Source organism: Paenibacillus glycanilyticus (genome assembly GCF_030161375.1).
Taxonomy (GTDB): domain Bacteria; phylum Bacillota; class Bacilli; order Paenibacillales; family Paenibacillaceae; genus Pristimantibacillus; species Pristimantibacillus glycanilyticus_B.
This window is the reverse complement of the sequence record NZ_BSSQ01000004.1, coordinates 1-57,671: the sequence shown is the minus strand read 5'-3', so window position 1 is coordinate 57,671 and position 57,671 is coordinate 1. Positions and strand designations below refer to the sequence as shown.

42 protein-coding genes and 1 pseudogene (1 of these 43 running past the window's edge) are annotated in these 57,671 nt (G+C 45.3%); 19 read left to right on the top strand and 24 right to left on the bottom strand.

Going from position 1 to position 57,671, the window contains the following annotated elements:
• The 4 genes from QQK89_RS04935 to QQK89_RS04920 all read left to right on the top strand — a co-directional run.
• Positions 1-291, top strand: partial view of a mandelate racemase/muconate lactonizing enzyme family protein gene (locus tag QQK89_RS04935; protein WP_284237357.1) — the final stretch only. It extends 1,095 nt beyond the left edge of the window; the window shows 291 of its 1,386 coding nt (coding positions 1,096-1,386); its start codon lies off the left edge, out of view; the stop codon is at positions 289-291.
• A gap of 24 nt (positions 292-315) precedes the next feature.
• Positions 316-1,221: an RraA family protein gene (locus tag QQK89_RS04930; RefSeq protein ID WP_284237354.1), complete on the top strand. Its 906-nt coding sequence runs from the start codon at positions 316-318 to the stop codon at positions 1,219-1,221.
• Entirely contained in the window at positions 1,218-2,129 is a 912-nt protein-coding gene (locus tag QQK89_RS04925) for an aldo/keto reductase (RefSeq protein WP_284237352.1), read from the top strand. Before QQK89_RS04930 ends, QQK89_RS04925 begins: the two co-directional genes overlap by 4 nt.
• 128 nt (positions 2,130-2,257) lie before the next feature.
• A complete protein-coding gene (locus QQK89_RS04920) occupies positions 2,258-2,776 on the top strand; it encodes a DUF2179 domain-containing protein (RefSeq protein ID WP_284237351.1) in 519 nt (172 codons plus the stop codon).
• Positions 2,777-2,797: 21 nt separating this feature from the next.
• Here QQK89_RS04920 and QQK89_RS04915 read toward each other — a convergent pair.
• The 6 genes and pseudogenes from QQK89_RS04915 to QQK89_RS04890 all read right to left on the bottom strand — a co-directional run bounded on the left by QQK89_RS04915 (position 2,798) and on the right by QQK89_RS04890 (position 12,273).
• Positions 2,798-4,834: pseudogene (locus QQK89_RS04915) on the bottom strand (family 78 glycoside hydrolase catalytic domain).
• Between the two features lie 172 nt (positions 4,835-5,006).
• On the bottom strand, positions 5,007-7,214 hold the full coding sequence (locus tag QQK89_RS04910; RefSeq protein WP_284237350.1) for a helix-turn-helix domain-containing protein: 2,208 nt from the start codon (positions 7,212-7,214) through the stop codon (positions 5,007-5,009).
• A 103-nt stretch (positions 7,215-7,317) separates the two neighbouring features.
• Positions 7,318-9,018, bottom strand: coding sequence for an extracellular solute-binding protein (locus tag QQK89_RS04905; RefSeq protein ID WP_284237349.1), 1,701 nt, complete (start codon positions 9,016-9,018; stop codon positions 7,318-7,320).
• 113 nt (positions 9,019-9,131) lie between these two features.
• Entirely contained in the window at positions 9,132-10,007 is an 876-nt protein-coding gene (locus QQK89_RS04900) for a carbohydrate ABC transporter permease (RefSeq protein ID WP_284237348.1), read from the bottom strand.
• A gap of 22 nt (positions 10,008-10,029) precedes the next feature.
• The gene (locus QQK89_RS04895) at positions 10,030-11,019 is read right to left on the bottom strand and encodes an ABC transporter permease (RefSeq protein ID WP_284237347.1); all 990 of its coding nucleotides are present in this window, start codon (positions 11,017-11,019) and stop codon (positions 10,030-10,032) included.
• A gap of 141 nt (positions 11,020-11,160) precedes the next feature.
• On the bottom strand, positions 11,161-12,273 hold the full coding sequence (locus QQK89_RS04890) for a glycoside hydrolase family 88 protein (RefSeq protein ID WP_284237346.1): 1,113 nt from the start codon (positions 12,271-12,273) through the stop codon (positions 11,161-11,163).
• A gap of 161 nt (positions 12,274-12,434) precedes the next feature.
• On the opposite strand from QQK89_RS04890, the gene QQK89_RS04885 reads away from it, so the two are divergent.
• The 3 genes from QQK89_RS04885 to QQK89_RS04875 all read left to right on the top strand — a co-directional run bounded on the left by QQK89_RS04885 (position 12,435) and on the right by QQK89_RS04875 (position 14,265).
• Positions 12,435-12,758, top strand: a complete 324-nt coding sequence (locus QQK89_RS04885; protein WP_284237344.1) for a DUF3024 domain-containing protein — start codon at positions 12,435-12,437, stop codon at positions 12,756-12,758.
• Positions 12,759-12,945: 187 nt separating this feature from the next.
• Positions 12,946-13,863: a bifunctional helix-turn-helix transcriptional regulator/GNAT family N-acetyltransferase gene (locus tag QQK89_RS04880; protein WP_284237342.1), complete on the top strand. Its 918-nt coding sequence runs from the start codon at positions 12,946-12,948 to the stop codon at positions 13,861-13,863.
• A gap of 33 nt (positions 13,864-13,896) precedes the next feature.
• Entirely contained in the window at positions 13,897-14,265 is a 369-nt protein-coding gene (locus tag QQK89_RS04875; protein ID WP_284237341.1) for a hypothetical protein, read from the top strand.
• A gap of 56 nt (positions 14,266-14,321) precedes the next feature.
• Here the strand turns inward: QQK89_RS04875 and QQK89_RS04870 are convergent, their stop codons facing one another.
• From QQK89_RS04870 to QQK89_RS04855, 4 genes are all read right to left on the bottom strand, one after another.
• Positions 14,322-19,949, bottom strand: a complete 5,628-nt coding sequence (locus tag QQK89_RS04870) for a GDSL-type esterase/lipase family protein (protein WP_284237340.1) — start codon at positions 19,947-19,949, stop codon at positions 14,322-14,324.
• A gap of 321 nt (positions 19,950-20,270) precedes the next feature.
• Positions 20,271-21,920 (bottom strand): GTP-binding protein, encoded by a 1,650-nt coding sequence (locus tag QQK89_RS04865; RefSeq protein ID WP_284237339.1) that lies wholly within the window; start codon positions 21,918-21,920, stop codon positions 20,271-20,273.
• A 1-nt stretch (position 21,921) separates the two neighbouring features.
• Positions 21,922-22,845 (bottom strand): sulfate adenylyltransferase subunit CysD, encoded by a 924-nt coding sequence (cysD, locus tag QQK89_RS04860; RefSeq protein WP_284237338.1) that lies wholly within the window; start codon positions 22,843-22,845, stop codon positions 21,922-21,924.
• A gap of 129 nt (positions 22,846-22,974) precedes the next feature.
• Positions 22,975-23,745 (bottom strand): DeoR/GlpR family DNA-binding transcription regulator, encoded by a 771-nt coding sequence (locus tag QQK89_RS04855; RefSeq protein ID WP_284237337.1) that lies wholly within the window; start codon positions 23,743-23,745, stop codon positions 22,975-22,977.
• Positions 23,746-23,998: 253 nt separating this feature from the next.
• Between QQK89_RS04855 and QQK89_RS04850 the strand changes: the two genes are divergently transcribed.
• The 4 genes from QQK89_RS04850 (at position 23,999) to QQK89_RS04835 (ending at position 27,386) form a co-directional block, all read left to right on the top strand.
• Positions 23,999-24,952, top strand: coding sequence for a metallophosphoesterase family protein (locus tag QQK89_RS04850; RefSeq protein ID WP_284237336.1), 954 nt, complete (start codon positions 23,999-24,001; stop codon positions 24,950-24,952).
• Positions 24,953-24,967: 15 nt separating this feature from the next.
• Positions 24,968-25,831: a DMT family transporter gene (locus QQK89_RS04845; RefSeq protein ID WP_284237335.1), complete on the top strand. Its 864-nt coding sequence runs from the start codon at positions 24,968-24,970 to the stop codon at positions 25,829-25,831.
• Between the two features lie 434 nt (positions 25,832-26,265).
• Positions 26,266-26,763 carry a hypothetical protein gene (locus tag QQK89_RS04840; RefSeq protein ID WP_284237333.1) on the top strand — a complete coding sequence of 166 codons (498 nt, stop codon included), beginning with the start codon at positions 26,266-26,268 and terminating at the stop codon, positions 26,761-26,763.
• Positions 26,764-26,792: 29 nt separating this feature from the next.
• Positions 26,793-27,386 (top strand): hypothetical protein, encoded by a 594-nt coding sequence (locus QQK89_RS04835; RefSeq protein WP_284237332.1) that lies wholly within the window; start codon positions 26,793-26,795, stop codon positions 27,384-27,386.
• A gap of 445 nt (positions 27,387-27,831) precedes the next feature.
• On the opposite strand, the gene QQK89_RS04830 is transcribed toward QQK89_RS04835, so the two are convergent.
• Positions 27,832-29,928 carry a beta-galactosidase gene (locus tag QQK89_RS04830; protein WP_284237331.1) on the bottom strand — a complete coding sequence of 699 codons (2,097 nt, stop codon included), beginning with the start codon at positions 29,926-29,928 and terminating at the stop codon, positions 27,832-27,834.
• A 116-nt stretch (positions 29,929-30,044) separates the two neighbouring features.
• On the opposite strand from QQK89_RS04830, the gene QQK89_RS04825 reads away from it, so the two are divergent.
• Positions 30,045-30,980, top strand: a complete 936-nt coding sequence (locus tag QQK89_RS04825) for an AraC family transcriptional regulator (protein ID WP_349816709.1) — start codon at positions 30,045-30,047, stop codon at positions 30,978-30,980.
• Between the two features lie 189 nt (positions 30,981-31,169).
• Here QQK89_RS04825 and QQK89_RS04820 read toward each other — a convergent pair whose 3' ends face one another.
• Complete coding sequence (locus QQK89_RS04820; protein WP_284237329.1) at positions 31,170-31,454, bottom strand: hypothetical protein; 285 nt, start codon at positions 31,452-31,454, stop codon at positions 31,170-31,172.
• A gap of 267 nt (positions 31,455-31,721) precedes the next feature.
• Here QQK89_RS04820 and QQK89_RS04815 point away from each other — a divergent pair, with 267 nt between their 5' ends.
• Genes QQK89_RS04815 through QQK89_RS04805 form a run of 3 tightly spaced genes read left to right on the top strand, consistent with a single transcriptional unit; the run spans position 31,722 to position 35,201 of the window.
• On the top strand, positions 31,722-33,050 hold the full coding sequence (locus QQK89_RS04815; protein WP_284237328.1) for a spore germination protein: 1,329 nt from the start codon (positions 31,722-31,724) through the stop codon (positions 33,048-33,050).
• Positions 33,051-33,055: 5 nt separating this feature from the next.
• On the top strand, positions 33,056-34,126 hold the full coding sequence (locus QQK89_RS04810; protein ID WP_284237327.1) for a GerAB/ArcD/ProY family transporter: 1,071 nt from the start codon (positions 33,056-33,058) through the stop codon (positions 34,124-34,126).
• Entirely contained in the window at positions 34,119-35,201 is a 1,083-nt protein-coding gene (locus tag QQK89_RS04805; RefSeq protein WP_284237326.1) for a Ger(x)C family spore germination protein, read from the top strand. Before QQK89_RS04810 ends, QQK89_RS04805 begins: the two co-directional genes overlap by 8 nt.
• A gap of 42 nt (positions 35,202-35,243) precedes the next feature.
• Here QQK89_RS04805 and QQK89_RS04800 read toward each other — a convergent pair whose 3' ends face one another.
• The 3 genes from QQK89_RS04800 to QQK89_RS04790 all read right to left on the bottom strand — a co-directional run bounded on the left by QQK89_RS04800 (position 35,244) and on the right by QQK89_RS04790 (position 38,965).
• Positions 35,244-35,447 carry an aspartyl-phosphate phosphatase Spo0E family protein gene (locus QQK89_RS04800; RefSeq protein ID WP_284237325.1) on the bottom strand — a complete coding sequence of 68 codons (204 nt, stop codon included), beginning with the start codon at positions 35,445-35,447 and terminating at the stop codon, positions 35,244-35,246.
• Positions 35,448-35,610: 163 nt separating this feature from the next.
• Positions 35,611-37,350 carry a response regulator gene (locus tag QQK89_RS04795; RefSeq protein ID WP_284237324.1) on the bottom strand — a complete coding sequence of 580 codons (1,740 nt, stop codon included), beginning with the start codon at positions 37,348-37,350 and terminating at the stop codon, positions 35,611-35,613.
• Positions 37,351-37,432: 82 nt separating this feature from the next.
• Positions 37,433-38,965: a methyl-accepting chemotaxis protein gene (locus QQK89_RS04790; protein ID WP_284237323.1), complete on the bottom strand. Its 1,533-nt coding sequence runs from the start codon at positions 38,963-38,965 to the stop codon at positions 37,433-37,435.
• A 355-nt stretch (positions 38,966-39,320) separates the two neighbouring features.
• Here QQK89_RS04790 and QQK89_RS04785 point away from each other — a divergent pair, with 355 nt between their 5' ends.
• Together QQK89_RS04785 and QQK89_RS04780 are read left to right on the top strand one after the other, a co-directional pair.
• Positions 39,321-40,202: a LysR family transcriptional regulator gene (locus QQK89_RS04785; protein ID WP_284237322.1), complete on the top strand. Its 882-nt coding sequence runs from the start codon at positions 39,321-39,323 to the stop codon at positions 40,200-40,202.
• A 155-nt stretch (positions 40,203-40,357) separates the two neighbouring features.
• The gene (locus tag QQK89_RS04780) at positions 40,358-41,242 is read left to right on the top strand and encodes a LysR family transcriptional regulator (protein ID WP_284237321.1); all 885 of its coding nucleotides are present in this window, start codon (positions 40,358-40,360) and stop codon (positions 41,240-41,242) included.
• 120 nt (positions 41,243-41,362) lie between these two features.
• On the opposite strand, the gene QQK89_RS04775 is transcribed toward QQK89_RS04780, so the two are convergent.
• The 8 genes from QQK89_RS04775 to sigK all read right to left on the bottom strand — a co-directional run bounded on the left by QQK89_RS04775 (position 41,363) and on the right by sigK (position 54,669).
• Positions 41,363-42,049 (bottom strand): S-layer homology domain-containing protein, encoded by a 687-nt coding sequence (locus tag QQK89_RS04775; RefSeq protein WP_284237320.1) that lies wholly within the window; start codon positions 42,047-42,049, stop codon positions 41,363-41,365.
• A 435-nt stretch (positions 42,050-42,484) separates the two neighbouring features.
• On the bottom strand, positions 42,485-44,863 hold the full coding sequence (locus QQK89_RS04770) for a glycoside hydrolase family 31 protein (protein WP_284237319.1): 2,379 nt from the start codon (positions 44,861-44,863) through the stop codon (positions 42,485-42,487).
• On the bottom strand, positions 44,860-47,976 hold the full coding sequence (locus QQK89_RS04765; protein WP_284237318.1) for an alpha-mannosidase: 3,117 nt from the start codon (positions 47,974-47,976) through the stop codon (positions 44,860-44,862). The genes QQK89_RS04770 and QQK89_RS04765 overlap by 4 nt, the downstream gene beginning before the upstream one ends.
• The gene (locus QQK89_RS04760; RefSeq protein WP_284237317.1) at positions 47,973-48,803 is read right to left on the bottom strand and encodes a carbohydrate ABC transporter permease; all 831 of its coding nucleotides are present in this window, start codon (positions 48,801-48,803) and stop codon (positions 47,973-47,975) included. Before QQK89_RS04760 ends, QQK89_RS04765 begins: the two co-directional genes overlap by 4 nt.
• A gap of 9 nt (positions 48,804-48,812) precedes the next feature.
• Positions 48,813-49,712, bottom strand: a complete 900-nt coding sequence (locus tag QQK89_RS04755) for a carbohydrate ABC transporter permease (protein WP_284237315.1) — start codon at positions 49,710-49,712, stop codon at positions 48,813-48,815.
• Between the two features lie 66 nt (positions 49,713-49,778).
• Positions 49,779-51,152: an extracellular solute-binding protein gene (locus QQK89_RS04750; protein WP_284237313.1), complete on the bottom strand. Its 1,374-nt coding sequence runs from the start codon at positions 51,150-51,152 to the stop codon at positions 49,779-49,781.
• Between the two features lie 249 nt (positions 51,153-51,401).
• Positions 51,402-53,597 carry a helix-turn-helix domain-containing protein gene (locus QQK89_RS04745; protein WP_284237312.1) on the bottom strand — a complete coding sequence of 732 codons (2,196 nt, stop codon included), beginning with the start codon at positions 53,595-53,597 and terminating at the stop codon, positions 51,402-51,404.
• Positions 53,598-53,970: 373 nt separating this feature from the next.
• Positions 53,971-54,669 carry an RNA polymerase sporulation sigma factor SigK gene (gene sigK, locus QQK89_RS04740; RefSeq protein ID WP_284237310.1) on the bottom strand — a complete coding sequence of 233 codons (699 nt, stop codon included), beginning with the start codon at positions 54,667-54,669 and terminating at the stop codon, positions 53,971-53,973.
• A gap of 196 nt (positions 54,670-54,865) precedes the next feature.
• Between sigK and QQK89_RS04735 the strand changes: the two genes are divergently transcribed.
• Positions 54,866-55,063, top strand: a complete 198-nt coding sequence (locus QQK89_RS04735) for a hypothetical protein (protein ID WP_284237309.1) — start codon at positions 54,866-54,868, stop codon at positions 55,061-55,063.
• Positions 55,064-55,334: 271 nt separating this feature from the next.
• Complete coding sequence (locus QQK89_RS04730) at positions 55,335-56,681, top strand: Nramp family divalent metal transporter (RefSeq protein ID WP_284237307.1); 1,347 nt, start codon at positions 55,335-55,337, stop codon at positions 56,679-56,681.
• A gap of 40 nt (positions 56,682-56,721) precedes the next feature.
• Here QQK89_RS04730 and QQK89_RS04725 read toward each other — a convergent pair whose 3' ends face one another.
• Positions 56,722-57,360: a cell wall hydrolase gene (locus QQK89_RS04725; RefSeq protein WP_284237305.1), complete on the bottom strand. Its 639-nt coding sequence runs from the start codon at positions 57,358-57,360 to the stop codon at positions 56,722-56,724.
• Between the last annotated feature and the right edge of the window lie 311 nt (positions 57,361-57,671).

Sequence of the window (57,671 nt, the reverse complement as noted above, 5' to 3'; positions counted from 1 at the left end):
AGCCCAATCGCCTGCCTGGCAGCCGTCCATGCCGCAGCCGCCACGGAAAATTTCCTGGCGCTCGAGTTCCATTCCGTCGACGTGGAGTGGTGGGATGATCTGATTGTGAGCAAACTTCCGAAACCTCTCGTCCAAAACGGATTCATCCAAGTCCCTGACGCGCCGGGTCTTGGCATCGAAGCGCTTAATGACGAAGTGATCGCAGAGCATCTGCATCCGGAAATTCCCGGACTATGGCTCCCTACAGACGAATGGAACGGTTATTGGTCCAACGACCGGCTTTGGAGTTAATACCAATATAGCGAGGTGTCCACTATGAAATTTAATAATGCCGAAGATACGATCCAACTCTCTTCCCTGTGGGAAGGCGAACGTTTCCCGGACGGACGGCCGAAAGTGCCGTCCAGCGTGCTTGGCCGATTAAGCAGAATCACGCTCGAGGAAGCATGGGGTCCTCTCTGGTCGAGAGGTTACCATTATCAATTCGAAGGCGATTTCAAAATCATTCATCCGAGCAAAACCATGGTTGGCCGCGCGGTTACGGCCGTCATGGTACCTAAGCGCCCGGATTTGCATGACACGCTGCTGAATTACGGGCATGAGCAAGAGGATCGCAGAGGTTTCTTTAACCAATGGGTGATCGATTCGCTGGAAGAAGAAGACGTTGTTGTCATTGATATGTTCGATAAAATCTATCAAGGCACTTATGTAGGCGGCAACCTGTCAACGGCGATATCTACCCGCACAAAAACCGGAGGCGCCGTTATTTGGGGCGGCATACGCGATAATCAGCAAATTGTGGAGATCGAAAATATTAATGTCTACTATCGGGGCAGCGATCCGACCGCAATTGCCGACGTCACGATGGTAGGCATGAACGTCCCTGCCCGGATCGGCCGGGCTGTCTGCCTTCCGGGCGATGTCGTGCTTGGCACGCCGGCAGGCGTCATCTTCATCCCTGCCCACTTAGCGGAACTAACGGCAACCCATGCGGAGAAATCGCAAGTCCGCGACGTGTTTGGGTTTGCCCGCTTGAACAGCAAAACGTATTCGACGGCGCAAATCGATGCCGCCTGGACGACGGACATGTGGCAAGACTTCATGCAATGGTTTGATTCCGACAAGGCCGCTGCCCCTTATCGGCATCTGACATGGGAGCAGGAGCTGGAAGAAGCGCGCCGCCATGACAACAGCGGGCCTTCCAGCGATGTCCGGTTATGAATAAAGCGATATTAGGCCGTACCGGACTTGCGGTCACCAAACTAAGCTACGGCGCCATGGAAATTCGCGGTCCTCGCGTATGGAGCGGACGGCCGGTCGAGGACGCGGATGCGGCTCTCATTCTGAATAGCGTGCTCGACGCCGGCATCAATATGATCGATACCTCTTACGATTACGGCCGCAGCGAAGAATTCATCGGTCGCTTCATCAGTCACCGCCGGAGCGAATTCATACTGGCGACGAAATGCGGCTGCTGCGTGACCGACCGCGGCGTTCATGACGAGACTTCCCATATTTGGACGCAAGATCAGCTGCTTCATAATATTGATACGAGCTTACGGCGCTTGAAAACCGATTACGTCGACATCTTGCAGCTTCACGGCCCAACGGTGCAGCAAGCCGAAGAAGGCGAGCTGGTCGACGTGCTGAAGGAAATTCAAGCAAGCGGCAAAGCCCGTTATATCGGGGTATCCTCTTACCTGCCGAATCTTCCGGCGTTCGTAGACTGGAGATCGTTTGATACGTTCCAATTGCCCTACTCTGCGCTCGAACGGGATCACGAGAATTGGATAACGAAAGCAGCGGATACCGGAGCCGGCATCATTGTACGCGGGGGAGTTGGTCAAGGCGAACCAGGCGCGGGGCGGGGCTCAACAGACCGCTGGAGCGCTTGGGAGCAAGCAAAGCTTGACGACTTGTTGGAACATGGCGAGCAGCGAACCGGGTTTCTGCTGCGATTCACCTTATCCCATCCTTCCATGGCCACAACGATCGTAGGCACGAAGAATCCCGCCCATTTGGCGGAAAATCTCCGATACGCCAAGCGAGGCCCGCTTCCAAGCGACATCTACGAGGAAGCGAAAAAGCGCCTGAACGCCGTCGGGCGATCGGCGGTCGCGACCACTTAGCAGGAAATTAGAAACGAGCCAATGGAATCACGCTTCCATTGGCTCGTTTTATTTTCACATAGATTCGAATGAAGCAGGCCATAATTCCCCATACTACCTTAAGAAAATCCATCGGAGGAAATATATTCATGATCAAAATGTTGAGTCTTATACTTGTCATTCAGATTATATACGTGTCCGCCTTCACGGTTAGGATGATTCTGACTCTTAAGGGACAGAAGTACATCGCGGCTGTCATTAGCGTTGCAGAGATCATGATTTACGTCCTGGGATTAAATCTGGTTCTAAGCTATTTAAATCAAACCATTTATTTAATCGTTTATGCTTTGGGCTATGCGTTCGGAATACTTATCGGCTCCTGGATCGAAGAGAAAATCGCTCTGGGATACGTCACCTTGAAGGTCATAAGCATAGCTCCCGAAGCTCGTCTTCCCGAGCAGCTGCGCGAAAATGGATTTGGAGTGACCTCCTGGATCGGAAGCGGAAGAGACGGCAATCGGCTTGTGATGGAAATATTGGCCAAACGAAAACATCAGGATAAAGTTTATGATCTTGTGCTCAAGCTGGATCCGAAGGCATTCGTTATTACGGTTGAGCCAAAGAGATTTCACGGCGGGTTCTGGGCGAAAGCCATTAAGCGCGGATAACGCATCGTTTCAGGGATATGGCTATCTCCATATTGCAATGCCAGGCGGAAAACTCTCCGCCCATGTCCCCTTGTCGTACGTAAGCCGAATCGTGCCAACAGCCACCGTAAGTTCCAACTTGAATGAGGTCCATGCCGCTGGAATCCTTGGATGGAACCGAATCTCCGTCCATCCCGGCTTTGCGGGCTGAAGGCCGATAATCTCTTCGATCAGCAACGGGATCGGGGCACTAGCCCAAGCATGGCAGAGGCTTGTGTTCCATTTCTGCTCCTTCCCCCATGCTTCGAAACAAGCCGTTGCTCCTTCCTTCAACATGTTCCCCCACGAATGTTCGTCTTCCGAGGATAACAGTTCATAAATCAATTCATGCTGCCCCGCTCTGGCCAAAGCTTTCAATACAAAATAAGAAAAATAAACGCCGCAGGCAAACCGTTTCGCGCGGATGAGCTCCACAATAGTCGGAATCGCTTCCTCCGGAGCTAGCCCAAACAATAATGGGAGAACGTTAGAATGCAAAGCGTGGTGCAAGCTGTTCTCGCCATCGATGTACAGTTTGTTCTGCTCGTCGTAGAAGACGCGGTTGAATTAGCGGATCCGCTCGGCAAGCCTTGTATCCCGGTCAGGGAGGCCAAGGATCCGGCGGATTTCAGCCACGGTCTGCCGACAACCCATATAGTATGCATTCAAGACATTATGGCAGCCCGGTCCAATCGGAAGGGTCAGTTCAAAGTCATACTCATCCCTTAAATTTGCCGGCCAGTCCACCAGATTCCATTTGTCCTCCACGCGTTCCAGCAGCCCGTCTTCACGCTCGAATGTTTCAAAGTGGTTGAGCAGCCCTTCGGCATACGGATGCATCTCCCGCAGAAAATCAAGATCCCCGCTTTGGCGGTAGTATTCAAGGAGTTGCATCGGCCATTGCAGCGAAAAGTCGGCGATCTCCTGCATATAGTGACCGGGAACAACGGCCATCAGTCCCGGGCATATGGCCGAGCTTCTCGCAAACTCTTCGATCGCCTTCCGGACAAGCAGGCCATCGCCGCTGATCAGCATATGCGAATGGCCGATTACGGTATTGTCGCCAAGATACTGCCCCTTTTCCCGGCTTGGGCAATCTACGAAGTTTTCTTGGGCGCCGAGCTTAACGCCGGTTTTGCAAATATCGAATACCTTCGCTACCAATTCGTCGGAGCATTGAAATATACAGCTATTATCGTCCAAAGGATAATGACGAACGACAGCCGCGAACGATTCCGGCTCCATGACGCCTTCCGGCCCCAGTACTTCCACGTACCGAAAAGCTTTATAATCATAAGTCTCGAAGCGGTCTTCCCTACCCGATAAAATCCAGCGATCGCTATAATGGCAATTGCAGCGCATGTCATAACGAACGGCTTGATCGCCTGGCTGCAGCTCTTCTCCTGAGCGGATCTCAATCTCATCCCCCGCCGCGCCTTGGGCTATCATTGTGAACTGTCCGGTCAACTCGGTTCCGAAATCGATCAGATAATGCCCGGGACCAAGCTTGTCCACGGAAGCCGGTTTATTCGTATAAACCGAAAGCACGGGTGTCGGCTGCGGAACAAGATCATAGTCATGGATAGAAGCCACGTCCGCTTCCAACCAAGCCGAATCGTCATAACCGGCGGTCGTCCAGCCAACTTCCGCTTTTCTCGCATCCAAGCGCTCCGTAAATTGCGTCTCATAACCAAAGACGATGCCGGCTGTGTTCTCCTCCGCCCGTTTTACTTTCCAAGTACGGTCGCTTCTGACGATGAGTTTCTCGCCCGCCCATAATTCGGCAATCAGCCCCTGGCGATAATCAGCGCTATTATAAGCACGGTTACGCAACCCTTGATAATACACGTGGACAGCAATAACGTTTAGTCCGACTTGAAGGCGCTCCCGAATAGGTAGTCTATTGAAATAATAATGCGAAGAATCGCTTTGGGCCGGTCCTTGCGCGAGAAACGTCCCGTTCACATACACTTTGTAATAATCATCGGCTGTTAGGTCCAGCCAAGTAAAATCCGCTTCCAAGTCGGCTTCGCTAACCATAAACGTTGTGCGCGCATACCAGTGATGATGCAAGAGGTCCGTCCGATGCGGCTCAACCTCTTGCTTATCAAGCTCTTTATGATGGAAATTCAGTTTGGCGTGAGGAACGAAATCACTGTCCGTCAACCATTCGGCTTGCCACTCTTTGTTAATCTTAATCTTCTCCTTTCTATTATTGATGAACCTTCCGGTAATCGCCCGGCGTTGTTCCGATCATTTTTTTAAACGCGCGAATGAAAGACATTTGATGCAAATAGCCGACTTTCTCCGAAATTTCTTGGATCGGTAGCGTTGTATCTCTTAGCAGCCCTTTTGCGTGCTCCATGCGAACCTGGCATAGATAGACGACGAACTTCTCTCCGAACTCTTCCTTGAATAACGTGCTTAAGCTGGAAGAATTCATATGGAATTGGTCGCTTAAGCCGGAAAGCGATAGATCGGGATTGCTGAAATGTTCTTCGATATATGCCTTAACCTTCTGCACGACCCCATGATTCCCTTTGCTCTCGCGGATGGCTTCCATTCGCTTCGCGCAAGAGGAGAGCGTTTGCGAATAGAAATATTCGAGCTCCTCCAACGTTTCAAGCGAATCCATATGGGCATCCCAGGGCGTTCGAAACTCGCGAATCCACAATTCCTGATATTCAGGCGGCAGCTCCATCATCTCGCGATAGAAATAATAGTTCATGTAGCTCAAGATACCGCTAATTTCCTCTTTCGGCAGCATCAGCCGTTTTAACCCGTCAAACAATAACTTCAACTGCTCCTGCCAACCGTCATTGCCTACCCGGAACGCTTGAGCAATCGTCCGTACGTATTGCAAATAGACGTAGAGATCATCATGAGAAAGCAGCTCGATCTCCCAATGGCCAATTACCCGATTGCTGCCGAGGGCCGATTTGTAATCTAGCGCTCTTGCGGAAGAGTCGTAGGATCTTGAGATGGCAGTTGCTTCGGATACCGTATTTCCTAAGCCAATCGTCACCGTCAGCTTCAAATTATCCTGCATCCACTGACGAACCTGGTCGAACAGAACAAGCATCTGCGATTCGGCCGATGACTGGTGCTCGAATAATACGATGATGCATAGCCTATGATTCGTCACCCATTCCTGCCAAATTTTCAGTCCGCTTGCTTCCGCCGTCTCTTCGACGGCTTTTTTAAGAATATATTTGAACAGACCTTGGTCTTTGCGTGAATGCTGGCTAATAAACTCCATATATTTATCGATCTCTACAAGGCTGACCGATGCGCTGCTGAACGAACGGATTCCCATATTGCGAAGCTCCGCTTCCCACTCCGCCTGATCGACGGGACGACTGTCCTCGACCAGCTCTTGGAATAACAGCAGCCTTTTATACTTCTGATTTTCTTTGTTCTGGTTCTGATATTCCTCGCTGACCTCCATCATATTGCTTAGCGTGTTGTCAATATAACTTAACTCATCGACTGACGGGCCTTGAATCGGATTATCCTTATGCGTCTGATTATATTTCTGAATTCGGGTCATGATCGTTTCAATCGGCTTATAATTCCGGCGCGTAATATAGACCATCCAAGCAATGGCGATAAGCATGCCCAGAAAACCTACGATAAACCAACCGTTTGTCATATACACATAAAAATTCCCAAAGGCTTCCGTCTTTAAGCTGCTCGTATACGTCCAACCCGTGTATTTGGACACAAGGGTAATATCGCTAGCTTTCGCTGTACTCCCTGGTGCGGCGAACAGTTGGTTGCCATCCGTATCCGCGACCGTAATTTGATTCACTTCGGAATTGCCGTATTTCTCTAGAAACTCATGAATAGCGGACACTTTGATATTGATGACAAGGAGCGCAATGCCTTTGCTCTGAATAGGCACTCCGCTTGCGATGGAGATAACCTTATTCTCGGGAATCCCGTCCTTTATGGTGCGGTATACGCGGGGGACGCTCCATCCCTTCCGCGGGTTATTCAGATTGCTCTCGATAAACGGTTGATCGCCGAATTGATCGATATTCAGCTTCGTCTGATCGCTGACGATCGCTCCATCCCCTGCCCTGTAAATATAGACGGAATCAATCCACGCATTCGAAGTCGTCATGTTCTGAAGCAATTGGGAGAGTTCGATAATAAAGCTAGAATCGCTTTCCATCCCGGCATAACTCATAAACTTCATATTCCTCGTGATCGTTTCGTACATCATAATTTCAATCGAACGCAACGACATATCGATGCTGTTCTGGATGTTCTGCACGTATACGTTGCTCGACTTCAACGCTTCTTTCCTGGATAGATCGTTTAATTGGACAATTCCTATAAAAACAAACAAAAAGACGATCAATATGAGAACGGGCAAATAGGATAAAAGCATGCGATGAAACCATTTTTTTCTCATATTGAAGCCTCCTTATGCTGATCGTCGCATCGATTAGAATCTCTCATTGGAAATACGCTTCCCTCCGGAGCTGACTGGCAGCGGGAAGGAAGCGCGTAATAGATTATTTCGTTAGAAAGTTGTAGTAATCCTTCGTATAAATGACCTTATCTTTGTTGTCGACATAGGCTTGCTTGAAGAAGTCATCAATGGCTTTGCCGCCGCCCTTCTCCCAAGCATTCTGCGCTTCCTTCATCGCTTGGTCAACCGTGTAGCTTGATCCGCTTACGATCGCTTTTGTGTAAATATTCGTCAAGGTTGTTTTTAACGTGTTTTTGTTTACGGTCAAATCTTCAGGCAACGTAGTTGGCAGCACGACTTCGCTCGTAAGCGGGCGGTCTGCCGACAAATAAGCTGCACGGCCTTGCTCCACTAAACTTAAGTATTCCTTATCCAGTGGTTTCTCGGGATCAAGCTGGTTCGAATAATCCACGCATTTGCCCATCGTGCCAAGTTGAGACATCATCTGATAATCGCCGTTCCAGCTAAGCTCCTTCTTGTTCTTCTCCGGATCGATCGGTTTCGGGCAGCCGTCAGCGCCAATGGTATAGTTCTCGCCTTCAATGCCAAACATCAGCGTTTGTTGAACTTCCGGAGTCATGAGCCAATCGACGTATTGCACGACCGCCTCGACGTTTTTGGCCGTCGCGTTAATGCCTGCCGTAAATTGAGCAATCGGGTTAAGAGCAGGCGCGAATTGTCCGAATTCCGTTTGCGGAAGCGGCAGAATCGCAACTTCGGCATCCGGATTGTTTTTCTTGAAGGACTCGTAAGTGGTATATTGCGTTGCGCTTTCCAGACCTCCTGCGCCCCAGATGCCAAGCTTGCCGTTGATCCAATCTTGCTGCGCCTTCTGGCCGTTCTTATCCGCAAAAATATCTTTGTCTACCACGCCTGCGTCGTATAAAGCTTTCTTGAATGCCAGATCGGCCGTAGGACGGTCCCATGTTCTTTCGTATTGATCGTTACTGAGATGATAGGAGCTGATCATGGACATTGGCAGCAGCTCATCGCTTGCTTGACCAAGCTGGAAGAAAAAGTCGACATCATGGAAGGTTGTTCCGAGCGTATCTTTCTTGCCGTTGCCGTCCGGATCCTGTTCCGTGAAAGCTTTAGCGACTGCCAAATAGTCTTCGGCTGTTTTTGGCATTTGCAGGTTCAGCTTATCCAGCCAATCCTTGCGGATCATGATGAATTGGTTCGTCGTAAACGGCATCGATCTGCCAAAGAAGTACGTTTCTCCGTTAAAGTTGGTCAACTTCTGAAGAATCTCATTGCCCTCGATCATGGTTTTGTAGTTCGTGGAGTATTTGCTTATCGCTTCATCAAGAGGAATAAGCTGGCCTTTGGACGCCAATTCCTTCATATAAGGATTCGAAAACTCCATTACGAGATCAGGCGCTTCGCCGGAAGCAAACAACACGTTCCACTTTTCAATAGAGTTGTTGCGAGGAACCGGAACGAATTCCACTTGGACCGGCGCATGTTCATTAATCCATTTCGTCCAGCGATTGTCCGTATACGTTCCTTCGCCTTCGGGGATCGCATTCCGGTCATAGATAGACACCGTAATTTTGGGTTTGGCGCCAGTCGGCTTTTCGCTTGGCGCGGCCGAATCGCTTGGCGATGCCGCGTTGTTGCTTGGCGCAGCCGTTGACGCTGCTGTATTGTTATCTTTTGAAGAGCAAGCTGCAAGCATTGCACTACTCGTTAATAGCATCGCTAACGTAATGGTTGTGGCTTTCATTTTTTTGTTGTTTTTCATTTGAACATGTCACCCCTTGTTTTAATGTAACCGCTATCAAATTATTGCGCTAGCATAATTTCAGGGACGTGATAGACCACCTCCTCCAAAGAATGTTTACACACTATTTCGAATTAACCTTTTACCGCTCCTATCATGGCACCTTTGACAAAATACTTCTGCAGGAACGGATAGAGCACAAGCATCGGCAACGTCATGACGATTACTCCGGCTGCCTTCACGCCTTCCGGCGTCAGCTTTGCCGCCATTTCAGGCTGCGTATTGGCCATTTCCTGCATAAAGCTCTGGTTCTGGATCAGCTGCTGGACCAATACCGTCAGATTCTGCCGGTTCGTATCGTTGATGTAAATCAACACATTCATGAAGGCATTCCAATGGGTTACCCCGTAGAAGAGAGAGATCGCTGCGATGACCGGGCCGGAGAGCGGCAGTATAATTTGCGATAGCAACCGCCACTCTGAACTCCCGTCGATACGAGCCGCTTCCTCTAGCTCCTCCGGCAATCCTTCGAAGAAGCTCCTCAGTATCATCAGATTCCAGACGCTAACGAGGCCAGGAAGCCATAAAGCGCCATACGAATTAAGGAGACCAAGGCTCTTAAGCAGCAAGTAGTTGGGAATCAGTCCCGCAGTAAAAAGCATCGTGAACACGACCGCCAGCGAATAGAATCTTCGTCCAATGAAATACCGCTTGGATAGCGGGTACGCTGCAAGCACCGTAAATAGGACATTCAGCGCCGTCCCCACTACCGTTATAATTAGGCTGTTCCTAAAGGCTTTGAATATAGGCGTCTCGTCAAACAACGCCGAGTAACCCGAACTATCGAAATTGACAGGCCAGAGGCTTACCGCGCCTGATGCTATGGCATGTTTATCGCTGAAGGACATCGCCAGTACATGCACCAATGGAAGCACGCAAGTTAAACCAATCAGGAGCAAAACGAAATAATTGATCCCGTAAAAAATTTTCTCCCCCTTAGTACTGTTCATGTGATCCTCCCTTTCTCCGAAATTACCACAGTCCTTGACCAAATCGGCGAGCGATCGAATTAGCTGTCAACACAAGCACAAGCCCTACGATCGATTCAAACAAACCCATCGCGGTAGCGAGACTGAAATTAGCTTGCTGAATGCCGATTTTGTACATGAAGGTGCTGATCACTTCCGCTACATTGGATACCGCGTCATTCTGAAGCACAAATACTTGGTCGAAGCCGAGTTCCATCAAATGGCCGATTTTCAGGATCAACATAATAATGACCGTAGGCATGATGGCTGGTATCGTAATTCTAATCGTCTGCTGCCATTTGTTCGCTCCGTCAATGCTGGCTGCTTCATATAAGCTTTGATCGATGGTTGTAAGGGCCGCCAAATAAATAATCGCGCTCCAGCCCGCTTCCTTCCATACGCCGGACGCGATAAAGATCGAAGTCCAAGACGTTTCATTATATAAGAAGGGAAATGTGCTCCCTGTTAACCATTTCACGACATGATTGATAACGCCGGTTTCATTCTGGGAAAATACGGTAACGACAATCCCCCCGACGATCACCCAGTTAAGAAAATGGGGAAGGTAAACAAACGTTTGAATAAACCGTTTGAATATCATTTTCCTTACTTCGTTCAGAAGCAAAGCAAGGATAATCGGAAGCGGAAAACCAATCAGAATGCTTAGCCCGCTTAGTTTGAACGTGTTCCAAATAATCTTTATCATTTGATCGTTGTTGAAGATCATTTGGAAGCTGTGAAGTCCTGCCGAGGGACTGCCCCAGATTCCTTTCAAGAAGCTGTACTTCTTGAAGGCAATGACGAGCCCTGTCATCGGGTAATACTTGAACACTAGGAAAAAAATCATGATGGGCAAAAACATGAGATATAAGGGAACATTCTGCTTCAGAACCCGCTTTCCATATTTCCTAACTAACCAATTTGATCTCGTTCTCGCTTGCTCTTGAGACGGATTGGTTATCGCGGATGCCGGAGGTGGGAGCGCCTTGCTCATCGTTGTCACTTCCTCGCTCTGTGATTTGAGGTCATCGTACTTGACTGAAGAGCGACTGCACAATATACATGATTTCGATCAGTTAACAGGCTTGTGCAGCGCGGTTATTCGGATAGCAATATACATTTTTTGGCCCGATTATCATGTACTTTCCCAGAAGGAACAATAACCCCTCAGCTTGGCCAGCGCCTCCATATAATAATAATCGCCGTAGATCAATGGCTTGTTGATGTTCTGGGTACCCGGGAGATTGCCCGTGCCGGCTAATAAGATGGCTTCATCCATATCGTCCGCCCGGTAGTTGTCCGTTAGCGACCTCAATATGGAGAGAGCATGTTCTTTATATAAGATTGCTTTCTCTCCTTCGGATGCTGCGGCAATATTAAGCAATCCGCTTGCCGCGATCGCTGCCGCGCTTGAATCCTTGGGTGCTGACTCCAAGGAAGGCAACCGGAAGTCCCAATACGGCACCCGATCCTCGGGCAAATGAGTCATGAAGAAGCCGGCTGCTCGTTCGGCGGCCTCTAGGAATAGCTGCCGCCCGGTATGCTGATAGCTCAGTACCGATCCATAGATTGCCCATGCAGTCCCCCGCGCCCAAGCGGATTGCTCGGAGTAGCCTTGCCCGCCAAGTGCTCCCACTCGTTCACCGGTTACCGGATCAAAACATACGACGTGATAGGCTGAACCATCCTCTCGGATGAAATGCTTCACCGCCGTCTCTGCATGAGCTTCCGCGATCTGCTTGAACCGGGGGTCGCCGGTTTGCTTCGAAGCCCAGTACAGCAGGGGTAAATTCATCATGCAGTCGATAATCGCCCATCCGATCCGTTCCGGATTATTCCAAGCTCGAATAAAGCTGCCCTTCAGATTAAATCTTCCCGCCAAGTGGCTTGCTATCGTTAACGCTCTACGCCTGGAAGACTCGTTTCTCGTAATATGCCAATTCGCAATGGAAGTCAGCGTCCACATAAAGCCCATATCGTGATCCAACGGCTCAAAGGCATGAAGCACTTCATCCAATTGTTCTTCGCAGCTTTTGGCTAATTTGCGTAAACGTTCGTCCCCCTCATCCTGATTAACGAGCCATAACAATCCCGGCCAGAAGCCGGCCGTCCAGTAATGAGGAGGCATCAATTGAAATTGCCCGTTAGGGGAACCGTGCGGGAACCTCGCCCCAACCCGCAAGCTGGTGTTTTTAATTTTAGCGGAGCCACGCTCCCATGCTTCCCGAATCCATTGTTCATTGCTCAATCCCCATCACTCCCGTCTCAAATTCTGAGCGTAGCATATAGCAAGCAGAGACTATTGATCAATATACTTGTTTTCGGGCAGTTAACATGGAAGAACCCCTTCAGATCTGAAGGGGTTGCGTATATAATTAGTATTGACTGCGACCGATTGGAGTGAAAGAAATGCTGGATTCATTTACAAAAAAGAGAATAGAAAAAATTCTTCAAATATATATCGACAATAAGATCCCCCCGGAGCTTCGGAATGATATTCAAATCCTATATAAATTCAGAGCCAACACCGTTACATTAAGTCAAGAAAGACCAGGGTATATGGGAGGACGATTCGAGTATCCGATAGCCCAGCTCAGATTAGAAGATACGTATTGGAAAGTGTATTGGATGGATAGCAAGAAAAAATGGCATTTTATTGACGATATAGAACCGCACGGGAATTTTGAAACGCAATTAATGAAAATCGACCAAAGCGATATGTTTTGGTATTAACCAGCCTGGATCGGAAAGAGCCAGCCCTTCATTAGGACTGGCTCTTTGGGCTTTTCTCATTATTTTATTATAACCTCGTAATAGGCGCCCTGAAGCATAGTTGACTTTGTCAAATAACATTGTTATATTACTTTTTGAACTAGTTGACTAAGTCAAGTAAATATACATAAGCAAGGGGGTCCTTCGCATGACTGCAGAGTTATCCATCATCCAGCGGATTCGTAAATTCAACCGATTTTATACAAAGATTCTAGGATTACTTGATAAACACCTATTAGATAGTGATTATTCGCTTTCGGAAGTACGCGTGTTATTTGAAATAGGAAATACGGAACAGGTTACCGCAAAAATGCTTACCGATCAGCTAAGAATGGACGCGGGTTACTTAAGCCGGATTCTGAAGCGCTTCGATAAGCTTGGCTTCACCTACCGGGTACAATCGGGGGAGGACGGCAGGTCTTCCTTCCTTCACTTAACCAAGCTTGGCGAGGAAACCTTATCCTCGATGAACGCGTTATCTAATGATCAGATCCGTTCTATGGTCAGCGGATTGTCGAAGCAAACGAAGAACCAAATTGCCAAAAGCATGACAACCATCGAAAACGCTCTGTCTGATCAATCCGCTGAGCTATCGATCCGGACCGACCTGCAACCGGGAGATGCCGGCATGCTCATTCACATGCATGGATGGATCTATGCGCGGGACTGCGGCTATAATCATGTTTTCGAGGGATACGTATGCAAGACGTTCTACGATTTTCTGCTATCCTACAACCCGGACAAGGAACGGATCTGGATTGCGGAAGTAAACGGTGAAATCGTTGGCAGCATTGCGATTGTTCATCAATCTGACGGAACGGGCCAGCTCAGGTGGTTTATCCTTCATCCGGACTATCGAAGCATGGGAATTGGAAAAAAACTATTCAACGAAGCCATTCATTTCAGCAAAGAAAAAGGCTTCACAAGTCTATTCTTAGAGACGACTGACGATCAGGAAACGGCCATTGGCATGTATAAGAAAGCAGGCTTCAAGAAGATCTCGGAACAAGAAAATAACGCATGGGGCAAACGCCACATGGAACAAACTTATGAGCTTCAGCTATAGCTCTATACTCCAAGATCGGGAGGTAGATTGGTTATGAGCAATGAAATCTCCTTTATCCGAATTAATGCTGTCGCGAAATATAATCGACATGATGCTATAGATGATGCTAAACAAATCATCACGACAAGTGGCGGTTGGGTTACGGATTATCGGATGTTTTCCAATCGCTCCTTATGCATTCAATTTGAAATCGAATGGGAAGATGCCTTCCGCCTGTATTCTGCTATTCAACTAACGCCGATGAAGCTTACAGAAGAGACTCAAACTTTGCTGGAACAACTGGCTAACCAGACAAACAACTCGGCATCCAGCTCAAAAAAAGATATCCGCGGGACGTTACAAGTCACCATGATCCATGATGAACCGGATATGATTATCGAAGTACCTCCGCTGGAATTATAAGAAGCGAGTAACGCAGCAGGCTAATCCTGCTACGCTACTCGCTTCTTTTTGAAACCCTATTTCACTATAACGGTCATAATCGAGCTTTCCGTTACGCCAGAATCGTTTACGAGCTCCGCGCGGTACTCGTAAGTACCTGCTGCGCGTCCCGAAATTACCGTTTCTGCAGTTTGAGCATTAGGCGTGTTAGAGTTCAACGATTGAGTATCGATAATTACGCCATTCTCATAGAGTTTATACGCGGTAGCGTTAGTGCCCCACCACATGTTCATGGTCACCTTGTAATCTCCATTGTTGTCCCAGTTATCGTTCGAGAGTACCGGCTTGCCAGGTGCTGCGTCCTTGACCGTAACCGTGAGCGGAGAGCAATTCGTTGTGCCGAACGAATTAATTAGTTCACAGGTATAGACGTACGTACCGTTCGGCTTGCCATTAACCTGGGTCATTACGCTCTGTTTGGATGGCGAGTTATCAACCAGCTTCTTGCTGGAGATCAGCACGCCGTTCTCGTACAGCTTGTAAGACGTACCGTTATTCCCGTACCACATGTTCATCGTAATGCTGTAGCTGCCGTCGAGTAGACCGGTATCATAGCCGTTGTCACTCGACAGAACCGGAGTTCCGGGCACGCCTGTAGCATCGTCTTCCAGAGTCACATAGGACGATAATGGGATTCGAAGCTGCTGCACCAATCTTGCCACCATCTCAGACACTTTGACAGCGCCGTTCATTTGCAAATGCGTATTATCTTCTTTCCCATCCACCCATAGGAAGATATCCTTGGTGCCTTCCGTGCCAAGCTCTTGGAAATATTCCCAGCTTGCTTGGTTCAAATCAACAAGAAGCGTATCTGTAGCTACTGCTGTCTCTTTCATCGCTTGCACATACTCCGGGAAGCTCTTGTTCAGAACATCGCCTGTAAAGTCGCGACGGTTAACCGGGGTGACTAGCACGGGGATTGCCCCTCGCTGCTTAGCTCCATCGATATATTCCGTCAAATATACTTTGAATTGCTCTGGGGTCAAGTAGCGCTCTGGACGGGAAGGCGTGGAATCATTATGCGACCATTGCATGAACAAATAATCGCCTTTGCGCACATCCAGCAAAATATCGTTCAGATAGCCGCCAACCAGGAACGTTTTGCTGCTTAGCCCGCCTACCGCACGATTGTCGATGCTCACTTGATCAAGATCGAAATATTGACCCAATGTCTCGCCCCAGCCGGCTTGCGGACGGTACCCCTCCTCATAATTGGCAACTGTCGAATCGCTTGCTAAGTAAATAACTGGCTTATTTCCCTCGCTTTTGTCAGGAAGACGTTCGATCCTCAAAGCATTAAGCTTAGGTGTATTGCCCGTAAATTCGAAGTTAAATACGCCGTCAATTAGAGCGATATCATACGTAAATTCGGTATAATTTCCTTTCGCTACAGTCGTGACTGGCACCTTGGCCATTTGTTCTACCGTAACGCCAAGATTCGTGGCTTCCTGCGAATCGCCGGCAGTCATTGTCACGCGATAATTGGCTGGCACCATTTCTACCAAGAAGGAAGTTCCGTTCATGCGGGTAAAGTCCTCCGTCAAGGCATTCCCCGTTCCCCGGTTTACTGCTTCTACCAGACTGGTATCCGCGAATCCGAAGCCGTTGCCTTCAATATAAGCTCTGTCCGCATCAACCGAAGTATAACCTTCAGCTGCGCCGCCATTGCCAAAATCAAATTTGTATACGTCGATCTGGCCTTTTGGCTTGCTTGTCAAAGACTGTACAGCCACATTCAGCATGTTGAATACATGGTTGACCTGAGCTTGCGTCGCCTCTGTACCAATGATTTGTTCCACGGCAGCCAGAGCACGATGGAGCACTTCAACAGATTCCGCCGTGTAACCGGACAAGTCCTTCGCCTTCACTTCATCATACAGAGCGACCAATGCCGTCTGGTCACCGGCTGATGGCGGAAGCGTCTTGCCTTCAATCTGTACATTGTCGATCTGAGTCGTCCAAGCAAGCGTGCCGCCTCCGCCTTTTCTAGTACCGAGGAACCGCATGGCTCTTACGTTGTTCGCATAAGCAGTTCCGGCGCTCATCGCGATTCCCTCGATCGTTTGCGTCACCTTGCTATCCGCAAGACTAGTCAAGGTCAAATCTATCTTTTTGTCTACGAAGTTGATTGTCGCATCTACATGAACCCATTGGTTCTTCGTTAGGTTAGTGAATACCCCGCTTGGCAATGTGGTCGTTCCCGTTCCGTAATCAGGCGCATAATAGCCCGGGAAATAACCGATTTTCGTATTTGTGCCGCTTGTTGTGTACAGTGTCAGAATCAAGTTTTCATTCGCATCCATGAGCGACAGATGCCCCTCGGACGGGGAGGCACCTACGTTACCCGCATTCCAGTCAAAGTTAACGTTGACGATATCTCCTGCAATCGAGTCGAAAATTCGGAACGTCTTCGCACGATTCCCGGATCCTGAGCCAACCACGTTCATAAGCTTATTGCCACTCTGCTCGATGACGGTTCCCGTCATGGTGCCTGCAATGCCAGTCGCATTCACCATGGCATACTGAATGGCTGCAGGGTCGCCTTCGAAGTCTTCCGTATACTTCATATTCTCGGGCTCTGGCTCAGGCTCCGGAAGATCCGGGTCAATGACAAACGGTGAAATCCCAAGCCCCATTTCTTTGACCGCTCCCGCAACTAAGCCGGCAATCACTTGCGCGCCGTAATCGCTGAAATGCGTATTGTCGCTTACGCCATCCGGATACTTCGGATATTGACCTGGATTGGCATACAGGAACAGCTTCTCCGTAGCGGCCATGCCAACTTTGTTGTATTGCGCGATGCTTAGCTGGCTGAGATCAATGAATGCTACGCCAAGCTCCTGCGCAACTTCCTTGCTCGCCTGCACATACTCAGGGAAGCTTACGTTAAATTCCTGCGTAATCAGGTTGAAATCTCTACGGCCTACAGGTGACAGCAATACTGGCGTTGCGCCACGCTGCTTTGCTCCATTTACATAACGAGCCAAGTAGGTTTTGTAATCTGCCGGTGATGCATACCGGTCCGGAATGCCTATGCTCGCATCGTTGTGTCCAAATGAAATGAAGAAGAAATCGCCAGGCTTAATATCACGCAAAACCGTATCCAATCGGCCGTCAACCAGGAAGGATTTACTGCTTCGACCGCCGATCGATTGATTCTCAACGACAACATTCCCTGCAAAATAGCGTCCGAACTGCTCACCCCAGCCCTGTTGCGGAGCTTGCGACGAGCTATAGGATTGCATCGTTGAATCGCCTGCCATATAGACGGTAGTCGAAGTACCAGCGGATTTAGGCGCATATTTCTCGATGATAATCTCTTGGACGTCAATCGCCGTTCCCGTAAAGACGAATTCAAGCTGACCGTCTACAAGCGCAATGTCATAGGAGTAGGTTAACGGCTTCCCTGCCGCCACATTCGCAACGGCTAGCTTTTGCACGTATTCAGAGTTCACGCCGACATTAGAAACATTCGTATCGCTTCCTAGCTTGAGTGTAACTTTATAGTTGGCATTCGGAAGATCTACGGCGAATTTGGCGTTATCAGGCAACACGACCCGATCAGGCTCCACCGTAATTCCCTCAGCATTGGCGAAGCCGTAACCCGCTTCCTTTGAATAAGGCGTAGCCTGAATCGAAGTTGTCTGCTCAGAGGTTGCCGTACCGAAATCAAAGTGATATACAGGCTCAGGCGTTTCCGGGCCTCCAGTAAGCCGGATATTCGCTTTCGGGAATTCCGTCGACTCTGAACCCAGATAGAATGAGGTGTGCGGCGGCTGGTTATAGCCCGTATTCTGCCAAGCGATCCCAAGTCTGTAGACAGGGTCCTGCATTAAGGTAGGAATACGATAGTCGGAAGGAATCGTAGTTGTATACAGCCGATACTCCGAGCTGTCTTCGCTGCGCAGCAGGAGCTCCTCCCTCCAATCCCCCAATAGATCAGCTTGGAGAGCCGGATTTCCTTTTGTATGGTTGTTAGTTAGAGCGCCTGTTGCTCTAAAGATTTCATTCAGCTTTTTATTCTGATAGTCCCATTTGTATACAACAGGAATACCTTTGGCCGTGCTGTTGTCCCACACATGGTCAAACAGCTCGCGGCTAAGATCACCGTCCCACCAAATTCCAAAGTCCGTGCTTTTGGGAGCCTCATCCGCTGTATAAATGACTTCGCCTGTTGATGAATACACTTTGGTCTCCGGCGTCATCATGCCATCAACGATCCCCGAGGCCCATGACTCATAACCTGGATAATTGGGATCAATATCGGCCGACATCCCCCGTCCGGTATCTTTCCCCGTATACTCGCCCCAAATAATATCGCCTGTTGCCGCATCGCGCATTTCAATGCCGTATTCCGCATCCGTATGTTCATGTACGCTTAACACTTGATAACCTTCCCGGTTCGGATCCAGCTTGCCGGCATGCATCGCATCGCCATGCCCAAGTCCGGTGCTATACATTAACGTTCCGTTGTCATCGATGGCTAACGCACCAAACATAATCTCATCTTTGCCGTCGGAATCGACATCGAGGACGCTTAGTCCGTGGTTGCCTTGTCCTTCGTACTGTGAACCTGCCTCCTTGGTATCGAATACCCAGCGCTTCACTAGCGCTCCGCCAACGTAATCATAAGCAACAACTACCGTCCGCGTATAATAGCCTCGGCTTACAATTACGCTAGGAGTCTCGCCATCGAGATAAGCAATTGCCGATAGGAACCTGTCCACCCTGTTGCCATACGTATCGCCCCAATCGCCTACATTTCCGCGCGGAGGCTCATAATTAACGGTAGATTTTGCTTCGCCCGTGAGGCCGTCGAATAGGGTCAAATACTCGGGTCCGGTCAAAATATATCCGCTGTCGTTACGGTAATCCTTGGTACCATCTCCGATCACGTTGCCTTTGCCGTCTTTTGTGCCATCTGCCGTTTTTACGACAACCTCTGCTTTTCCATTCCCATCCATGTCATAGGCCATAAATTGCGTGTAATGGGCGCCCGCGCGGATATTTACCCCTAGATCAATGCGCCACAGCTTGCTGCCATCCATCTCTATGGCATCCATATAGACGTTCCCTGTATAACCTGCTTGCGAATTGTCTTTCGCATTTGTTGGATTCCATAAGAATACAATCTCGTACGCCCCGTCGCCATCCAAATCCGCGACCGATGCATCACTAGCCGTATAAGAGTAGGTGCCGCCATCCTTCGTTCTGCCATCCGCCGGTTTATCTAGCGGAATGGGCAAATAATTGTTATGCCACACCGATACCGTTCCGGATTGCATCTCTTCCTTGCCGTCAATAAGAGTAGAAATTTGATATTGTGAGCTATCCGCGCCGGTCGCGTCCACATAATTCGTAACATCGGCAATTGGCGTTGCGTTTACCTTAGTTCCGTTTTTGTACACGTTGAAAGCGATAACATCCGGATCCGTATTCAAATACCTCCAACTCAAAAAGACGCCGGTGTCCGTCAATACCGCGACCAAACCTCTGTCCAAATATTCGGCTTGGCGAGGGGCGAACTCACTAGCGGTCACCGGCGTTGCCGCATAGCTCGGAACAGGCGAAATAACCGGAGCCAATGTCATAACCGCCGCTAATAAAGAGACTGCTGCTTTTAGAGATACCTTTTTAAATCCCATCGAATCAATTTCCTCCTCTTAATGATTATTGTGGAATCTGCCTTCCCAAAACAAATGAAGCGCTTACAATGCTGCGTGCCATCATCATCTCCAACACAAACTTGTTCCTTAACGTCCACTTAAAATGAATGGGGCACTAAGAATGAGGCAATTATAGTGGGATAAGACTCTTAACGTAAACGATAAATAATGATTATACCGTTCACTTCTGATCATTCTGCCGCAATCTATCAATAATGATAGATGTGCAGCAAAAAAGACGCCCCATAGTCATGATTAAATGACTAATAGGACGTCCTCTTTAGAGTGCTGATGAAATTATTAAATGCTATAACTATCTGGAATGAGAGCCTTAACAACGCGTTTTACGATCTCTTTTGCCGCTTCCTCGATCGAAGCACCCGCCTCGATTGGCAAAAAGGCTTGACCGATGATTTCTTGCGCAATAGCTTGGTCGTTGCCGTTCGTAGAACCGGCCGGTACCAACGCCAGAAGTCCGGCATCGTTAAGCAATCGGGCGTAACCCGCGAGTTGCCGCACGGATTCTCCTAAGCTGTTATCAACCAGCATCGTATGGTAACCTCTTGCTACCAACCGTTTCTCGACTTCCTTCGCAAGAGCCGTGTTGTCCGTTTGTCCAGAAAGCCAAATCGTCAATGGCTGCTGTCCTTTTTGCTGGGCGCGAACATCTCTGGTGACTTCCGAATCATTTCGGTCTTCACGGTCGGAGCTTTGAAGAGCTTCTTCAATGACGCCGCAAGCGGAAGTCATATTCGTTACGCGATCGATGAGAATAAACCCGCCGATGCTTTTATTTTTTTCAAACGAATCAAAAACAATACCATCCGATAATGAAATTTCGCATGTTGCCAATTCATTCTTAACCAATTGATCGGCTGTAACCGTATTGCCCGTGTTGATATCGATTTTGTGCTTGATAGCCGTTACCGTACCCGGCAGAATCTTTGTGCCTACCTTCACCAGAACGTCTTTGCCCGGTGTCAGGACCGAATCATCCATCCACAAAATCGTGGAGCTAAAGCCGTCGGCCTCTTGGAGCTGATTGTCCTTGGTGAACACGCAGCCTCTCGATACGTCGACTTCCCGGTCCAATTGGATCGTAACCGGTTGTCCCGCATGAGCCGAATTCCGGTCTTGGTCGGTAACCAAAATCCGTTTCACCTTTGCCTTCTCATGGCTAGGCAGCGTGATCAGTTCATCGCCAACCGCGATGCTGCCGGCTTCAATCTGGCCTTGGAATCCGCGGAACGTATGGTCCGGTCTGCATACGCGCTGGATAGGCATCATAAATGGCTTCACGTCGTCGCTTGCATGAACTTCAACGTTCTCCAAATACGGCAGCAAAGCAAGCCCTTTGTACCAAGGCGTATTAGGCGATTTGGTCGTAATGTTATCCCCTTCCGTTGCGGAAACGGGGATCACTTGAATGCTCTCAAACTGGAATTCCGTCGTGATGCGAGCGAATTCTTCTTTGATCGCATCAAATTTATCCGTATCGAAACCAACCAAATCCATCTTGTTAACCGCCAACACGAGATGTTTAATTCCCATCAGGGCGCAAATCCGGGTATGGCGTTTCGTTTGCGTAATAATTCCTTTGGTTGCGTCCACAAGAATAACGGCCAGATCGGCAAACGATGCGCCTACGGCCATGTTGCGCGTATATTCTTCATGCCCCGGTGTGTCCGCTACGATGAACGAACGGTGGTCCGTCGTAAAATACCGATAAGCCACGTCAATCGTGATCCCTTGCTCGCGTTCCGCAAGCAGCCCGTCAAGAAGCAAGGAATAGTCGATTTTGCCGCCGCGGCTGCCTAGCCTGCTGTCCAGCTCGAGCGCTCTCTCTTGGTCGGCGAACAAAAGTTTTGCCTCATACAGCATATGTCCAATCAGTGTCGATTTGCCGTCATCTACACTTCCGCAAGTTATGAATTTAAGCAAGCTCTTCATCTTAGAAATAGCCCTCCCGTTTGCGTCTTTCCATGCTTCCCGCTTCTTCTTGGTCAATAACCCGCGTTGTCCGTTCGGAGGATACCGCGCCAAGCGTTTCTTCAATAATAGCATCCAGCGTGTCCGCCTCAGACGCGGCACCGCCGGTAAGCGGATAGCAGCCTAATGTCCGGAACCGCATCTTCGCCATTTCAACCTTTTCGCCCGGCTGGAGCTTCATCCGCTCATCGTCCACCATGATCATCTGTCCATCACGGTTAACGACAGGCCGTTCTTTGGCAAAATAGAGGGGCACGATATCAATGTTCTCTCTGCGAATATATTGCCAAATATCTTTTTCCGTCCAGTTGGAAATCGGGAATACGCGGATGCTTTCGCCTTTATTAATTCTGGTGTTGAACAGCTTCCACATTTCCGGCCGCTGATTTTTCGGGTCCCAAGCATGGTTCTTATTGCGGAAGGAGAAAATCCGCTCCTTCGCACGCGACTTTTCCTCATCGCGTCTTCCGCCGCCAAACGCAGCCGTAAATCCGTATTTGTCCAAGCCTTGCTTCAGAGCTTGGGTCTTCATAATATCCGTATACGCGGAACCATGGTCAAACGGGTTGATCCCTTGCTCAATTCCTTCCTGGTTGGAGTGAACAAGCATCTTGATTCCGAGTTCTTCTGCCTTGCGGTCACGGAATTCAGTCATCTCTTTGAACTTCCAGGTTGTATCAATATGCAGGAAAGGAAACGGCGGCTTCTCCGGATAAAAAGCTTTCAGCGCCAGATGCAGCATCACGGAGCTATCCTTGCCGATCGAGTACAGCATCACGGGATTTTCGCATTCCGCCGCTACTTCTCGAATAATATAAATCGCTTCAGCCTCGAGTTGATCCAGATGTGTCGTTGCATCTATGGAATCAAGCATCAAATTGTCCATGAAAAAGTGCCTCCCTTTTTAATCCTTACTAAATCTATAGGCTATAAGGTATACAGTATCAGATTTTCACTTTGTTGCAAAGTGGAAGAAAGTAATTTCTTTTAATTTTTTTTGAAGACAAACCGTATCTTATTCGCTAATTCTCATCTCGATGCCGAGCGCTTCCATCTTATCTACCCATTCTTTGGAACAGCCGGCATCCGTAATCAGCATAGAAATTTCTTCAAGCCTCGATATTCTGGAAAACGTGGACAAGCCAAATTTGGAATGGTCCGCAACAACGATGGACTCTTCCGCTCGCTGCATCATTTTCCGCGAGATGGTCGCTTCAGCTACATGGTAGTCCGTAATGCCGTCTACAAGCGAAATGCCGCCTACCGATATAAACGCTTTGTTCACTTTAAATTGATCCAGCATCTGATCGGTGAGGGAACCCGTTGCCGCTTGGTAATCCGGATTGACTTCCCCGCCCGCAAAAATAATCGTTCCGCGAAACGTTTCCATTGCTAAATTAAGGACCGGTACCGAGTGCGTAATTAAGGTAAGGTTTGATCGATCCCGCAAATAGGGCAGAATCTCAATGGTCGTCGTCCCGGTATCCACCATAATCGTTTCACCGTCTTCAACTAATGACGCCGCCAGCTTGCCTATGGACGCCTTTTCTGTCCTCATCATTTGGGTTCGCTTTAGGAAAGGCGGCTCGACTAGCTCGAATCTCATTTTGACCGCGCCTCCGTACACCTTGCGAAGCTTGCCTTCCTTCTCTAGCCGATCCAAATCACGCCGCACCGTTTCCGTAGAAACGCCGAGAAGCTCGGACAAATGATGCACCTGCACCTTCCCTTCCAATTCCAATTGATTCAGAATCGTCATTCTGCGATCTTCAAATGTTAATGACATCAGGTGCCTCCTGTTTGACTGATTTCATCTAATTGATGTTGATTGGTGTGTTATTTTCATTATTTTAGAATTAGGGTTGCTGGCTGTCAACACGCGAGCCTATTCCTATTGTAACGGGCCATAGCAGGGCCATAACCAGAATTACTGGTTGACAGCTATATTTAGCGGCGCTACAATCTTCATAAATCAACATGATTTTAATATGATTCAACATGATTGGTCATTATAACAAAGCAAACATGGAGGGGTTATTATGCCGCACTCACTCGTTTTTCGCGAGGATCGTACTTTTACGATCGCGCAATTCACGGATTTGCATTGGAAAGATAACGGCGATCTGGATCAGCAGACACGTCGTCTCATGGAAGACGTACTCGATGCCGAACAGCCTGATCTTGTTGTTTTTACAGGTGACGTCATTTATACCGGTGAGGTAGCCCAAGGAGACCTCATTTGCGAGGATCCATTCGGCGCATTACGAGAAGCCGTCCACTCCGCAGAAATTCGCGGGATTCCATGGGCGATCGTGTTTGGCAACCATGATACGGAATCGATCATTACGAGAGAAGAACTCATCCATGCAGTTTTGGAGTATCCTCATACGGTTACCCAGCGAGGCCCGGTAGAAATTAGCGGTGAAGGGAATTACCGATTGTCCATTCAAGATGCCGCAGGGCAAAGTAAATTCAACCTATACTTCTTTGATTCGGGCGCTTATTCACCTGTTCCCCATATTAACGGGTATGATTGGATCCGCAGCGATCAGATTGAGTGGTACAAGAAAGAATCTCTGAAGGTTCGGGGAGCTGCCCCTGAACAGCCGCTGCCGGCACTAGCCTTCTTCCACATCCCGTTCCCGGAATATCAAGAGGTATGGGACACCAAGACCTGTTACGGGAACTTTTTTGAGGCTAGTGTCTCCAGCAGCCAAGTGAACTCTGGCCTATTCGCGGCCATGGTTGAAATGGGAGATATCCTAGGAACCTTTGTTGGTCACGATCATATCAACGATTATTGGGGTGAGCTTCACGGCATTCGTCTATGTTACGGCAGAGCCAGCGGTTATAACACGTATGGAAAAGAGGGCTTTCAACGAGGCGCGAGAATGATTCGGCTCCGAGAAGATGAACGCGGCTTCGAAACATGGCTGCGACTTGCTGACGGCACCGTTATTACCCAGCAGCCGGAACACATTCCCGGTACTTAACTTGGAGATTATAGATTGATTATCGTCGCTACTCTGCTGGTCATCGCTTCTGGCTTGGCGCATGCCATTTGGAGTTTATTTACGAAAAAAAGCCATAACAAAAGCGTCTTCTTATGGTCCATCCTAATGGTAACGACCATCGTCCTTCTTCCTTATTTAATAAGAGAATTATGGCTATATCCTTTATCCTTATCGTCATACGGCCTTCTTCTGTTATCCGCCTGTTTGCAAGTCGCTTATTCGCTCTTATTGGCGCGAACCTACAACATGGGGGATTTATCGCAAATCTATCCGATTATGAGAGGTACCAGTACCTTATTCATCCCGATTATAGGTGTCCTGTTCCTTCGTGAATCCTTATCGGTATACGGTTGGTTGGGACTGCTTGGCATGGTCATTGGTTTCTTTGCTCTAAGCGGTATTTTCACCGGCGTCGCAAGATCAGGTTCAGCTTCCAGAGCGTCCGTTAAACCGTTCTTGATGGCGCTTAGCGTTGGCTTATGCACCACCTGTTACGTCCTTGTCGATAAGCTCAACCTCGAACATATATCAGCGGTTTCTTTACTTGAAGTGACGAATATCGGGTTTGTGGCGGCCCTGACGCCAACCGTTATCGCCTCCAAACAACTTCGCATGGAATGGAGATTAAACAGTAGAATCATTTTGCTTGGAGCGATCCTTAATCCAGGTTCCTATTTATTGTTTCTATTCGCCATGAAGTACGCGCCCGTTGCCCACATCTCCCCTTTACGCGAGATTGGAACGGTATTTGCGACGTTTCTCGGCATTGTCGTCCTTAAGGAAAAGCAGGGCACTTTGCGCATCTTGTGCTCGGTGCTCATTCTATTTGGAATTCTTACGATTAGTTTTTGGGGGTGAATCAGCCTTAAGGAATAGTCCAGTCAGATAAAAATTTAATTGATAAAAAAACCTGCCGATGGAGAGAATTGGTAGGTTTTTTATTTTGCCGGATAAAAAGGAAGCAAAAAAATGGATGAATCCCTCTATATGGATTTTCATCAACAATATTATTTATAACTCTAGTTCTTTTGACATGTTTATTGCGGCATGTTAAAAAAAATGAGTCATAATATGTAAAAATGTCCTTGTGTACCAAAATTACATACATTATAATCCAGCCTAGGAGGTGGAAAGAGTTCCCAAGACCTAAAAATAGTAATAAAGAAGGGGGTGAATGGTATAGGTAATAGTCTTCAGAAAATCACGACATACATAGCCGAAGATGACTATTTAAGATAGGTCTGTGTATTCTAGCTGTGAATGAATAACAATTTCTTGGGAGGTTAATATTTATGAAACGATTTATTTGTGCCGTTTTAATCTTTACTCTCTTACTATCAGCCAACGTTGTATTCGCTAATACTGATCCTGACTGGGGTTCACAATCTCCTAATATCAATGTACCTCCAATCACTTATAACAATACTTGGAAGACGCCTATGGAAGCTGCTGCTTCCGCATGGAACGGTACAGCTACTCTCGTAACGGTCGGTACATTATCATCCTCTAAAAATTCATTAATAGTGTCTAGTTATTCAGATACTTGGTATGGAAATTCATCATCCGCAAACCCAGGGCCGTTTACTATCAAATTAAATTCAAGAACCATTAATAGGGATGCAACTGACTTTGCAAATTTCGTTCAATCCGTTTTGGTCCACGAATATGGTCATGAATTCTGCTTAGATCATACATCACAAACTTCCATCATGAACGATTCGCGTAATCGTAATACTATGAAAGTCCCTCAACCATATGATGTTTCTGAAGTAAACACAGTTTATAACTAAAGAATAAATTTAATAGGGAGGGTTAAATAATGAAACATAAAAAATTTTACATTGTTTTTGCATTCCTTGTTTTGGTAATTGGTACGGTGCTTCTAATAAATAGAAATGACACAAGTGTAAAAAAAGTATCCATCTCTGCAGATTATCCGGAGTATGATAATTTGGATAATCTAATTGATATGGCGGATACAATTATTAAGGGTAAGGTAATTGATTATAAATACAAAGAAATAAGCATAGCCCAAAATCCTCAAACCGATGACGAACGCCTTAATCCTGGCGGCAAAATAGATGATAGTCTTTTGCCGTATACTATTTACACTGTTGAAGTAAAAAAAACCTATAAAGGAAATATCGAGAAAACAGAAACCATTCAAATTAAAGAACCTGGTGGAATTTTTGGTAATACTGAATACATCAACGAGAATAGTGCTAACCTCAATAAAGGAAACAATTATGTTTTCTTCCTTGAGACTTATCCAAACTCTCCTGCTAGTTTGCTGAACCCTATTCAAGCCAGCTATCAATATGATGATAAAGATAATATTATTAATGATAATAACAACCAAAAAATTAAATTTAAAATGAAAGATTTGGATGAGAATCAAAAACTCAAAAAGTAAAATAAAAGGGATGGTAATCATGGACTAAAAGTCTTGATTACCATCCCTTTTATTAAGATAGTGCGTGGTCCACATGTTAATTAAGAATCGTCAGAAGAAAGATACCCAATTCAATCTTACCCTTCCAGCAATCTTGCCGGAAACCGGGACATAAAAACTGTCCCTATTGAAAGATTAATTGCGAGAAGTGATACAATCGTTTTTCCAAACGGGCCAATCATGCCCGCCGCTTTCCTCGTACCAACAATGAGGGATATCGGCTTGTGCCAGACAGGCATGTGTCCGGTCGCTGACATGCTTCAGTTCATCGTCCATCCCGCAAGACAACCACAAAAGCCGAAGCTTGGCTGTTAGATCCGGGTAAGGAGCAGCATTTATTCCAATACGCTGTTTGTCTAATATCTAAAAAAGCAGGACTGATTAGCAATCAGTCCTGTTTCTTTGATTATTTCCGAGTTTCCAATAGGCGGTCCCTGCTCTCGAATTCACGGTAGAAATCATCGCGGATTTCAGATACGGCAAGGTAACATTGTTTTCCATCCAGCAATCTAGCCGGCACTCGCCATACCTCTCCATAATAGAAGCTGTCAGCGACCAATTGTCCGTCGGCATAGAGCTGCGCGCCATCACCGTAATAATCGATATTTACAAACCCATCAGAGCCGTTAACCGTCAGCTTTAGCCATGTGATGGCTCTCTCTCCGCCAATGTGAAGCTCCGCTGTGTACTTTGGATCAAATGGAGGCTGTTCCGCTTGTTCGAAAACGATAGCCGGTTCTGTATATGGCTGTTTGATAGACTTCAATTCGAATCCTTCTCCATTCCAGCACCAATATCGGAAGTCGCCATCTGCCACGGAGTGAATGGAGCCATCCGCATGGTACAGGTCGCAGCCGTCACCAAGGTAGAGTTCTCCTTCCAACCTGCGCAAATATTGCGCTTGCTCCCATGTGAGCGTAACAACAGCAGCACCATTGATCTTGAAGGAAGAATCGATTCCAGCCTTAGGCGTAACCTTCTGGCCATCGGTGAATTGATATTCCGCTACAATTCCTGGAATTTCCATGAAGAAATACGTATCTCCCTGTCTGCACAGCGGCTGCGCAGTAGCGTAACGGAGAAAATGGCCGGACAAGTCCATGTTGAAAGGCAGGAAAAAGCTAACGTCCCCCACCACATCTATCGACGGGAACTTCACGATGCCTGTATCTATTACGACATCACGAATATCTTCAAGCTTCGAAAGCCGCTGATAATGGTTCACGAATACATAACCGCTGTTACCGTCCGTACGCATCGCATATCGCAGAGACTTCGCGTCATCCCTCTTCACGATATGGTCGGCCTCTACTCTAATCATTGGCGCGAACGACGCATCAAAATCTTGAATGAACAGATGAAGCAGATTCAGCAGCCTGTATTGCTCCCGCACCTCGCCATACTCCGATAATGCCGTTTGAAAATCATACGACAGTATCGGATAATCATTGGGATAGTCCGTCGCCTTCGATTCCTGGAACGTGGACAGCTTCCCGATCTTGTTCGTTCCGCCATGATACATGTAATAACCAACGAGGTTATTGCCATCGCCAAGCTTAACGAGCGATATCGCGTAAATATCCATACCGCTGACAATTGATCTGCGGTGATGCGTCACTTGCAAGCCGCCGCCCAATTCGCATGTTGCGAACGGATAACGTTCATAAGGCAGCTGCCATCCGTCATGTTGTTCGAACTTTTGCGGAAGCAGATCCGCTCCGATCCCCGTATCGTTGCGCATGCCCGTGAAGAAATAGTGAGGAGATGGCGGAAGTGGATTCAAATGGTTATCCCACGGGGCATCGCAGTAGCCGCCGAATACAGGAACCACTTCGTCAAGCGGAATCTTAGCGCCTGCAGCAGCGTTCCATCCCGTTACGGTATAGAGGGGCGCAATCATACCTGATTCAATCGCCATTTGTTTCAACGTGCGCAGATGTTCCGCATCATCCGTCAGCTCATTCTCCACTTGGACAGCAATGATATTGCCGCCGTCTTTATAGAAGAGTCCCTGCACTTGTACGGCAATCTTACCGTAGAGGATACGTACCTTCTCCAAATATTCCGGATTATTCTCGCGTAGCTTGAATGGTTTCTTCAAAAGCCAATCCGGATATCCGCCGTTCCTGCATTCGCCATGCGCCCATGGACCAATTCGGATAACAACGTCCAATCCAGCCCGCTTGCATTCCAGGATAAAGGCACGCAAGTCATTGTCGCCGGAGAAATCGAATTCGCTCTCCACTTCCTCGTGATAAATCCAGAAAACATACGTAGATACAAGCGTAATGCCTCCTGCCTTCATTTTGCAGAGCTCTTCATACCAGTACTTTCTGTCATATCGGGAAAAATGAAATTCGCCCATTACCGCTATCCACGGCTGCCCGCCGCGCGTGAAATATAAGCTAGTCACGTCAATCTTCTCGCCTGCGGGATTCTCCCCGCCAAGATTCAGATGATTCTCGAGAATCGTTGGCTGTTGGAATGGTTTGAATGTATACATATTGCGTCACCCTCTCTTCAAGTGGACAACTCCTCTTGTCTTGCCAACATTGTAGCTTAAGAGATGGCTAAGTCGTTAGGACTGCCTAGTGAGAAAATAGCACAAAATGAACATTTATGATCCATAGAGAAAATCGTATAATAGTGAGCGTAAAAAGGATACTAGGAGGCTCTGCCATGTTGCCTGCTTTACCGTTTCGGCTATTCCATAATACAGATGAGATGGAGCTACCATTATCACTATATAGCTGTGGTTTGCATCCCCAGCACGCGATACATCGTCCAATTGGATATCCAACTTTCCAATGCATTTTTTGTTTCGGAGGATCGGGCACTTTCTATTTCGAACGCGAACCGGAATTGAGAATAGGCAGAGGGAATATATTGATCCTGCCCAGCAAGCTTGCCCATGATTACAGTCCCTATGGGACGGAACCTTGGATCGTCGGTTATATGGGACTCGAAGGAGCTTTGGTCGAATCACTCATTAGCGCACTGCAGCTGCCGGTATTATCAACCATAGTAGTAAATGAACATGAGATGGAACAACTAGAATTAGATCTTCGACAGCTATGGCATAGGAGAGAGTATGGAGATAGCGATTCCCATCGTTTTGCGTCTACTGAAATCTATCGTATATTAGCGTACATTGCTGCCATTATTCATAAAGACAAGCCGCAGCAGCATTACCGGAACAATGCTAGCGTGAAGGAACTGCTTAGAGCGGCTGTACGGTTTATGGAGCAGCACTACATGGAAAACTTAAGTCTAGCGAATATCGCAAACACCGTCGGCTATTCGCAGCAGCATTTTCAACGCAAATTTAAAGAAGCCTACGGGATGAACCCTAGCCAATATTTGCAGCGGCTTCGATTACTGAAGGGCGCGCAGCTATTAGAGACAGGCCCGGAACTATCTGTAGGCGATGTAGCCGCGATGGTTGGCATGGAGTTCAACTACTTCGTCCGGTTATTTAAACAAGAGCATGGCATTACGCCTGCGAAATATCGATTCAACGTGCGGCAAATTTCGAACGAGAAGCCATCCATTTAGTAATTACAAACGAAATACCTACTGAGTTCCGCAGTCCCAACTTGTCACGTCATACTCCGTCATACTCTCGAGTCTCGATCGACCGTCTGGACAGGCATTAGATCAAGGTTAAGGCATTCACACCTCTATCCGGCTCATAAAAGGAGATCGAGATGCACATAATTATTTCCTCATTAGAAACAATGATGCTTACTCCATTGGATCATCTGAACTTCCATCCGCCGGTTCCCCATTTTGGACATTGAGGAGTTCCATTTCAATAAAATCAGTGTCATCAAGAATCAGTTCAGAAAATGCGGTGAATTTAATTTGTTGAGGGCGCAGCTCCCGAATATAACTTTCACCCGTATACCAATTCGACTTATCCAATAGCATGGATAATTCTTTAAGCTGCTCATCACACTGCTGTATAAGCTTCTTGCAATCCAAAAAAATCTCAAGCAAGGATTCATTCGAGACTTTTCGATCAGTCATAGTTATCTCCTGTTCTTCTAGAATTAGAGGGACCATCCATATATAACGATTTCTCCATTATCATGAACAATACATGATTAAAACGAGTATGATCAATCTAGAGATTGTTGACACTCTGTATAGTTTTGTTTAACCAATTAACGTTGTTAACAACAAGCAGCTTAACTTTTATTACGAAAGTAACTGTCCTGGGCAGCCGTATTTTTCTGTCTGCTTTTTACATAATTCTGGGTACGATCACCAATACTAGAGTTTAGGTGATGGAAAATGCTTGTAAATCGCAGCAAGACGCAGCGAATGCATATTGTTGAGCAACTGGGGCACGCATTGGATTTTCACATTCAGCCCCTTCAAATACGCGGAATCCCGTTGGAAATGATCGCTTTGACGAGTCTGGTGGATGTTGGAGCAACCGCTCGTCGTCTATCGGAAGCCGGACGAGAACACGCATCGGATTGGGAGGAGCTTCTCGGAGCGCTTGGCGCGGAAGCAACGCAAGAGGATCTTGTTAAGGGCCTTCTTGAAGGGCGAACTCTCATTCTGCAGCCTGAAGGAACAGGCGCAGCCTGGGTGCAATCGGAAGTGCAGCAGCTGAATCGCCCGGTCGGCACGACGAACAATCAGAACATTCTGGTCTCATCGCAAACCGGTTTCATAGAAGACCTGACGACCAATATCGGTCTAATCCGGAATGAGCTTCGTTCCCCGGATTTAAAGCTGGCGAATATCGACATCGGTTCACGCGAGAAGAGAAGAATTCTCGTGCTTTCATTGACCAACGCGGCGGATCCGGCATTCGTAACCGATATTGAGAAAGCGCTGCAAGAGCATGCCAACACGCCATTCGCTTCGCTTCAGCAAGTTTCCCGATGGCTGCGCAGTACGCCAAGATGGAGTCCCCTCCCATCGTTCGTCAAGACGGAGTCGCCGCACGAGGTCGCTTTTTTCCTGAAAAAAGGCCGGATTGTACTGCTTGTCGAGGGCTATCCGGAAGCCATTGTCATTCCCGTTGAGCTACCTGACCTGTTTATCGCGGATACTGACCGCGATTATACGCCAGTTACCGCGTTCATGATCATTGCGTTTCGTATTCTTGGCGCGCTTATCGCCATCTTCGCGCCAGCGACTTATGTTGCTCTCATATCGGTGAATCCGGACGTCATGAAAATCGAGCTTATCTATTCCATCGCGCAGAGCCGAGTTGGCGTTCCTTATCCTTCCTTAACGGAAGCGCTCATACTGCTTTTCATTATTGAGATGTTGTTCGAAGCGCTCGTACGGTTGCCGAAGAGCATCGGTCCGGCGATGACCATGGTCGGCGGCATTATACTCGGACAAGCCGTAGTCGAAGCGAACCTCGTAAGCAGTCTGTTGATTATTATCATCGCTGCTTCTACCATCGCCAATTTCACCGTTATTGGGTATCACTTTACTCTCGTCATCCGGTTATGGCGTTATATCATGCTATTGTTTGCTTCGATATTTGGTCCGCTCGGCATCGTATGCGGATTCTATCTAATGCTCTCGCTCGTCAGCTCGGCTACGCTAATGCGGCATCCCATGATTCCATTCAAGCCCGTTACGAAAAAGGAGTGAACATAATGAGCCGTGGAATCAGTGTCGCGACCTTCTTTCTTGTGCTACAGTTCGGATTGTTAATATTCGTGTTCCCTCAAAGCATCATTCAATCTGAGCCCAGCGGACATTGGATGGTCATCATCATCGGATGGCTGATTCAAGGCTTCATGCTGCGTCTGTTCATTGGAGGCTTGCGCACCGAGAAGACAAGTCTGCTTACCAAGCTCCAGCAGTCCGGATTATGGCTTCGCTTAGGCTTGGTTTGGCCTTACATATTAAGCAACATGGTAGCCATCGGGGTTATGATCCGCGGACATGCCCAAATTCTCAGCATCCTTTATTTGCCGCAGACTCCGTTATGGGTATTGTTAGTTCTGCTGATCGTAACCGCGTTAAGCATATCTTACGCCGAGCGCGATTCGCTTCTGCGGCTTTCACTCGTGATTGGCGCCTTCGGGCTCCCCCTTTTGTCTTTTACTATCATTTCCGCCATAAATTACGCGAATCTCGACATGATTTTTCCAATCAAGCCAACATTCGACTTCATGGACGAACCGCGCATTCTGCCGGCGTTCTCGATATTCGTCAATGTCTTCGGCCTGATCGGTTTTTTCGGGCCCTATGCAGAATCCGAAAAGCGCTGGCTATGGGGGGCATGGGTCGTTTCGCTCTTCTTTTTCCTGATGAACGTCTATCTTCCGCTCAGCGCATTTGGCCAAGAAGTCGCGGACAATCTCCGATTCCCCATGATCGTGCTTCTGGACACGGTTCGAGTAAATTGGTTTTTCTTCGACCGGCTGTCCCTGTTCTACATCATGGCCACCATGTTCAGCACGTTGATTAATATCAGCGGTCTGCTATGGGTGACAAGGCAGCTTGCCCATCATTCTTCCTTCGTCCCAAGACTAATTACAAATCCGTTAATCGTCGGATCGTTTGCGATAGTCTTTGCCTATTTCGTTCCCAGCTTGGAAGATTTAGAACGATTATTGCTCTCCGGTGGGCCGCTGCGTTTCTTCTTACTGTTCATCCTGGCGCTTGCAAGCGTCTATTACCGCAATCGGGCAAAGATCGGAGGACAACCACGTGCGTAAGCGAGTGCGAACAGGGATATGTCTCCTTGCCGCCTGGCTCGGCTGCGCATTAATGACAACAGGATGCTGGGATTATCATGATATCAATCACCGTACCGTACCGGTAATAATGGGCGTTTCCAAAGGGCAGGAGAAGAGGTATAAAGTTTCGCTGCAGATCCCGATTCCAGCAGAACGGAAGCTGAACGTCAAAGTCGTCTCTCGGGAAGCCTCTACGATTAGCGAGGGCATCGACAACATTCGTACCGATGTCGAGAATTACATCGATTTACTTAGCATACAGCTTATAGTCGTCAGCCAAGAGCTCGCCCGGGAAGGACTGCAAGACGCATTGACTAATGCGATTCGAGCTACGGCGTTTCCCCCTAAGACATTGCTTGCCGTAACAGACAGCGACATGGAAGAATTGTTGAGCAATACGAAGAAGGCCATTACGAGCGACATCACGACCTTTTACAAATTCGCGAACAAACGCGCCGGATGGACGCCCAAAACGGCAAAGGCCAACTTAATGGAGTCCTTCTCTTCGACGCAATCCTATACGCAGGACATCCTGCTCCCGATCATAAAGCCGGGCCGTGAGACGGTGCTCGAGTTCGATGGATCCGCCATACTGAAGAAAGGGAAAATGATCGGCCGGCTGAGCGATAATGAGACGCTGGTCGTGAACGTGATCACCAACCGCTTTTATGGCGCAGACGTCGAAGTTCTGGAAAGCGCGAGCCTTACCATTCGATCGGCCCATATGCACTGGAGTAGTAGGGTGACGGAGAACGGTCCGGAATTGGTTGGCAAGCTCAACTTGCAGACAAGCCTTTCGGAATCGAGAATCGAAAAACCTAAAAGCGAACATATATCCGATCTCGAAAAGTTATTCTTGAAAGAGTTGGAGCAAGTCACGAACAAGCTGATTCAAACCGGTGCTGATCCTTTGGGGCTAGGCAATCATTTCCGCAGCAAAATCCCATTCGAGAAACTTGCACAGTGGCGAAGCGATTATTATCCGGAATTAAAGGTCCGCTATCTCGTTGATGTCAAGATTAATAACCTAGGCAGCCTTGTCCAAGCGGAATAACCTCAAAAAAAGACGACCTTCCATCTCGGATGTCGTCTTTTTTCAAGTTCTTTCTTCCGTGCTTTTTTGATATTGTTTTTTCACTGAAAGCCCCAGTTGGTCATAACGATTAAGTAACTCATCAAGTTCCTTAGACTTTTGGATAACAACTTCAGACTGCATGCCGAACCGATCACTTAGCGTATGCATTTCTTTGCGCTTGCGTTCAATAGCTCCACGAATTCGAGCAAGTCTATTTTCTCGCATGACGTTATCCCCTATCAAAGGTTATCCTCTACTCCAAGTCTGCTCGTCCTCCAATAGGCCGTCTTCCGGCAGTCCCCTCCGTCATACCACGCTCGACATTGCTCGTGTTCTATTCAAGCTTCAACTCAACAATCAACAAATATAGCACCTATAGACTGCTGTCCTAATGACTTTGTACGGCAAACAGCATCTTTCTCACTTTCATTTCCACATCAATTAAGGAAAATGGTTTAAACATATACGCATCTGCGCCAAGTTCCAATCCCCTATTTACATCCTCTTCGCTGCTCCTTCCGGAAAGGAGCATGATTTGTGTTTTGGCAGCACGTGTACCTTCCATTCTCAATCTTTCGAGCACTTCGAATCCGCTCATCCCCGGCATAATGCAATCCAATATACAAAAATCCGGTTGCTGCTCGACTAGGATCCGATAAGCCGTTTCTCCGTCTTGCGCTTCAAGCAGCTTGTAGGGCTCTTTCCTGAATTGATCGGAAATCATCGTACGGAGCATTCGGTCATCGTCAGCAACCAATATCGTCTTTGACTCCACGGCTTGAAGCTTCAGGTCAGCCAGATTGTTCCTCGCCATGTCGTAAGATGTTCGGAGAACACGATTCCGCCCGTTGCGCTTCGCTTTGTACAACGCATAATCCGCGACTTGGAACCAGCTCTGAACGGACTTGCCTGATTTCCAGGACGCGACGCCTGCCGAGAAAGTAATATAATGGTCAAAACTATCGTGCTTCGCAATCGGCTCTCTTCGGACGCGTTGCAAGATGCGGTTCATGATTCTTTCCGCTTCAATTCCGGTAATACCCGGCAATATGACACCAAACTCTTCACCGCCAACGCGCGCTAGTATATCGGTGTTCCGCAGGCAGCTTTGCAGCAAGTGACCGAATTTCTGCAGAACGAAATCGCCTGCTGGATGACCATGCCGATCGTTGATCGCTTTAAAGTAATCAATATCAATGACGACCAGCGTTAACGGCTCATTGTATCTCTCTGCACGATTCACTTCTACTTGAAGCTGCAGGTCGAAATACCGCCGATTATGAATGCCGGTTAACGGATCATTAAACGCCAGGAGCGCAAACTCCATATGGCGCAGCAGCATCCGTTTGATCCGCGCGCTCAGATCTTCAAAGCGGAATGGTTTGGTGACGAAATCGTCAGCCCCCATATGAAAGCATCTAACGACATCCTTCATATCATTGCGGCCGGACAACACAAGCATGGGAAGCCATTTGATCATTGGATCTTCTTTCAGCACCTCGAATATTTCGTATCCGCTCTGCGGATGCATCATCAGATCAAGCGTAATTAACTGATAGTCATTCTCTCTCAGCAACTTGATTGCATCTTCCACGTTCGAGGCTTCATCTACGTTATAACCTTCCAGCCTAAGCTTGCGCGCCAAATAAGATCGCAACACACGGTCATCATCCACAACCAGCAATCTGCTGCCTAAGAGTTGAGAGGGCAGGGCTTCCTTGAGTGGTGCTTGCTGTTGTTCCAACAGAAGTTCCTTGCTGTTGATTTCAAATTCCATTTCAAGCTCATGTAAAAGAGGACGGCTGGCCAGGTAGCAATCCTGAAACAGATTTTGAACCTCGTCTCCTGCTAAGCCATTCGTTTCGTAGCTCCATTCCCAGCATTCGGCGAATAGGGCAGCTACTCGTCCCATGCGACTCATCCCTAGAATCGGGGCAGTTCCTTTGATTGTATGGCCAATACGGTACCATTCTCTAGCCTGTTCGATGAGTATATCAGAGCCGATTTTGTTTATAGGGTCATTCAAAACGTCTAGTTGCTTCCTCAATTCGTCGAGATACTTTTGTCTGCTTTCAAACTCCAAACTCAAGCTAGCTTTCTCGTAATCATCAGTATCATACTCATCCAAGTGGTTCTCCTCATTTCTCCCATGTTGTCAAAGTCACAAATTACTAAATCGCGGATCGACCGTAAGCGGTTCGTAATCTAATTTAAGAAGAAAATTGTTTTTGCAACGTTTTGGAAAGCTCCTTCATACGAAGTAACTCTCTATTAATTTGATGAGAAGCATTCGATTGGGCTTCTGTAATACTGTACAGATCTTGCACGGAAGCCACGCTTTCTTCGGTGACCGCGGATATGTTAGTCATTTCATTAGAAATCACTTGGGACCGCAGTTCAATATGTCTTACAGATTCATTAAGATCTATGACAATATCAATCATCTCGGTAATGGCCTGGTTCATTTGTCCTAAACTGGATACCGACGCTTCCGCAAGTTCTACTGTGTATGTTGTGGCTTGTCTTCCCGCTTCAATCCTGGTTAAAGATTCTTCGCTTTCCTCTTGAATATTCGTTAGAATTTCCTTTATTTCATATGTAGCTTTGTTACTTTGCTCAGCTAACTTCCGGATCTCACTGGCAACGACCGCAAACCCCCTGCCATGCTCCCCGGCTCGGGCCGCTTCTATAGAAGCATTTAAAGATAAAATGCCCGTTTGGTTAGCTATGGATTGAATCGTAGTTATAATATCCTCTACTTGGTGAGAAGACTGATATAAATTTTGCATGGCGTCCGTCGTTTGGTAAATCGCATCGGATACGATTCTAACTTGCTCGAACAAAGGTTCAATATTGTTTTGGTTGTTATGCATCGTTGTGGCTGTTGTAGCTGCCGTTGCTTGCAAAACAGAAAAGGATTTAGAATTTTGCTCAATCAATTTATTAATACTGTGCAGGTTAGTTTCCATATTGTTAAGTGATTCGCTTTGAACTTCAAGACCTGTTGACACTTCTCTAAAGCTTGCCAGCATGTCCGTGTTAGCAACAATGTTATTTTCAGATTTCTCTGAAATAATTACGGATGCTTTTTCTAATTCTTGAGAATGTTGTTGCACCGTTTCGAGAAGCGTTTCAGCTTCTTTTTGTTTAACCGCTTTTTCCATTTCTATAACGTTCATAATTCTTTTCTTGGATATAACCTGGAGGATTGTTGCACTTGACGTCAGAATCAGAAACAAAGCGTGGACGAGAAGCATTAGGAAGGGGTATTCGCTAATCCCAAAGATTAATTTAGGCGCTATGAAAAATCCTAAAATATGCTGTACTGCGAAAATGCCAGTCATAAGAACAATTAACCTTATATCCTCATAATAAGCTACTATTGCAAGCACCATAAATATAGAAAAATGCAGCTCTATCCCCCCTCCCCCACCAGAAATAATAGAGATACTAGAGAAGGTAAGAGCTATTACATTAAACATTGGTATTAAGGATTGATCTGTTTGTTTACGATAAAGAAAATAGGCTGCCCCCAAGAAAACCACGGGAATAATTAAAAAAATGTTCAGCGCTAATGAATAGTTTTGGCCGATATCATGATTGGTTGCCATACTCTCCATCGACATCATGTGTCCCATGTTGTCCATAAAACTAAATTTTCTGTACAATACATGAATGATAAAGCTGAGTGCTATCGTGCCCAATGATATCTGCAACATGAACCTATTTTTCTTTCCTACCATTTCATAAGCCTCCTATTAAGGTGAATTATAAATCAATGTTGGCAAAATCTTGTTCAAGAATGCGGAAAATTCTATGTGTTGCACATTCTTCTTTTTGTTGTATAATTAAATTAATTATTCAATAAGTTAAATATAATGTTATTAATACAAAATAATGTTATAAAAACGATTTGTTCGATCTGTTTTGATCAGTCATAATCCATTATTAACTCCTGTAACTCTAAGATTAAGGGAATCGTCCTCCTAACGATTTCTCCAGTTCATGAACATTATATTATTAAAATGAATTTGATCAATCTAGAGATTATTAACACGGTGTTTAGTTTTATTTAACCACTTGAGGTAAGGAGACCCCATGAATTCAGATCAGATCCGTTACATTCTACAAGTAGCCGCAGAAAAATCCATACGGAAAGCAGCAGATAAACTGCATATCACTGCCTCAGCCATTAGCCAATCCATTCAATCCTTAGAAAGTGAACTAGGAATAACCATATTTGAGCGAACTAGCAAAGGAACTATTCCAACATTTGAAGGTGAAATCGTACTAACAAAATTATTTGAACTAAACGCTAAATATATAGAATTACACGAAGATATTAATCGCGCAAAAAACGAAAATTTATTGAAATTAAGAATATCTTATTCGAATACGTTTGGACATATCATTAAACAAGCGTTAGTTTCTTTCAAAAAGGAATTCAAAGATGTCCAAATAGAGCTCTTAGAGAAATTACCTCAGCAGATCTGCGAAGAAATTGCGACCAACAGCATCGATCTGGCTTTAATTGTTGAAGAAAAAGAATTACTGAATCGGAATCTTGATATTGAAACGCTATATACAAGCCATTTTTGTATTTGCGTTGGCAAAGATTCTCGGTTTCGAAATAAAGAATATTTAACATCGAAGGATCTAAGAAACGATCCCATTATTATTCTCGACTCCATCTCTCACAAAGAAATGATCAAAAGAGCCAATCTAGACGGGAATTCAATCTATGTAACGTTGACCGTTGTGGAACCAATGGGAGAGTTTATGATGAACTCGAATGCCTTTACAATGATAGACAATTTCACGTTGAAGGGCCATGATCACATTGTTAACGGAACTCTAATTCAAATTCCGTTTAAAGATCCAGATTATCTTTATAGAGATATATGGGCCGTTCATTGCAATCCGAATTTAACCAGCTATACCAGGGAATTCTCCAAACATTTACGAGCTCAATTGGATTAACCATTTAAAATGGCGTTCACTCTCCATGAGTGCACGCCATTTTTTAACTTCAGTACTTTATTTATTTAAAGCAACAATGTTATTTTTAGACCAACATTGGTAATGGTATTAATGGTTAATCTGTTTATTGACGATAAAGCAAATGAGGTGACCCCATGAATTCCGAACAGATCCGTTACATTTTACAAGTAGCCACAGAACAATCCATACGAAAAGCAGCTGATAAATTGCATATAACTGCTTCAGCCATTAGCCAATCCATTCAATCCATAGAAAATGAACTGGGAATAACTATATTCGAGCGAACAAGCAAAGGAACCATTCCAACAGTTGAAGGACAAATCGTACTAGCCAAACTTTTAGAAATGAAAGCTAAATATATAGAATTATACGAAGATATTAATCGCGCAAAAAATGGGGATTGTACAAAATTGAAAATATCGTACACTTCTGCGTTTGGACATATCATTAAACAAGCGTTAGTTTCTTTCAAAAAAGAATTTAAAGATATTCAGATAGAGCTCCTGGAGAAAATGCCTCAGCAGATTTGCGAAGAAATTACAAACCATAGCATTGATCTTGCTTTTATTGGTGAAGAGCATAAATTATTGAATCGGAATTTAGATATTGAAACGCTATATACAAGCTATTTCTGCATTTGCGTTGGCAAAGAGTCCCGTTTTCGAAGTAAAGATTATTTAACATCGAAGGATTTAAGAAACGAATCCATCATTGTTCTCGATTCTACCGCTCATAAAGAAATGATCAAAAGAACAAATCTAGATGGCAATTCGGTCTATGTAACGTTGACCAGTACCGAACCGTTTTGTGAGCTTATATTGAAAGGAAATGCCTTTACGATTTTGGACAACTTTACAACAACAGGTCATGAAGACATGGTTAATGGAACTTTAATTACAATTCCATTTAAAGATCCCGATTATTTTTATAGAGATATTTGGGCCGTTCATTGCAATACGGATCTATCCAGCTATACCAAGGAATTTTCCAAACATTTACGAGCTCAATTTGATTTATAGAACCAAAAAAATGCACCTCTAAGAATTTCATCGGATAAACCTGGAGTTTCATCCAATGTCATTCTAAGAAGTGCACTTTACTTGATACAATAGAAAATAAGAAGCAATCCGACCGTTTTTTTATTCTTGACCTGGTTGTGGCGATGGTGTAGGATGTGCCTTTATATATTCAAGTACATTGTAGATTTGTTCTGCTGCCTCTGCACGAGTAATATCAGATTTAGGATGGAAATTCCCTTGTTCATCTAGTTTCACTACGTTATAAGCAAGCGCGCGTTGGATAGATCCATCATAATCAATGGTTATATCCGAGCTATCGTTAATCGCGATAGGAGCAAGTTTAAGCTTTGGAAGATTGCTGTGCGTTTCAATCGTGCTAATTAGCAGGTGAGTGAATTCTTCACGCGTCCATTTCTTATTAGGATCAAGATCCGCTGGCAGTTCGACTCCATTAACACTTGCTGTAATTAAGGCATTTGCATACCACGCATCGTTGTCAGCGTTTTTGAAATAATCTGTCGCTTTAGGTTCTACAAGGAATCTTACTAAATCTAGATTCAGATTCGCCGCATTGACAATAAGCTTTATACCTTGTGCCGCAGTGATGGTGTCATTAGGGGCAAATGAATCGTCTGAAATACCATGAACTATACCTTGTTCTTGTAAAGCAATAATTTTATCCTTTGCAGCAATATTCGTTAGATCAGAAAAAGGATTCGTAGCAGCATAGCTTGGAACTGCAAAAGTTAAGGATAATGCGGTAATCGTGGAAAGAATAATCATTTTTGTTTTTGTTTTTGTTTTCATTTCTTTCACCTCGTAGAATTTTTGACTTTAGATTCAAGCATTATAATTCTTGTTTGTCCTTACATTAGTAATACAATCGAAGAGCCTATTATTTTTCACTCTACAAAAATATTTTCTATTTTTGAAAACCCAACTAAAGATATTCCATTAGAATATCGGAACCATTACCTTCCTATTATTAAAACTTCACAATAATCCGATTCACTTCTTCGCCTTATAAAACTCATCTCATCGAGAATGTCGAGGTTGCGGTAGATCTTGCTCTTCTCGATCTTGAGCTGCACGCGCTCCACAACGTCAGGATCATGCAAAGAAACGTCCATGCGCGTCTTCTTCAAAAGACCTCACATGCATCATTGTGAACACGGAACGATGTAAATATGACTCGTTTCCACAAATAAAAAACCGCAGGCATTTACCTGCGGTTTCTCGTTGCTACAAATCTGATCCTAACAATTCACATAGAGCTCCAAAAAGCTCCTTCGGCAGTTGGCGGCTCTCCAAATCTCGAATCAATTTTGAGAAGCTTCTGTCTTGCTTAATTAGATGATATAGTTCCAGCTTTAACGCATACTCCATTTGGGTCTTATTTAGCAAATCGTATACTCGCTCTAATTTATTCTTTTGCTCGATTACATCTATTTCGAGAGTAATTCGAACCAACTGCGTATTGATAACATTTGGAATCGATACCTTCAGGCAATGGTTGTCCCACTTCACATCTGCGGCAATCTCATGATCATCTACCGTAACCTTGACGCTTTGTCTAGGCACATTAACCATCTTCACCTTGTAATCTCTTATCTCAGGAGATACAGCCAGATTTCCTTCTGCCGCATGAATGGTAAAGGTCGGAGTTTCTTCCCAATTCAATGTAAATGTAGTCGCCAGCCAGCTTTTCTGATTATACTTCTCCTCGTTACAATCTTCCCACATAGTGAACGAATTTGAAGCACCCGCAAAAACTCTTAACTCAAGCTGCTTTGGATTCTCAGTAGAGTTTGTATAATCAGTCAAATCGCTAAGTGGAATAATGCCGCCTTGCTTCACAAGCACCGGTATTTCGCTAATGCCTCGATAAAGGGTTGTGCGTGTATTCCCCGAATACATTTCCCCAGTAAAGAAATCAATCCAGTCCCCTTCGGGAATCCAAGCCGCAACCGATGCTAATTGTGTAGCTTTGTCGATTGGCTTAGTAATTGGAGCTACAAGCATCTCTGTACCGAAGAGATATTCATTGTTATATTCATAGGCTTCTTGGTTCCAAGGGTTATCATAATAGAGAGGTACCATGATCGGCTTGCCCTCTTCATGCGATCTCTTGTTCATGGAATAGAGATAAGGAACCAATTGATGCCTCAAATTTAGGAAGGTTCCAATGACCGCTTCATAAGGCTGAGCATAATTCCAAGGCTCTTTCCCGGAGAAAATATTATCTGAGCTATGAAGTCTATTAATTGGCGAGAATACTCCAAATTGAATCCAGCGGGTGACCATTTCGTCGTCTTTGATTCCGAGCATATGGCCGCCAATATCATGGCTCCACCAGCCATAACCGATATTGCTTGCATTTGCCGTGAAATAAGGCTGGAAATCTAATGACTCCCAAGTGGCATGCGTATCCCCTGAGAAACCAATTGGGTATCTATGACTGCCAACGCCTGCATATCTCGAAAGAATCAGCGGTCTTTTTCCATCTCGAGCCTGATCCAGGTAGTGATAATGATTAAGCATCCAGAGCGGATCTAATCCTTCAACTTTCGTATTGGTGCCCTGCTGCCAGTCAATCCACCAGAAATCAACGCCCGCTTCTTCATTCGGATGATGAACGACTTCCAAATAAGCCTTAGCGAACTCAGCGTTGGTAATATCAAATGGGATCATAGGATTCCGTCCATTATTAACTCCCATCGCCTCAGCCATCTGAGCGTACATTTCTTCACTCGGACGAATGCCATCCGCGGGATGAACATTTAGTGTAACCTTCATATTTCGATCATGGAGCCATTTCATAAACTCGGCCGGCTCCGGGAATAACTCTCTGTTCCAGGTATAGCCAGTCCAGCCGCTGCCATACTTAGGATCGATGCTGGTCAGATGCCAGTCCATATCGATGACAGCGACTGAGAATGGAACTTTATTGTCTTGGAACTTGTTCATCAGCTCTTTGTAATCTGTCTCACTGTATGGATGATAGCGACTCCACCAGTTGCCCAGCGTATAACGCGGCAATAAAGGAGTTGGTCCCGTCAGCTGATAGAAGTCTTTAAGGGCTTGCCAATAATCCCGGCCATATCCAAAGAAATACAGATCCGTTGCCTCTTCCATCCTTGGCTTAATCCAGTTATCTGAAGTGATAGATACGGATTTGCTGTCATCAATAATGGAATACCCTTCTTTAGACATCAGTCCGCCTTCAATAGCGACAGGCCCATTCACATCATCCAAAGTACGCGCAGTTCCGCCTAAGTTTTTGGTCTTCTGCCCATAATGCCAATAAGACATATGCTTCCCTTGCTTATCCATCACATGAATGGACAAGCCATTGCCAGAGAACTCTTTCTTATCATAGGTCAAATGAAGCTCCGCCGTAATAATCTCAAGGGACTGCTCTGTCTCGTAAACTTCAAACTCTGGTGTGTCAAAATCCCGATTAATTACGATTTGTGTAGGCAAATCTTGAAATCTGCCGTCCTTGCTGTATTCCAATCGAAACAGACGACTTGTTAATACCGTAATTCTATAGGTGTTTCCTTGTACGATGGAGCTTGATGGAGCGATCGGATTAGTTGTTAATTTCTCTTTGGTAATCATAGCGCTCTCCCCGCTTGTCCATCAGATGCAAGAATACGGAAGCTATTAATTTCATACGGATTTAACACTACATTGATATCGCCATCAGCACTATCAGTCAAATCTCGTTCAACTAAATTCACTTCATTCCAGCAATAACCTTGTTCGAGGTTAAATGACACCTTCTGTCTGCCTCCAGTGAAATTATGAATTCTTACGATCCAGCCTCTGCCATCCTCAGCTTTCTTAAAAGCATCAAGAGCAACAGACTGCTTGGTACCTAAGCTAAATGGCAGTATTATTGGCTCATCTGAACGAATCGCGATTATTTCACTGTTGATTTCCCAAGCTTCTTCAACCACTCTTCCCTCTAAATAATCGCCATTATGAGGAAGCAGACTATACGTGAATTGATGTTTTCCTACATCCGCATTTGGATCTGGATGTATCCCGCTCTTCACTAGAGAGAGTCTCATTGTTTTATTCTTGATATCATAGCCGTATTTGCAATCATTCAAGAGCGCTACCCCATAGCCATGCTCGGACAGATCGGCCCATTGATGTCCAACGGTTTCGAATCTGGCCATATCCCAGGACGTATTCCAATGAGTTGGACGAAGGACATTGCCATACTGAATATCATAGCGGGCTTCGGTATTTCTCACATCTACATCAAATTTCACTTTAAGCAGCTGTTGATGCTCGCCCCACTCGATCTCCATCTTATAATCAATTCTTCTTGTATGATTGTACAGTCTCATCACTTGTTGAACTTCTGAATGCTTGAACTTGCAGCTGAATTTGACATCAACAAATAGCACATTATTATCGATAACCTCAACCGAATCGAAGACAAGCTCTTCCATCTTCTCCTGATAGTAAATATCAATGTCCCACGAATCATAATCGATTGGCTTGTCTTCGAACAATTGGAGCACATTCCCCGTACCGCTTAATACTTCACGATTGTTTTCCTTATCAAAGATCGTTACGAGATGACCATTGTCATTCCAGCCGATTCGATAAAACTTAGTCTCAATTCCGTTATTCAGCAATATTCCAACTGCAACCGATTGAAGCTGCGTTTTCTCTTCAAACAGAATCGTTTGACTTGAGAGTGGCAAGCAATTTTCAATCAAGAGCAGCGTCTTCCCATCCTTGTGCACGGCAGGCAGTACGGTCCCATCTTCCTTGTAATAGCTTCCCTCAACAGCAGATGGCAGCTCGACTAAAGTATTTCTTGACCAGCCTGCTGTATTCACTAGCTGATAGCTGGCTGCCCCCTCATAGCTAAGCTCTTGCTGCAATTGCTCCATGCCTTTCCAGACCTGGCCCATCTCTTCCTTATGATCCTGATACACTTCCTCAATCGAGGTGCCAGGAATAATATCATGGAACTGATTTCTTAGCAGCACTTCCCACATGTCGAACAGTTTCTCGGCGGGATAATCCGCAGCTTTGTTCTGCTCATACAAGGAATACAAGAACTCTAAATTCCTTAACATCAATTCGGTTTTTCGATTTATTCGTTTGACGAAGGCTTGAGAGGTATAAGTTCCTCTATGATACTCCAGATACAATTCCCCATCCCAGGTATGCACATATTGATTCGTACCTTCAACCGTCTGATGGAGCTTATCGAAATAGGTTTTCGCTAAAGTAGGCTTTACGCTAGGAAGACCTGGGATTTTATCCACCTGTCTCCGATTTTCCAGCATCTCGCGGGTAACACCGCCGCCGCCGTCGCCTAATCCGTAGGCTATTAATAAATCGCTATTAATCTCTTTGTCGCGATAATTATTATAGGTTCCAAGCACGGTCTCAGGAGTGATACCGCCATTATAAGTGGAATACCAGTCCTCCGCCCAATCCGTATTCTCACCGGTTACAGGGGTTGTAATAAAATGAGTTAGAATCTCGCTGCCATCGATTCCTCTCCACTTAAACGTATCATGAGGAATTCGATTATATTGATTCCAGCTTATTTTCGTTGTCATAAAGGTTTGAATATCGCTCTGCTTCAGAATCTGGGGTAATGCCCACGAGTAGCCAAACACATCAGGAAGCCACAAATATTGGACATCCTTATTAAATTCATTCTTGATAAATTTAGCGCCATGCAAGATTTGCCTAGTCAGTGACTCACCTGATGGAATATTGCAATCGGCTTCCAGCCACATAGCCCCATCCGCTTCCCATCTGCCTTCAACAACACGTGCTTTAATCTGCTCGTAAATTTCCGGATAGTCATCCTTAATATATTTATAGAGCTGAGGCTGAGTTTGCAGAAACGTATATTCCGGATACATGTCCATATATCTAAGTACGGTGGAGAAGCTTCGGGCAGCCTTCTCACGCGTATGCTTCAGTCTCCATAACCAAGCGACATCAATATGGGTATGACCAATAACTCCAACCTCGTAGAGCTCATTCTTAGGAATTTTACTGATCTCCGTATTTAACCATTCATACGTCGCAGCGATACCATCGTAGAAGGCTTGCTCGCCTGGAGCATCCCAGCTGATCTTCAAGAACGCGTCATTCAGCAGGTTTCTCAGCGAATATTTAACCGGATTATTACCCTCTATTTGCTGGATGGCATTTAGAATCATCGAAGAGAGATAAAATAAATCCTCCGTCGTCTTATCGATATGAACTAGATCCGCGCGCTTAAATTGATGCGTTCTTGGCCGCTTAGGACCGCCGCCTTCCAGACCGGACCATAACTTCACGCTAATCTGAACTGTTTCTCCACGGTAGCTTTCATCAACAAATACCTCTTGATGATAAGTATCCACGCCTTGATAAGGCTTGCCATTAAGGAATAATAAAGATTCAAATCCTACCGTGGCACCTTCAGTGCTTTCGCCAAAATCAAAGACAAGAATCTTCTCGCTATCCTTGGGAATTGCTACTTCCGTCTGAATCCATAGATAGTAATCTCTGCCGGTCCATGTGTCCCCAAGCAGGAAGGGTTGCGCCTCGGACATATTTGCCGGAGGATACTTTTCATTCTTGCTCTTATCCTCCAGAACGATCCAGTTGCCGATAGGTTCTGAATTTTTATAAATATATTTTTTTAGCTCTTTCATTCGTGCTTTTAGTTTTTTCTCTACTAGAAACATATCATTCATCCTTTTGAGGCTCCTCCCATACTAAAGCCTTTCGACATAAATCTTTGTGAAAGGGCATATAACAGCACTACTGGCATGGAATATATGATCGAAAAAGCGGCTAATTTTCCGTAATTGACCATTCCGTAGCTTCCAAAAAATTGGAATATCGTAACGGAAGCCGGCATTTTCTCAGGTGTCTGCAGCAAAATGTAAGGTACGAAGAAATTACCCCAGCTTCCTGTAAAGGTGAATATGCCCACCGTGAATATGCCTGGCAGCATAAGTGGCGCTACTATTTTTCTCACGCCTTGCAGAACGGTCGCTCCATCCACCCAAGCGGATTCCTCCAGATCGAGCGGAACAGAATCCATGAAGTTCTTAACCATCCAGATCGCATAGGGCAAAGAGGATGCCGTCAGAAACAGAGTTACAGCTACTAAAGAATCCTGGAATTTTAAATGCAAGAATAGTTGATAGACAGGTACAATTACGGCCGTCATCGGCAACGATGTCATAAACAAAATGGTCGTCATAAAGGATTTGCGGTATTTCATTTTATAACGAGATAACGGGTACGCAGCCAGTACGCAGACAATGACTACCAGCACCGCCTGGCAAGCTGAAATCAACAGCCCTATCCAGAAAGATCGGATTAGCTTGGGATCCGTTATGATGGCCTTGAAGTTATTTAAGGTTACTGAATCAGGAACTTTTAACGCTTGCTTGGCATGCGGATCTACGGATGCAAACAGCATCCAAAGCAAAGGAAGTAAAAATAATAGAGCTAATACGGCTAATATAAGATAATGAATCATCGTTTCTATCTTGCGGCTCTTTTGTCCCATCAGGCTCACCTACACTTTCGTTTTCAAAATTTTCATATAGATTAAGCTTGCTATAGCACCAATGGCTAACAGCACGAGGGAAATAGCCGTACCATATCCTAATTGATAGCTGACAAAGGCTTGCTTGAACATAAATATAGGCAACGTGGTAGTCTCAACGCCTGGGCCACCACCGGTCATTGTATAAATTAGAGTAAACACGCCTAATGTAGATAAAGTAACTAGCATTAGATTCGTAGCAATCGTTCCTTTAACCATTGGAATCGTAATAGAAGTAACAATTCTCCATCTTGTTGCGCCATCCATATGTGCCGCTTCTTCCACTTCTTTCGGAATTTCATCTAACGCCGATTGGAACACCATCATGGAGAATGCCGTTCCTCTCCATACATTGGCAATAATTACACTGACCATTGGGAATGAGAACAGCCATGCAACTGGTTTGAATCCTAGCAGACCAATCAGCCAATTAGCCGTCCCGTTATCGCTAAGAAACGCTACCCAGCAGAAGCCTACAACAACCTCAGGAGTTACCCATGCGGCAATAATGATTAATCCAACAATTCTTCGGAAGGTGACATTCTTTTCTTTCATCATAAAAGCAATCAAAAATCCTAGTAAGCATTGACCCAAAATAGCAGAAAAGAACACAAATACGATTGTATTCCACACGCTTGTTCTAAACTCGGGATCTTCGAACATTCTAGTAAAATTCTCAAAACCAACAAATTCCGTATGTTTAGCGGCAGCTCCCGTTAAAGCTAAGTTAGTGAAGGAGAAAATAAACGTTAATACCATCGGTCCAATAAAAAAGATCAATAGCAAAATCAATGAAGGTATTAGAAAGAGTAAGGATTTCTTCGTGTCCGATAAACGCTTCACCTTTACCCTTGAATCTGCGATTTCCATTAAAATCACCTTTCAAAAAGGAGTAGTTGAAGCAACTACCCCTTAAATTTTTTTGCGGAGACTTAACTATTTAGTTATATTTTCTTCGCCAACAATTCTCGTTACATTTTTTGCAAAATCTTCAGCTGCCGCTTCCGGTGTCTTGCTGCCTGTTGCTACAGATTCCACCATATTCTGAATCTCAACAGATACATTAGGATAATTATCATTAGCAGGTCTGAAATGAGCATTGTTCAAGAACTCGGTAGCCTCTTTAATGAACGGTTGAGCTTGGTATTCCGCGTTCTCAGCAGAATCTTGTCGAACCGTTAAGTTGCCATCCGCAATAGCACGTTTAGCTTGCTGCTCGGCTCCACCCAGCGCTTTGACCACTGTCCAAGCCGCTTCTTTGTCCTTCGTTTTGGCAGGAATAGCCCAAGTCCAGCCGCCTGACATCGTCACCTTGCCAGCCCCTTGTCCATTCTCGGTTGGCATTGCTGTAAAGCCGAAACGTTCTGTCATATTGGCTACTGGTGCAGGTCCGTTTTCTTTCCAGTTGGATGTATTCCAGAAGCCATCCAGAATAATGCCGGCTGCATCGTTAACAAATTTATCTTGGAACATAACGGAACTGAAATTGCTGTTAATGGCAATCGACATCGATGGTGCTAATTTTTTCTCATTGTAGACTTCATCGATAAATTTCAAAGAATCCATAATGCCTTGTGAATTAACATTCCATTTCTTTGTTTCGCTGTCATAGAGAGTGTCCTCGGTGCCATAAAGCAACATTTCAAATGTCTGCATGGAAACGGCTTCACCACTAGCTTTAGCTACCGTCATACCGAGTGGAATAGCATTAGGAGATGTTTCTTTAATTTTTTCGGCTGCATCAATGACTTCTTGCCATGATTTCGGCTGCCAATCTGCCGGCAATCCTGCTTTGGCGAAGAGATTCTTGTTATACCATAATCCTCGGGAATCGGAGCTGCCTGGAATCGCATAAATCTTGCCGTCTTCGGCAATAGCGCCTGCCTTCAGATTTTCTGTATAATTGCTCCACTCCGGCCAATCCTTCACGTAGCTATCCAGATCAGTCAAATATCCTGCATTAGCATCCGCATTCAACATGAACGTATCTTCCGCAATAATATCCGGAGTCGTGTTCTCTGATTGCATAGACAACGCTATCTTCGAATAGTAGTCGCCTTCGCTTGCCGTAATTGGCGACAGCTTGATCTTAATGTTTGGATTTGCCTTCTCAAACTCGGGAATAAAGTCATTCTCCAAATACTTGGTAGTAATATCGTTCTCACCAGAGAATCTCCAAGCAATCTTTACTTCTGTCTTCCCGTCATTTGCAGATGCATCCTTGCTTGAACTGCCGCATCCTGCGCTTACCGCTAAAATCATTGATACGGATAACAACCCTGCAATTGAGCCTGCTTTTTTCTTAAGCATGTAATCCCCTCCGACTGATATGGTGCGTGTTTTGTAAACGCTTTTAGCTTATCAACGCCATTCCGCTTCAACAATCGTAATATTATGCGGGATTCTATAGTGTTAAAGACGCCAGGAAATTAATCGATATAATCATAAAAAATAAATACACAGTTATTATGGCCCATATAAAAATGATGGAAACAAAAAAAGAACCCCTTACGCCCGCTCTCCGCGCTGTACGTAAGAAGTTCTCAATAACCAAATGAATTAATCCATAGCATTCTGCAAATACTTACCCGGTGTAGTGCCTTCAATTTGTTTAAATACCCGAATAAATGTATTCACATTGGTATAGCCTAATTTTTCAGCCACTTCAGTGACTTTGTAGTTATTTGTCTTCAACAATCTGATGGCTTCATTAATTCTGATTTGATTCAAATAGTTTTTATAGGATACTCCCAAATAATCTTTAATGATTTTACTTAGATAAGACTCCGACAAATTAAAGTGCGCTGCTACTTCGCCTAGTGAAAGCTCTCTAGTATAGTTATGATCAATATACTCCACGATTCTTTCCGTTAAACTCTTGTCCGCCATCTTCTCGGTAGCTACATATTCGAATAATCTATCGTATAGAGCTATAAGCTTGTCACGAACCTTTATAGGATCGGTTTCCTTTTGCAAATTCAATATTTCACTTCGATTATTATCGACGAACTGATGGTAGCTCAATCCTGAATTTTGAATCGCTCGTCTAAGTGTATGAAACAATATAAATTTCAGGTCATTGATCAGATAGAGCGTAATTTGCTTTTTCAGTATATGGTTATCCAGTAGATCATGCAATATTTGTTTAGCCTCTTTAAAGTTTGATTTGCTAATATGCGAAATGAGCATTTGCTCGATCTCTACTTTAAATTGGACATCCTCATATTGTTCGGTCAAAGTAACCCACTTGTCGTCAGCTTCGGCATTATTAGAGCTATAGTAAACATCAGCGAATACTCTTGAAATTTCTTTAATTGAATGAAATGGTACGGAAATTGCATAGGAGGCATTTATCTTTAAATCTGTACTTGTTTTCTTAACAAAAGAGTCTAATAGATTTATCAATTGCATATCTACCGGCAAAATCAATGCATACCGATTGACATTCAAATCGAGAATCAAACATGATTCTTTTAGCTTGTGAGACTTAAAGCATTTTTGCAAAAAGCTTTTACGATAGATAAGCTTCTCGCTAATATTCATATTCTCTTCCCGATCAGCTATCCCGTCAAAAGTGAATATGGCAATTATTCCTGATTCAACGACATCATTTAAATCGAGAGTTTCGGTTAACTTCGATATTTCTTTTTTGGAATAGTTATCAAATAAAATGTTTTTCAGGAAAAGCTCCTTCACTTCTTCAGAAACATCTTCTTGCGATTTAATAAGACCTTGGTTTACTTTAATAAGGTCTTGAATCTTATTTAAGACAGTCTCTGTATTCTCAGCATTGGAATCTCCGCCGAAACGTTGTACTTCGTTTAATATTTGTTCATAAGGTCGATAGTTTCTTTTACTAAGCACAACTAGTAAGAATGATCCAATAGAAATTAGAAGTATAAAGTAACCTACCAAAGATAATATTATCTTTGTCGGGAACGTCAGTACCTTCTGCAGATTGATCGAATAGTCGTAATAAACGTCTGGAACAACCGAAGATTCGGCAACGTAATGCGTGACATCATTTTGGGTAAACGAAGTAATACTTTGCTTTGAATCCTCTATATTAGAAGCCAATATTTCGTTCCATAAGCCTTTATCAGGCAATTGCTTTTGCAGAATCGTTGCATCTACTATAGAGAATGCCCCTGCATCTCCATATATGCTGTCTTCTACTAAGCTAGCTTTATCCCAGCTAACAAAAAAAGTAACCGGGGACGCTCCATTTTTTACATTCATATACCGAATCAAAGCCACTCTTTTGTCAGACTGAATGACGGTAACTTCATCTTTTGCAGAGTTTGCAAAAAATTGGTTAATATCTTCAATCTCACTCCCTAAGTGAATGAAATCAAGATAGTCATAAAAATCAAAGTAGCCATTTGTACTTATGACCTTGCTGCCAAACCCCTTAGTCAAAGCAATTGTGTATTGCGAATTAAAATTCAAAAAATAAGGATTCACTATAAGATCATTGTAAATATTAGCGTAATCTGTATATTCCTCTGTATTACTTGTAGCAAGTGATTTTACGCTGCTCTGATCTGCTGCCAGCCGTATAGCATTATTCGCAGCCAGCAATTGATTATCTATTTCATGAGTTTTTTTCTCAAGAGAAAACTTTACATTTGATTCAAGGTTTAGTTTTTGCTGATCATAAGCGTTTTTCCCCACAGTTATAGCAATAATAACGGTATAAAGTAAAATCACCAGCAAAAATGATATGAATATATTTTTATAAAAGGAATTTTTCATTTCTGTCTCCACTATATACTCAACTTCAATTAGATGCTGAGTATCTCCTTGAGTCTGTCGTTATCTTGAAATCATGCTGTCTGAGTACTTCGACTCTGGCAAATGGTCGGCAGTCCCTTTAGAACAAGATTGTTTTCGCTTACATTTAATTATGTTAATTATATTTTAAGCTCCTTTTTAAAGCAATACATTGAAGATACAATAAAACAGCGTATAGACATGGAGGGACTTTCCATGTCTATACGCTGTCCTTTTTCACGAACCCGCCTGAGCTGCCAGTCAGTCTGCCATTTATCGGGTTCTCCTGTCGTTCAAATATAGCAGCTCTTGCAGAACGAAGGATGATGTGGTCGCATATTAGATATTGACATCTCTATTTCTTCGCCTTATAAAACTCATGATAAAGCTTCATAAGCGCTCTCTTCTCAATCCTTGAAACATAACTCCGACTAATCCCCAATTCCTTCGCAATCTCCCTCTGCGTCCGCTCATCCCCACCATGATCCAGGCCAAACCGGCCGCGGATCACTTCCTGCTCCCGCTCATCGAGAATATCGAGGTTGCGGTAGATCTTGCTCTTCTCGATCTTCAGCTGCACTCGCTCTACGACATCATCGGCTTCAGTACCGAGGATATCGATGAGCGTAATTTCATTGCCTTCTTTGTCCGTGCCAATCGGGTCATGCAAGGAGACATCCTTGCGCGTCTTCTTCAGCGACCTCAAATGCATAAGTATTTCATTCTCAATACAACGAGCTGCGAATGTAGCAAGTTTCGTGCCTTTTCCCGTCTGAAAACTCTCGATCGCTTTAATCAATCCGATCGTACCAATCGAGATCAGATCCTCCAGGTCTTCCCCTGTGTTGTCGAATTTTTTGACAATATGAGCGACAAGCCTCAAGTTATGTTCAATCAGCAGGTTGCGCGAATGCGCATTCCCCTCCGCCATAAGCTGCAGATGCTTCATTTCTTCCTCTTCATGCAACGGCTGCGGAAAAGCATTGTTTTTCACATAAGATACGAGCATCGTTAACTGCTTAATGAATAAAGCAATAGCCGCAAAAAGCCCCATGTTCCTGCACCCCCATAAGCTGGATTACCAGGGGCATGAACATACCACTGGCACACGTTGAAGTCGGTTCTACATTGTATGTAGGCGGCGGCCTATAAGTGCATGTACGTAGAAATTCGTCGATTTCTATCTGTTTGGTTCTTCCGCGTATGGGGTAAACTACCTCAAGATCTGTTTTATGAGGAGGCCATGTAACATGAGTAAAAAACATGACGACGAATATAATGAAATATACAATGAGACATCCAACACGGTAGCCGGCATTAACACGCCCAAAGATCATGAAGGCTCCGGGCCGATCGACATGATTAGCGATGCCGTCGAAAAGATTGTAGATAACGTCGAACATACTTTTGACGGTCATCATCATAAGGACAAGAAGAAGCATCGTTAACGACACAACAAGGCTGTTCCTTCTCGGGAACAGCCTTGTTTATACGAATACTTTCAGGCAAGATCGCGCAGATTAACTTATAATTCAGCAACTTAATGAACCGGCAGATTGAAAAGTTGTCATTGACAAAAAAAGTTGCCCTGATACAATAAATCTTAAGGAACTTTCTAACCGTATCTGCATACACCTAGGTATGTAGTTTTTTTATTAGAAATAAGTTGCACTAGGGCAACATTATCTTAGACATAAAAGAAAGTCAGAGGTGATTCACATGTTCGAGCCATCTGCCATGAACCCTAATGATGACTCCTGGAGAAATAAAGGCGCTCAGCCTTCCCTTCCTGAGGTACACCGTTCGTTACGTGTCCCGATGAAAGGCTCCTGGCTCAAGAAATTTCTAGCTTTTGCAGGCCCGGGTTACCTGGTTGCCGTAGGTTACATGGATCCGGGTAACTGGGCGACAGATATCGCTGGCGGAGCGATGTTCGGCTATACGTTATTATCCGTCATTCTGATCTCCAACTTGATGGCCGTTCTTCTGCAAGCCTTGGCGGGTAAGCTTGGTATTGTAACCGGCAGAGACTTGGCGCAGGCATGCCGCGATCACTACAGCAAACCGGTCGTTATCGGTCTTTGGCTCCTCTGTGAGCTGGCTATTGCCGCATGCGATCTTGCTGAAGTCATAGGTTCAGCGATTGCGCTGAATCTGCTTTTTGGGATTCCCTTGATATATGGGGTTATCATTACGGTACTTGATGTATTTATCGTGCTTCTGCTTCAAAATAAAGGGTTCCGCTATATAGAAACGCTCGTAATTGTCTTAATCTTCACAATTGGCGCATGTTTCATAACCGAAATTTTCTTTGCCAAACCGGATACTTCATCCCTGTTTGCCGGATTTATTCCCAGTCATCGAATCGTGACAGACCCTACGATGCTTTACATTGCGATCGGTATTCTAGGGGCTACCGTTATGCCGCATAACCTGTACCTGCATTCGTCAATCGTGCAAACGAGACGTTATGAACAAACCGAGCTTGGCAAGCGGGAAGCTATTAAATACGCAACATGGGATTCGACAATCGCTTTATTTTTCGCCTTATTTATTAACGCGGCAATTCTGATCATATCGGCGGCTACGTTCCACCAAGCAGGCATGACGAATGTAACGGAGATTGAACAGGCTTATGATCTGTTGACACCGCTTCTTGGCACAGCTGTTGGCTCTGTATTGTTTGGCGTTGCGCTATTAGCTTCCGGACAGAACTCGACTCTGACAGGTACCCTTGCCGGTCAGATCGTCATGGAAGGTTTCTTGAACATTCGAATGAAAGCTTGGCTGCGGCGGCTTATCACGCGGCTAATCGCCGTCATACCGGCAGTTATCGTTACAGCCGTTGCAGGCGAGAGCGGTACGACTGAGCTGCTTATCCTGAGTCAGATCATATTGTCGTTCCAACTATCGTTTGCCGTTATTCCGCTTATCAAATTCACCAGCGATAAGAGTAAAATGGGCAAATTCGTTAATCCGCTCTGGGTGAAGCTGCTTGCTTGGTTTGTCGCCATTATTATTATCGGACTTAACATCTTTTTGCTTTACAAAACCTTTTTTGGATAAAAATAAGGCCAGCCACTGCAATGCAGCGACTGGCCATTTTTTATTTCGCAAAAACATGATTTCCGATCTTCACCGTAACTGGACGTGCTTTCATCCACGCAGAGTTTGTAATTTTCGGATTGTAGAAATATACGGCGCCTTTTGTAGGGTCAATCCTTTTTGCCGCATCTTTAGCGGCATCCAGAGCGCTTACCGTTGGCAGCTTCCAGAACTGTCCGTTACTCACCACGCTAAACGCGCTTGGCGCAAAGATGACGTCGCGAATCGTCTTAGGGAAACCGCTAGATTCCGTCCGGTTCAAAATAACTGCGGCTACGGCTATCTTACCTTTGTAGCTCTCACCTCCCGCCTCAGCATTCACGACACGCGCCATACGCGACAAGTCGGAACGATCAACGGTTACTTTGTGCAACGCATGCAACGTCACCGAACCGGCGACGCCATCCGGCTTGAGGCCAGCCCCTTTCTGAAAAGCCGCGACGGCAGATTTCGTAGCAGCGCTATAATAAGTCGTTATATTGCCTTTATAATAGTCCAGCATATAAAGTCTCTCCTGTAAATCCTGTACCTCTGCACCTTTGCTTCCGACCTTTAACGATGCAGCCGAAGCTTCCAATGGAAGGCAGAGAATAGATGCCATCAGCATCGATAACACGAGTGTGCCAAGCTTTCGTTTCATTATGCAATCCCTCCAATATGTATGCTTGCTTGTCTTCTGACTCGCGAAATTTGAGTTTACCATAACTATCCTAAATAATTGGTTTTCATAGAATTTTCTAATTTGTTCTAATAAAACTCTCATTATTCAAAAATAATTATGATGCATTAACTCATTACTCCATATATATTCGTAGATATATGATAATTATGGTGGGTACTCATGAATACAAATGTTTACAATCGAAATAGTAAAACGACAAAAAAAGCCTGCCGCAATTATGCGGCAGGCTTTTCATTGCTTGGCGACGTCCTACTCTCCCAGGACCCTGC

What these genes read in the sequence shown, in the direction of transcription:
- QQK89_RS04930 (WP_284237354.1), top strand. Translation starts at nt 316, where the DNA reads ATGAAATTTAATAATGCCGAAGATACGATCCAACTCTCTTCCCTGTGG.
- QQK89_RS04925 (WP_284237352.1), top strand. Translation starts at nt 1,218, where the DNA reads ATGAATAAAGCGATATTAGGCCGTACCGGACTTGCGGTCACCAAACTA.
- QQK89_RS04920 (WP_284237351.1), top strand. Translation starts at nt 2,258, where the DNA reads ATGATCAAAATGTTGAGTCTTATACTTGTCATTCAGATTATATACGTG.
- QQK89_RS04910 (WP_284237350.1), bottom strand. Translation starts at nt 7,214, where the DNA reads ATGAGAAAAAAATGGTTTCATCGCATGCTTTTATCCTATTTGCCCGTT.
- QQK89_RS04905 (WP_284237349.1), bottom strand. Translation starts at nt 9,018, where the DNA reads ATGAAAAACAACAAAAAAATGAAAGCCACAACCATTACGTTAGCGATG.
- QQK89_RS04900 (WP_284237348.1), bottom strand. Translation starts at nt 10,007, where the DNA reads ATGAACAGTACTAAGGGGGAGAAAATTTTTTACGGGATCAATTATTTC.
- QQK89_RS04895 (WP_284237347.1), bottom strand. Translation starts at nt 11,019, where the DNA reads ATGAGCAAGGCGCTCCCACCTCCGGCATCCGCGATAACCAATCCGTCT.
- QQK89_RS04885 (WP_284237344.1), top strand. Translation starts at nt 12,435, where the DNA reads ATGCTGGATTCATTTACAAAAAAGAGAATAGAAAAAATTCTTCAAATA.
- QQK89_RS04880 (WP_284237342.1), top strand. Translation starts at nt 12,946, where the DNA reads ATGACTGCAGAGTTATCCATCATCCAGCGGATTCGTAAATTCAACCGA.
- QQK89_RS04875 (WP_284237341.1), top strand. Translation starts at nt 13,897, where the DNA reads ATGAGCAATGAAATCTCCTTTATCCGAATTAATGCTGTCGCGAAATAT.
- QQK89_RS04870 (WP_284237340.1), bottom strand. Translation starts at nt 19,949, where the DNA reads ATGGGATTTAAAAAGGTATCTCTAAAAGCAGCAGTCTCTTTATTAGCG.
- QQK89_RS04865 (WP_284237339.1), bottom strand. Translation starts at nt 21,920, where the DNA reads ATGAAGAGCTTGCTTAAATTCATAACTTGCGGAAGTGTAGATGACGGC.
- cysD (WP_284237338.1), bottom strand. Translation starts at nt 22,845, where the DNA reads ATGGACAATTTGATGCTTGATTCCATAGATGCAACGACACATCTGGAT.
- QQK89_RS04855 (WP_284237337.1), bottom strand. Translation starts at nt 23,745, where the DNA reads ATGTCATTAACATTTGAAGATCGCAGAATGACGATTCTGAATCAATTG.
- QQK89_RS04850 (WP_284237336.1), top strand. Translation starts at nt 23,999, where the DNA reads ATGCCGCACTCACTCGTTTTTCGCGAGGATCGTACTTTTACGATCGCG.
- QQK89_RS04840 (WP_284237333.1), top strand. Translation starts at nt 26,266, where the DNA reads ATGAAACGATTTATTTGTGCCGTTTTAATCTTTACTCTCTTACTATCA.
- QQK89_RS04835 (WP_284237332.1), top strand. Translation starts at nt 26,793, where the DNA reads ATGAAACATAAAAAATTTTACATTGTTTTTGCATTCCTTGTTTTGGTA.
- QQK89_RS04830 (WP_284237331.1), bottom strand. Translation starts at nt 29,928, where the DNA reads ATGTATACATTCAAACCATTCCAACAGCCAACGATTCTCGAGAATCAT.
- QQK89_RS04825 (WP_349816709.1), top strand. Translation starts at nt 30,045, where the DNA reads ATGATCCATAGAGAAAATCGTATAATAGTGAGCGTAAAAAGGATACTA.
- QQK89_RS04820 (WP_284237329.1), bottom strand. Translation starts at nt 31,454, where the DNA reads ATGACTGATCGAAAAGTCTCGAATGAATCCTTGCTTGAGATTTTTTTG.
- QQK89_RS04815 (WP_284237328.1), top strand. Translation starts at nt 31,722, where the DNA reads ATGCTTGTAAATCGCAGCAAGACGCAGCGAATGCATATTGTTGAGCAA.
- QQK89_RS04810 (WP_284237327.1), top strand. Translation starts at nt 33,056, where the DNA reads ATGAGCCGTGGAATCAGTGTCGCGACCTTCTTTCTTGTGCTACAGTTC.
- QQK89_RS04800 (WP_284237325.1), bottom strand. Translation starts at nt 35,447, where the DNA reads ATGCGAGAAAATAGACTTGCTCGAATTCGTGGAGCTATTGAACGCAAG.
- QQK89_RS04790 (WP_284237323.1), bottom strand. Translation starts at nt 38,965, where the DNA reads ATGGTAGGAAAGAAAAATAGGTTCATGTTGCAGATATCATTGGGCACG.
- QQK89_RS04785 (WP_284237322.1), top strand. Translation starts at nt 39,321, where the DNA reads ATGAATTCAGATCAGATCCGTTACATTCTACAAGTAGCCGCAGAAAAA.
- QQK89_RS04780 (WP_284237321.1), top strand. Translation starts at nt 40,358, where the DNA reads ATGAATTCCGAACAGATCCGTTACATTTTACAAGTAGCCACAGAACAA.
- QQK89_RS04775 (WP_284237320.1), bottom strand. Translation starts at nt 42,049, where the DNA reads ATGAAAACAAAAACAAAAACAAAAATGATTATTCTTTCCACGATTACC.
- QQK89_RS04770 (WP_284237319.1), bottom strand. Translation starts at nt 44,863, where the DNA reads ATGATTACCAAAGAGAAATTAACAACTAATCCGATCGCTCCATCAAGC.
- QQK89_RS04765 (WP_284237318.1), bottom strand. Translation starts at nt 47,976, where the DNA reads ATGAATGATATGTTTCTAGTAGAGAAAAAACTAAAAGCACGAATGAAA.
- QQK89_RS04760 (WP_284237317.1), bottom strand. Translation starts at nt 48,803, where the DNA reads ATGGGACAAAAGAGCCGCAAGATAGAAACGATGATTCATTATCTTATA.
- QQK89_RS04755 (WP_284237315.1), bottom strand. Translation starts at nt 49,712, where the DNA reads ATGGAAATCGCAGATTCAAGGGTAAAGGTGAAGCGTTTATCGGACACG.
- QQK89_RS04750 (WP_284237313.1), bottom strand. Translation starts at nt 51,152, where the DNA reads ATGCTTAAGAAAAAAGCAGGCTCAATTGCAGGGTTGTTATCCGTATCA.
- QQK89_RS04745 (WP_284237312.1), bottom strand. Translation starts at nt 53,597, where the DNA reads ATGAAAAATTCCTTTTATAAAAATATATTCATATCATTTTTGCTGGTG.
- sigK (WP_284237310.1), bottom strand. Translation starts at nt 54,669, where the DNA reads ATGGGGCTTTTTGCGGCTATTGCTTTATTCATTAAGCAGTTAACGATG.
- QQK89_RS04735 (WP_284237309.1), top strand. Translation starts at nt 54,866, where the DNA reads ATGAGTAAAAAACATGACGACGAATATAATGAAATATACAATGAGACA.
- QQK89_RS04730 (WP_284237307.1), top strand. Translation starts at nt 55,335, where the DNA reads ATGTTCGAGCCATCTGCCATGAACCCTAATGATGACTCCTGGAGAAAT.
- QQK89_RS04725 (WP_284237305.1), bottom strand. Translation starts at nt 57,360, where the DNA reads ATGAAACGAAAGCTTGGCACACTCGTGTTATCGATGCTGATGGCATCT.